Raw genomic sequence first — 41,137 nt, forward strand, 5'->3', positions numbered from 1 at the left:
CAACTTTTTCTTTTTCCAAAACATTGAAGATTGGAACTGCAATAAAAAATCCGCCCCAATTTTTATTGTGAGACAGATTCTTTTTATTTATTAAGTGAAAATTTAATTCACAATATTATTTTCCAAAGAAAACTTCACCAATTGCGAGGTACTATGAACATTAAATTTCAGCATAATATTTTTGCGGTGAGAATCTACTGTATGCGTGCTTATAAACATTTGATCGGCAATTTCTTTGGTTCTAAAACCTTCACAAATGAGCACTAAAACTTCTTTTTCACGGTTGGTCAGTTCATCAGAAAGAGTAGATTTTTTTTTATTTCCTCCAACGTTACATATAAAATTAAAGAGCCTTTCCTTTGCAGCAGCATTAATAAATACTCTACCTTCAGAAACCTCCTTTACAGCATGGGCAACATCTTTTCCTTCAGATCTTTTTCCCAAAAACCCTTTAATATTGTGTTCAAATAGTTTTTTGATAAATTTAGGATCTGTAGATCGGGAAATTACAATAACTTTTAATGCAGAATTCAGAAGCTTCAATTTTTCCAGCACACTGAAAATCTCTATAGACCCAAAACGGTCTGCACTCATAATCAGCATCATATTTTGCTGTACAGTCAACTCTTTCAGTGTTTCTTCATCGTAAGCCTGATGCACCGGAAATTTAGTTTTCAATCCATGAAGGCTTATAAAATTTCGCATAGACTCGACAAATAAACAGTGATCATCATAAATGACGACTTCGGTTTTCATCTTAATTCGTGTATTGTGGTTTTTAGTTGAATAACATTTGTTATCTACACCAAAAATACATAAAATGTACTAGCAAAAGTATTATTAAATGAAAAAGGGGTATTTTCCTATGCTATGAATATTCAAAAAAAGAGACTGAATTTATCAGTCTCTTTTGATTTTTTAAAAAGTAAAATTTTAGTTTAAAAAGATTTGATATTTGCTTTGCTCACCAAAAACTTTAAGAAGATTACCATTCAAATCCACATTTGCTCTCATGGAATGAAGCTCCAAATGGCTTTCGTCCAAAGGATTTCTCACGTAGAAATGCATTTTGTTTTCGCCTTTGTTTTCATCCATAACTTTCCTGAAAAACTCTAAATCAGATTGGCGAAGATCATTAACATCCATAACCACCGTCATGCTTTTCGCAAATTTTTCAAACGCTTCTTTGAGTTCGATTACATCTACGACATTTAAGAAAACTCTTCCTTCATTAATCGTCGTTCCGTCTTTGTCTTTTTTGCCACCAACAACCGAAAATTTAATCTTTAAAATCACAAAACGCTGAACATCCAGTTTGTCGCGAAGCCTCAAATAATCACGGTCTCCCAATCTGAAACTGTAACTTCCGGAATAATCTTCCAAAGTTACAAACGCCACTTTTTCTCCTGAATTTCTGCCGTCGCGAACAATGTATTCCGTCACCAAACCGGCCACCATAAATTCTTTAGCTTTTTCGTTGAAGCGTCTTTTCTCGTTGTAATCTTTGATGTCTTCGAACAGTTTAATCTGTTCCGTTCCAAAGTTTTTATCACGGAATGCATCGATTTCATCCAAATTTAAGAAGTTGAAATTACCGCGTGCTTCTACATTTTTTTGAGACTCTTCCTCTATCATTTCGCCATCCTCTCCAATTTCCAAATCCACCACTTCTTCTTCGGTTTCATCATCTTTTTCAATTGGAACAACTACATTTTCCACCGGAATTTCTTCTTCTTTTTTGCCTTCCAAAATTTCTTTTCTTGAAAGTGCACCCTGGATAAACTGATACTGATATTTGAACTCATCCAAAGGATGTGCGGAAAGGTAGAAACCGATAATTTCCTTTTCTTTGTTGAGTTTATGCATATTTGGCCATTCCGGAGCCGGAACAATTTTCGGCGGTTCAATTTTTACCTCATCCGCAAAATCGGCAAATAGCGAATTTTCCACCTCGTTTTTATTATCCTGAAAACTTTGTCCGTAACGCAAAAGCTTTTCAATATTGGTTCTTCCAGTTGTATCAATGTCAAAATATTGTGCACGATGATATTGGTCGATTTCGTCAAAAGCACCTGCAACAACCAGCGATTCCACTACTCTTTTGTTGATTTGTCCGCTCGGAATTCTTTCAAAAAATTCAAAAATATTGTTGAATCTGCCGTTTTTTCTAGATGCAACGATCGCTTCGGAAGGACCTTCACCGATTCCTTTAATCGCACCCAATCCAAAACGGATTTGCCCTTTATCATTCACCGCAAATTCGTACTGACTTTCATTCACATCGGGTCCCAAAACATCAACACCCATTGCTTTACAGTCCTCCATAAACATGGTGATTTGCTTGGTATTGTTGATGTTGTTACTCATCACACTTGCCATATATTCCGCAGGATAGTTGGCTTTCAAATATGCTGTGTGATAAGCAATTAAGGCATAACAAGTGGAGTGCGATTTGTTGAATGCATATTCCGCAAACGCTTCCCAGTCTTTCCAGATTTTATTGAGTTTGGTTTCGTCGAGATTATTGGACTTGCCGCCTTCAATAAACTTCGGATACATCTTGTCCAGAACGTCTTTCTGCTTTTTACCCATCGCTTTTCTCAAAGTATCGGCTTCACCTCTTGTAAAATTGGCCAGTTTTTGAGAAAGCAACATTACCTGTTCCTGATACACCGTAATTCCGTAAGTTTCAGCAAGATACTCCTCGTTTTCAGGTAAATCATAAACAATTTCCTCAACGCCGTGTTTTCTGTTGATGAAGTTTGGAATGTATTTTATCGGACCCGGTCTGTAAAGTGCGTTCATCGCGATTAAATCTGCGAAAACCGTAGGTTTCAGTTCGCGCATATATTTTTGCATTCCCGGACTTTCATATTGGAAAATCCCCACCGTTCTTCCTTCTTGGAATAATTGATAGGTTTTTTCGTCATTTAATGGAATATCATCGGGATTAATATCAATTCCGTGACGATCTTTTACGAGTTTTATCGCGTGTTTGATGATGGTTAAAGTTCTTAAACCCAAAAAGTCCATCTTCAGCAAACCGGCATTTTCCGCTACGGAGTTATCGAACTGCGATACCAGAATATCGGCATCTTTTGCCGCAATAGTAATAGGAACCAAATTGGAAATATCTTCGGGAGTAATAATCACACCACAAGCATGAATTCCGGTATTTCTAATCGCACCTTCCATTTTTTTGGCTGAATCTAAAACCGCAAACCTAGAGTCGTTCGGATTTTCGAGAATAGATTTCATTTCATCCGCCAAAATCTTGTCTTCCGGAGCGAGTTTATTATATTTTGCAAAGGCTTTCGCAATATTCATTCCCGGAGTTGAAGGAATCAATTTCGCAATATTATTTGTATCTGGAATTGAAACGTCCAACACTCTTCCTGCATCTTTTATCGCCGATTTTCCTCCCAAAACGGAATACGTGATAATTTGCGCCACGTTCATTTTTCCGTATTTTTCTACAACCCATTTAATGATTTTATCACGGCCTTCATCATCGAAATCAATATCAATATCGGGCATGGAAATCCTTTCGGGATTTAGAAATCTCTCAAAAAGTAAGTCGTATTTTATGGGATCTACATTGGTAATTCCAATACAATAAGCAACCGCAGAACCTGCCGCAGAACCACGACCGGGACCAACCCAAACGCCCATATTACGGGCTTCGTTGCAGAAATCCTGAACAATTAAAAAGTAACCAGGATAACCTGTATTTGCGATGACTTCAAGTTCAAAATCCAAACGCTGTGATATTTCAGGCGTAATTTCGCCGTATTTTGCTTTCGCACCCTCGTAAGTTAAATGCTTCAAATAGGCATTTTCACCCCGTTTTCCTCCATCTTCTTTATCCAAATCACTCTGAAATTCTTTGGGAATGTCAAAGGCAGGAAGCAAAACATCACGTTTTAAAGTATAAGGTTCAAATTTTTGTAAAAATTCGGTGTAAGCTTCGAAAGCATCTGGAAAATTGCGGAAAGCGATTTTAATTTCGTCGGCATCTTTTATGTAAAATTCCTGTGTAGGCAAACCTCTTCTCTTCCCAAAACCTTTACCAACAGGGCTTGACAGTTTTTCGCCGTCTTTAATACAGAACAAAATATCCTGAATGTTGGCATCCGATTTTTCGGTGTAATACGTTTCGTTTTGTGCGAGAATTTTCACTTCATATTTATCTGCAAATTCCAGCAAAACTTCGTTCAAATGCTCTTCTTCATCCACATTATGGTTTTGAATTTGCACATAAAAATCTTCCCCAAAAGTATCTTTCCACCATTTAAAAATTTCTTCTCCTTTCTGCTCTCCAAATTCCAAAATAGTATTTGGAATATCGCCGTAAGTTCCGGCAGTTAAAGCAATTAAATCCTCTTTGTATTCCGCAATCATTTTGCGCGAAATCCTTGGAACACCAAAATAATATCCGTTCACATATCCCAAACTAGAAAGTTTTGCCAGATTTTTATATCCGTTGAAATTTTTCGCCAGCAAAACCACCTGTGTTCTTCTGTCGGGGTCGTCTTTTGTGAACTGTTTCTGTTCGGGACGGTCGGAAATATAAAATTCACAACCCAAAATCGGAATGAGTTCCTTTCGCGGCTCGGTTTCAGAAAATTCTTCTCCTTTTTCAGCCGCTTCTTCTTTTTTGGCTAAATATTCTTTGTATGAATTCTTGATTGAACCATTCGCCTTTTCAACTTCCGAAACGAATTTGAAAGCGCCCATCAAATTCCCTAAATCAACTAAACCGACCGCCGGAAAATCGTTTTTCAATGCCTTTTTCACCAAATCACCCAAATCCGTCGAACTTTGAAGGGACGAATAAATGGAATGGTTATGAAAATTGAAATAATCGCCGATTTCAACTTCAACAGTATCGCCAAAATCAACAGTTTTCTTTTTCTTGGAAGCCGCTACCTGTCTTCTGATAACGATTCCGAAAGGCTTAATGGGATTTGGATGCAGCTTTCTGAAATTCTGAACTACATCTTCAGAAATATCTAAATCTCTGGCTTCAATAACGCCAATTCTCAGCATTTCGAAGAAAACCTGCGCAGTTGCATTTACGTCAGCTGCAGCGTTGTGCGCTTCATCAAATTTATGTCCGTACAGTTTCTCGTAAATTTCTTCCAGTTTCGGACTTTTGAATTTTCCTTCTCTTCCACTCGGAATGGCGCAATATTCCGTTCCGAAAATCATCGTGTCGGCTTTCGGAAGTTCCTGCAAATCGTTTTCAACCTGCTTTCTGAAAAATTCAGCGCCAATAATTTTGTAATCGAACTCTACATTTTGTCCAACTCCGAATTTGGCTTTTTTCAAAACTTCGTTGAATTCCTTCAAAACCTCCTCCAAATCACGTCCTTCTTCATTCGCAATTTTTGTAGAAATCCCGTGAATTCTACTCGCATTAAACGGAATATCATAACCTTCCGGCTTAATGATATAATCCTGATTTTCCACCAGATTTCCGTTTTCGTCGTGCAGTTGCCACGCAATTTGAACCATTCTTGGCCAGTTTTCCGAATCGGAAATTGGGGCATCAAAATTTCGTGGTAAACCTGTAGTTTCTGTATCGAATACTAAGTACATATTTTTAGAATCAAGAGCCAAGAGCCATGAATCGAGACTTTGCAAGGGATTGCTTCGTTACACTCGCAATGACGAAAGCCGGCTGTTATTTTTGGTAAAAGTAGAGGAAAAATTCAATAAAAAAAAGTTGGATTTTCAACAAATTCAAAATCTCTTTCTACTGTTGATTTTGTTGTATCTTTGCACCGATTTTAACATATTAAGATGAAAAAATACTTTATTGTTTTACTTACTTTAACTTCTACACAGTTTATTTTTTCACAGAAAAATGAAAAACTGAACGATGTATTTCAAGCACAGCAGCAAAAAAATATTGCAAAATATGACGCGCTGAAAAAAATAAAAGACAGTACATCAAAATCTTCAGAACTTTTCCGCAAAGCAATTTCCAGTATAACCAACACTAATCAGCCAATTTTTACCGGAACAGAAGACGTAAGAGCAAATAACTCCAGCAATATCACAGCAATTCGTAGCGGTGCTGTAACAGGACTGAACGGTTTTATTCCAGATGGCACTAACCTGAACATCATGGTAATGGATGGAGGAAAAATTTGGGAAAAACATAATGAATTTGGTGGACCGTCTGTATCACCTTTAAGAGTAATTGATAAAGAAAATAATGAAAGAGGCTACAGTGCACACAGTACTAATGTGGCCGGAATTTTAGGTGCGCAAGGCAGTGCAGCAAATGCTCTTGGAGTTTTACCTAAAGTCACTTTTAATAACTATTATTTTTACGAAACGTCTTTCGGAAATATGTTTGTAAAGCTCAATAACGCAAATGCTAACATTTCCAATCATTCCTACGGCGTTAATTTAGGATGGGCAAACGTTACAACAACTGGAGGAATCTATGCTAATCCCGGTTATTACTGGTTGGGAGATTATTCCCAGGGATCACAAGATACTTGGTCTGGAGGTTATCATGCAGAAGATCAGAATTATGACATGATTGTCTATTCCAATCCTACAAATATTGTGGTAAAATCAACAGGTAATTATTACGGAATTAAACCTGCAGCCACTGATAAAAAATACAAGTGGGATCCAAACGCAAATGCTTATGTAGAATTTGCTGCAACAGATATTTTACCCGACGCAAATTGCAGTTTGGGCTACAACTGCATAGGATTTGGAGCGCTCGCGAAAAACATTATCACAGTTCAGGCCGCAAATCAACTAACAACTTCAGGAAATCTATATACTACATCTACAGACGTTGTAAAATATACTTACGGAAGTGCAGGACCAAGAAGGGACGGTGGAATTAAGCCGGACATTACTGCTGTTGGTGTTTTGGCATATGTACCAAATTACACTAACTCCACAACCTATAGCGGTTACGCAAATGCTACCGGAACTTCCATTGCAGCACCACAAATTTCCGGAATTGCGGGAGCATTAACTCAAATTCAGCAAAACTTGAGCGGAAATTCTGCTTTCACTTTCAAAGTTGATGAGATGAAAGCATTGTTAACCCACACAGCAAACGAAGCCGGAAGACCCGGACCGGATGTATGGTTTGGTTGGGGTTTGGCAGATGCTAAAAAAGCTGCAGAACTTTTGATTAACAAAAAAGATAATAAAGTTACTTTTGAAAGAAATACTTTAACATCAGGATCTCCTTACACCAAACAAATCGTTTCTGACGGAACACCTTTAAAAGCAACTATTTCTTGGGTTGATCCTGCCGCAGTTCCAGTTGCGGACAATCTTATCGCGACAGATTTATCATCAAGAATCATCAACGATTTGGATTTAAGAATTGTTGACACTTCAGATAATAGTGTTTATTATCCTTGGAAGTTGGACAATACTAATTTCAACGCGAATGCCATTAAAGGAGATAATACGGTCGACAATGTAGAACAGGTTTTGATTGACGCTCCTGTTTCAGGCAGAATTTACAGAGTGGAAGTTACCAACAAAGGTACATTGGTGAATGATAGCGGAAATGCAACTCCTTCTGCATATGCTTTAATTATCACAGGTTACAATCCCGATGCGGTTTTAGCGGCATCCTATACAGATTTAGCAAAAACAATTGCAGTTTATCCGGCGAGAACCAAAGATTTCGTAACCGTAGTTATTCCGGTAAAAGCTTCAGAGATTTCGGTTTATGATATGAGTGGAAAACAAGTTTTAAGAACTGCTGCAAAATCTACTCAGTTGGTTGATCTTTCATCTCTTTCAAAAGGTGTTTATATTTTCAGTATCAAAACAGAAAAAGGGACAGTTTCCAAAAAAATTATTAAAGAGTAAGATCTTTGTAATATATCATAAACGCTGACTTTTTTAGTCGGCATTTTTTTTTTGAGAGCACAAATCAAAAAATATTATATTTGGCTTCTATGGAATTGAATACCAAAGAAAAAGTTTCGCAACATATTTTACTAAAGGCCTACAACCACATGATGCTTGCCAAAGCAATGGCAGACATTTATGAGGAAAACAGAAATATTACCAAATACGTTCACTCAACTTCGAGAGGACATGAAGCCATTCAGTTGGCAACAGCGTATCAGTTAAAAAATTCTGATTGGGTTTCTCCATATTACCGCGACGAAAGTATGCTTTTAGGAATGGGTTTCGAACCTTATCAACTTATGTTGCAGCTGTTAGCAAAATCTAATGACCCTTTTTCAGGAGGTCGTTCCTATTATTCTCATCCATCCAATTTGGATGAAAATTATCCAAAAATTATTCACCAAAGTTCCGCAACAGGAATGCAGGCGATTCCAACGACCGGAGTTGCACAGGGCTTGAAATACATTCAGGAATTCAATATTAAAAACTTTAATGAAAACCCTGTCGTAGTATGTTCCTTGGGTGATAATTCCGTTACAGAAGGTGAAGTTTCGGAAGCATTTCAGTTTGCAGCGTTGCATCAGTTGCCCATCATTTTTCTCGTTCAGGATAATGAATGGGGAATTTCTGTAACCAAAGAAGAAGCAAGAACTTCCGACGCGTATGATTTTGCAGCAGGTTTCGTTGGTTTGAACAGAATGCGCATCGACGGAACCGATTTCATTGAAAGTTTCGAAGCCATGAAAAAAGCTTTCGAATTTGTTCGTAATGAGAGAAAACCGATTTTAGTTTGTGCGAAAACTGTTTTGATAGGGCACCATACTTCCGGTGTTCGCCGTGAATTTTACAGAACCGAAGAAGATTTAGAAAAACACCGCGCCAAAGACCCGGGAAATATTTTACGAAATTATCTGCTTGAAGATGGCGTTGAAGAAGAACTTTTAAAGCAAATTACCAAAAAAGCAAGAATTGAAGCTGAAGAAGCGTTACAAAAGGCCATTTCTGCTGAAGACCCAAATCCTTTGACGGTTTCGGAACATGTTTTCGCCCCGACTCCCATTACAGAAGAAGTTGGAGAAAGAACCCCGAAAAACCAGGAAAAAATTGTGATGGTAGATGCTGCCATTCACGCCATTCAGGAACTCATGTACAAACACCCCGAAGCGGTTCTGTACGGACAGGACGTTGGAGAAAGAATTGGCGGCGTGTTCCGCGAAACAGTGACTTTAGGTAAAAAATTTGGCAATAAACGTGTTTTCAACACCGCAATTCAGGAAGCATACATTATTGGCTCAACGGTTGGAATGAGCGCAGTTGGACTGAAACCGATCGTGGAAGTTCAGTTTGCAGATTATATTTATCCCGGAATCAATCAGCTGATTACAGAAATCTCAAAATCCAATTATTTAAGCAACGGAAAATTTCCGGTTTCAAATATTATCCGTGTTCCAACGGGCGCTTACGGAGGAGGCGGACCTTACCACAGTGGAAGCGTGGAAAGTATTTTGGCGAATATTAAAGGGATTAAAATCGCGTATCCAAGCAATGCTGCAGATTTTAAAGGTTTATTGAAAGCTGCTTACTACGATCCTAATCCTGTGGTAATACTGGAACATAAAGGTCTGTACTGGAGTAAAGTTCCGGGAACTGATGAAGCCAAAACAGTAGAACCTTCTGAAGATTACATTTTGCCTTTGGGAAAAGGAAAAATTATTTTAGAAGCTGATGAAAATGAAATTTCCAGAGGCAGAACAATGCTGATTGTAACTTACGGAATGGGCATTTATTGGGCGAAAGCTGCAGCCAAAAAATTTGAAGGTAGAGTTGAAATCATCGATTTGAGAACCTTAATTCCTTTGGATGAAGAACTGATTTTCGAACGAGCAAAACTTCATGGAAAATGTTTGGTTTTAACCGAAGAACAAATACAGAATTCCTTTGCAGAAGCATTGGCGCATAGAATTATGAAAAACTGTTTCAAATATCTCGATGCTCCAGTTGAGGCCCTGGGTTCACTGAATCTTCCTGCTGTTCCTATCAATTTAATATTAGAAGCTGAAATGCTTCCAAATCCAGAAAAAGTAGCAAAAAAAATTGAAGAGATTTTGAGTTTTTAAATTTCCTTAAAAATTGAGCAGATTTTAGCTGAAAAGATATGGATTTTTGCAATCTGCGGGAGGCATTTTATTTTCAGAAATTATTAACTCATGCATTCATCGTGTTGCGATAAGTCCAACCCGATTTCCTCAGATTTTTCGGTAACTCTTAACGGAATTATGGCGTCTGTAATTTTATACAGAATCAAAGCTCCAAAAAAAGTAAACGCAGAAACCAAAAGCAATGCTGCAATGTGATGAGCAAAAACGCCAATTCCGCCGTGAAGCAGACTTGCATCTTCACCATGTGCAAAAACCGCAGTGAGAATCATTCCCATAATCCCACCAACACCGTGACACGCAAAAACATCAAGAGTATCATCTATTTTCTTCAACTTTTTCCAGTTCACCATTAAGTTGGAAACAATGGCAGCCGCAAAACCAAAGAAAATACTTTCAGAAATACTTACAAAACCTGCAGCCGGTGTAATCGCAACCAAACCCACAACTGCACCAATACAAGCTCCCAAAGCAGAAACTCTTCGCCCATTAATTCGGTCAAAAAATATCCATGTCATCATCGCCGAAGCTGAAGCAATCGTCGTTGTTCCGAAAGCCATCGCAGCAGTTGCATTTGCTGCCAAAGCAGAACCTGCGTTAAATCCAAACCAACCAAACCACAACATTCCCGTTCCCAAAATTACATACGGAATATTCGACGGTTCGTGGTGTGGATTTTTCCGACTTCCCAAAACTAATGCTCCTGCCAATGCAGCAAAACCTGCACTCATATGAACCACCGTTCCACCTGCAAAATCTTTGACGTGAAAATATTTATTCAAAAGTCCGTCGGGATGCCAAACCATGTGACACAGCGGTGTATAAATCAGCAAACTGAACAACACCATAAACAGCAGATACGAAATAAAGCGAACTCTCTCCGCAAAAGAACCCGTAATTAAAGCCGGCGTAATCACGGCAAATTTCATCTGAAAAAGCGCAAACAAAATAAACGGAATCGTAGTAGCCATCGCTTTATGTGGAAAAACACCAACATGATTGAAAAACGGATAAGACAATGGATTTCCGATAATTCCATAATGTTCGCCATTCACAGTAAAACCGCGAGATTCCCCGAACGAAAGTGAAAAACCGACAACCACCCACAAAATGGAAATCACGCCCAAAGCAATAAAACTTTGCAACATCGTAGAAATAATATTTTTCTTCCCCACCATTCCGCCATAAAAAAACGAAAGTCCGGGTGTCATCAAAAGCACCAAACCTGCTGCAGCCAAGATCCAGGCAACATCAGCGCCTACAACATTGTTTTCGCTAAGGAACTCGCCTGAGTTTGGAAGAGGAATTTCAGTTTTCCAGAACAACGCCGCGAGTGAAATCAATGCAATTACCCCAAATGACACAATCCATTTTTTCTCTATTTTCATGTTTTATTATTTATACCCCTGCGAATTTAAAAATTATTTTCAAAAATAAATGCATTTTATTACAATACCCCCTTTAAATTAACATATTAAACAAATTTTTTATAGTTTTTGATAATTTGGTAGATATAGAAGCATGGAAATTTATTTCAGATTTAGAATTTTATGAAATTCACCATCAAAATATATCATACTTCAGAAGCTTAAAATGGTTGACCTCGGTACTGATTAAAAGCTATACCGTGCTGCGCTGTGGAAAGGTATATACAGTAAAAAATAAAAGAAAAACCGGCATTCAGAACGAAAGCCGGTTTATCATTCAGTAAGTGAAAAAATTTAAGGAATAAAGTTGAGATTCTGAACAGAAAATTCTTTACCTGCATAAAAAGTTTTACCGTACATATCGATAGCTCTTACTTCCACCTTATGTCTGCCAATTTTCAGATTCTTTGGGAAACCGGCACTCCATATATGATTGGAAGGTTCCGGGTTAGAAGGCCTTCTGCCCTGGTACAGCTCAGTGGCTGTATCCCATTTAAACACAGAAAGCATATAAGCCGGATCAAGGGTTTTCATGAACTCCATTTTTTTCCAGTCGCCGCCGTCTATTCTGTATTCCACCACGTCATTTTCAGCACCGGTAAAAAAGTTTGCAAATATACGCGCTGAACTTCTGGTCTGTGAGATGACCTCCGGCACGTGAAGCTGAATCATGAAATCTTCAGGTTTACCGGCGACTTTGTAATCAATGCTGTATTTGTTGTCCTTAAAATTCACAAAAGAATAACCCCTATAGGTACCGTCCCGCATGACCGACACCGGAACGCCCAATTCATCCACCGTACCGGAATACCAGTCGCCGGAAGTGGTACCCATATTGAGTTCGTGCAGGTTTTTCACGCCTTCCCAGCCTTCGCCTTTGCCATATAAAATCTGGGTTTGCTTGTGGGTGTGTGCCGACATCATCAGTACATTTTCAAACGGTTTCAAAATATCGAACAGTTTTTGCCTGTCCTCCATTCTGAAATGGTCATCACCTTCACGCTCCGGTTTCATCTGGATGTGGAATGAAAGTACGACAAGCTTGTTTTTATCCACCAGTTTGAGATCATTTTCTATAAATTTAAGCTGGTCTTCGCGGAAACCGCCCCAATAACCTTTGCCATCGCGCGGATCCGGATACAAAATATCATCCAGGATCAGGAAATGCACGTTCCCATAATTGAATGCATAATTGTTGGGTCCAAAATTAGCCTCGAATGTTTCATCCGAATATTTATCTTCCTTCGATTCGTAATTCATGTCGTGGTTGCCCATGACATTGTACCAAGGAATACCGATTTCCTTCACCGCATTTTTATAGGATTGGTGGAGGCTAAGGTCATCACCCACCAAATCACCCAAACTGATTCCGAAAACCGCATTTTTCTTATTGTTTTTTACTTCATTGATAATTCCTCTTTTGAAATAATCAATTTCCTGCTCACTGTAAGGTTGCGGATCGCCAAAAACCAGAATCTGGAAGTCTTTTTGCTCCTGTTTTGCATACAGCGGAAAATTCACCTCTTTCGGCAATGTGCCAGTAGGCGATACACCTTTATACTTGAAATTATCCGGTGAACCCTCAGGTTTAAAATTATAATAAAACTCAGGCAGGTTATGGCTTCCAATTTTGGTTTGATAACCGGTTGGTTTTATCACAAATACGAGATTATCACCATACAGCGGCAGCGAATAACGCCCGTTTTCATCTGTTTTTGTCACCTCAATACCGTTTGATACCGCCACATTGGCGATAGCTTTTTCGTTGCGGTCTTTTATCGAATTTTTGTTGCGGTCGTGGTAAACATATCCCGAAACGGAAGACTGTGCTATTGCAAAAGCTGAAATTAAGACAGCCGGAAAGATTAATTTAATTTTCATCTTATTTATTTTTAAATTGAGTGGGAATGTCTGTCGTAACAAAATCAATTCCCGCATTTTTCAGTTCAAGGTAAACAGATTCATCATTGACGGTCCAGGAATTGGTAATCAATCCAAGATTTTTTGCTTCTGAAATCCAGCCTGGATTTTTCTGAAGAATTTTAAAATTATAATCAAAACCATCAATTCCCAAATCTTTTAGCTGTTGCGGTGTGAGGTCGCCGTTAAGATACTGCACCGTTGCATGGGGCTTAAGCTTTTTAAGTTCTTTGCAAATATTCAAGCTGAAAGAAATGAACTCACACTGCGCCTCAACACCGTATTTTTCGACTTCTTTCAAAACTTTTTGAACCAGTTCATTTTCGAGTTCAACAGATTTTGCAGGCTTTAATTCTACAATCAGTTTCACAGCGGCTACTTTTCTTCCGGCTTTCAAATATTTAGCAAAAGTTGGGATTTTTTCACCGTTTTTCAGTTTTTGAGTTCTGAGTTTTGAAAAGCTGGTTTCAGAAATTTCCCAACCGTTGATATGTTCATCATGATTCACAACCAATTTGCCGTCTTTTGACATCCTCACATCAAATTCTGACCCGTAAAATTGCTTCTGCTGGGCGTTCTTGAGTGAGGAAATAGAATTCTGCGCAGAATTTTCAGTCTTCCAGTATCCGCGGTGCGCAATGATCCTGGTTTGGGCATTACAAAATACTGAGCTGAAAATCAGTGTTACCAAAAGTGCTTTCATATCTTCTATTTATCCCACCAAACTTTAGTATTAATGTCATCACTACCCATACTTTGCACTGCCAGATTATAGTTCTCTGAGTTGAGAAGTCTGCTGTTCGGAGTGTACATAAACCTGGAAGGCATTTGAGCATTATTCAGAAGTCCACCGTTATTCTGCAGTTTTGGGAAACCGGTTCTGCGGTACTCATACCACGCCTGCTGATCCACAAAGAACAAAGCGATATATTTCTGCATCATGATACGCTCTAAAGTCCCGTCATACGCTACTAACGGTTGTGCTAAATATGTCGCCGGCATTGTAGAATCCCATTGCTCTACAGAGGCTTTCACGCCGTTCTCATAAAAAGTTTTGGCATCTCCGGAAACAATTCCTTTCAAAGCAAGCTCCGCAAGGATAAACTGCAGCTCCGAATAACCAAGAATCTTGATCGTTAAAGGAGTTTTAGCTAAATTCTGATTTAAGTTGGAAGGTGTATAATCGAAAACGGTTCCAGCTTTGTAACCGGACGGAATTCCTTTGTAACCTATGTCTTTGTTATTTAAATCTCTTGCTTTGGAGAAGAATTTTGAAAGACGCGGATCCTTGGTATCATTGAGGTATCTCACAAAAAAATCTGCCGCAGCCCGTCCCGTCGTGAAATCCTGCGGCCTTGCGATGGGTGCGTCAAACGGCGCTGTACCGCTTGCCTTCACAAAAGCGCTTTCTGTATTGCTTTCGAAAACCGGGTATTCGGCGGAATTGTTTGCAATTTTTTTTATCCTGTTTTTTACATCAATTTCACCGTCTCTGTACAAAATTCTTAACAAAAGCCTTAATGATAAAGTGTTGCAGAATTTCTTCCATTTCAGGATCCCGGCAGCATCTGTTTCTGCGCTGTAAAGCTGGTCATGGCCTTTCAGCTTTTCTGCAGTATTGAAAAGTTTATTCGCCGCATCCAAATCATTTAATAATTTTAAATAAACATCCTTCTGTTTGTCGAATTTTGGCTTTCTGATTTCCTCATCAAGAGCATTGGCCTCGGTGAAAGGAATATCGCCAAAACTGTCCGTAAGGTTTGCATACCCCCACGACTGCAGCACCAACGCAACGGCTTTATTATTGTTGTCGCCTTCCTTTTCTGCAAGAATTAACATTTCACGAATTTGCTTCAGCCATTTGTAAGAATGATTCCAGTAACCAACTCCGGAATTTTCAGTAAGGTAATATCTGCTGTAAGTATTTCCTTCATTTGGAAAATCAAGCGAATACTGCATCACATCGAAAGTAAAATCATTTGCACGCAAATAGGCCTGACTTGCCATTTCAAATAGCGCAGGATTCAAAAGCTGTCCTGATTGTACCTCCAGAACTTTTGATGTATCAAGATTCAGCTCCTCGAAATCTCTGGTGCATGAGTAAGCGACATTAAGCAGTGCAGCCGCAAGAAGAATTTTAACTATATTTTTTTTCATTTTTTATTAGAATTTTACATTGAAATTTAAGCCTACTGTTCTGGTAGAAGGAAGCGCGCCAATATCCACGTCCGGTGTAATGTCGGAATTATCAAGAGTTGCCGCTTCCGGGTCAAAAATTGGGAACTTGGTCCACATCCAAAGGTTTTTTCCGTAAAGAGAAATGCTCATCTCCCTCAGTTTCATAGACTCGGTGATGGCTTTCGGGAACACATATCCTATTCTTGCGTCCCTAAGTTTGATATAGGAAGCATCGAAGGAATTGGTTTCCACATTGGCTCTCCTGTAGTAATCTGAGTAATATTTACTTACTAGAATTCTGGTAGTATTCGGCGAGTAAGAGCCATCGGCATTCTGTACCACACCTTCGCCGACCATCATTCCGTCTTCACTGTCACGGTATTTCAGGGTGTGCGCGAGTTTCCCCTGTTCGGTCATCTTGTGGTGAGTTTGGGAGTATACGATGCCTTTGTACTGCCCGTCAAAGGAAAACTGGATTCTTACATTTTTGATCTGGAAACTGTTTTCGATACCGGCTTTCCAAAGCGGAAAGGCATTACCGATCTTCGCCATCTGAGTGGATTTTGCGGTAAGTCCGTCAGAACCCCAAACCACATTTCCCTGAGGATCACGCACCAGATTATAACCGTACATATCCCCAAGTGAACCGCCTACTACGGCATTAAAATACACCGCGCCGCCTACACTGCTGTAGTTATAGCCCAGCGGCTCCTCTTTAAATTCATCCGGGATTGATATCACTTTATTTTTGTTGGTAGCCCAGTTTGCCGCTATACGCCATGTGAAATCTTTTGATTTGAAGGGGAGGCCTGTCAATTCCAGCTCTACCCCTCTGTTTCTAACTTTTCCACTGTTGATCAGCTTCCTGGAGTAACCGGACTCTACCAGAACCGGGATCCCAAAAACTTCGTTTTCAGTATAATTATTATAGAACGTGAAATTGAAATTCAACCTGTTTTTCAATACCGCCACATCTAAACCTGCTTCGAGATTCGTGTTGATTTTCGGTTTAAGATCAGCATTGAAAAGTAAGGCATCCATCGTATAGGAATCCTCGTAATCTGACGGACTATAATATTTTGTCAAACGGTAGGGCGAAGTTCCAAATCCTGATCTTGCATAGGACGATCGCAGCTTCAGCAAATCCACCTTATTCAGATCCATCAAATCTGAGAGAATAACACTCGTACTCACAGAAGGATAGAAGAATGACCAGTTTTTTCTCGGCAAGGTACTGGTCCAGTCATTTCTTGCCGTTATATCTACAAATATGGCTTTAAAATATTGCAAATTGATAAGCCCGTACATACTGTTCACTTTATAATTGTACGGCATTGTCGGCTTTACCTGAAGGGCTTTTGCATTTTCGAAAGTATAGATTCCTGGCACTATAAGTCCCACAGCGTTTCTACGGTCAGTTTCAGATCTGGTGTCTCTCATACTTCCTCCCGCAGAAATTTTAAAATTCAGATTTTTAAATTCTCTGTTGTATGAAAGCAATAAATCATTATTAAAAACCCTGTCGTTGATATGCTGCTCAGAATAGTAACCTTCCCGGTAGTTGGCGCTGCTCCACGGCCTTTTCTGTGCGCGGTCTTCTACAGTATATTCTGCCCCGGAACGGAGCATAATCTCGAAATTATTATTGAACTGATAATTCAGGGTAATGCCGCCCAACATATTGTTTTTGTTGATGGCATTGGTCATTTCATAGGCAATCATGTAGGGATTATCGATAAATGAACTGAAAGGGTGTATCTGATCTTCCTGATATTTTCCTTTTTTCCAGATCGGGCGGTACCACGCCAGATCAATATTCGGATTCTGGAAAATCATAAAATAATTGAGCGACTGGTTATTGTAGCCTGTTGCAGGTAAATTATCACTATGGGTATTGGAGAAGATGAATTTGGCAGTAGCCTTAAGTTTATTGAAATTAAAGCCGAAGGAATTATTAGCCGTAAACCTTTCAAAGCCTGTATTTGGAACGATCCAGTCATTATCCGTATAATTCAAGTTAGTTCTGAAATTGAATTTCCGCCAGCCAGCCTCCAATGAAATGGAGTTGCTGAAAATAGTTCCCACGTTGAAGAATCCCTTCACATTATCTTTATATGGCTTCCAGAGCCTTCTTTCTGGGCTTTGTCCTTCCACATCCGGATCGTACTGAAAATAATACTGTCCTTCGAATTTCGGTCCGAACGCACTGCTCGTACTTCCGGTATTTACACCATCTTCAGAGGCACCGTAAGAATAATAATATTTGCCACTTTTGTCGCGTGTCTGTGTTCCCTGTCCGTATTCGTACTGCCAGTCCGGCCATTTTAGAATACTTTCAAAACTTGAATTGGAATTATAACCTACGATCAACTTACCGTTTTTACCTTTTCCCGATTTTGTGGTGATCATGATCGCGCCGTTTGCGCCTCTTTCACCATATAAAGCTGCTGCGGAAGCGCCTTTCAGCACGGTTACAGATTCTATGTCTTCTGGATTTATAGCATTCAGAATATTGCCGTAATCCACCGGTAAATCTCCGCCTGCGCCCGCACCATAAGCTGCAGAACCCGTACCTTTGGTAAGCGTTTGGTCAACAGGAATACCGTCTATCACGATTAGGGCAAAATTATCGCTGGCACTCATGGAGGTTTCCCCTCTGAGTTTTATCCTTGCAGTTTCCAGAGGCCCGGCAGAAGCTGTAAGCACTTTCAAACCGGCAACTTTACCTTCCATGGCTGTCGCCCAGTTGTTATACTGAGCCTTCTCGAAGGCTTCTTCATCTACTTTTTTGGCTGAGAAGCCCAACGCTTTCTGTTCCCTCTTGATCCCCAAAGCTGTTACTACCACTTCATCGATTTTTCTTTCCGTAATGGTATCAAGTCTGCTTTGCGCTGCCGTTTCTACGGCAACAGTGCCGGTCAATACCAAAGCAATAATGGTTTGTAGTTTCCTTTTCACTTTTTTCTTTATAAATTTTGCGCAAAATTACCATGACAGCATTAAGATATCATTAAACGGGGATTAACTTATTTTAACAAATACATGAACTGTAAATAAATTAAATATTAAACACCATCATAAAACGCTCGTACTCAGTTAATATATTATGTTAAATGTTCTTAATAATTAAACTGATCATCAGCCCAAATTTCTTTATATATTAGAGCCAGATTAAGTACTTTTGTGAAAAGACTACTAAGCAATGTCCGACCATATCCAAGAAAAAATAGAGCAGCTCCGCGAAGAACTTCATCAGCACAATTACGATTATTTCGTTAATGACGAACCCACGATTTCCGATTTTGAATTCGATGCGAAACTGAAAGAACTTCAGGCTTTGGAAGCGCAACATCCCGAATTTTTCGATGCCAACTCTCCTACTTTGCGTGTTGGCGGTGGAATTACGAAGAATTTTCCGACCGTTCAGCATCAGTTCAGAATGTATTCTTTGGACAATTCCTATGATTTTAACGATTTAGAAGACTGGGAAAAGCGGATTTTTCGCACTATTGACGAACCTGTAGAATTTGTTGCCGAATTAAAATACGACGGTGCCTCTATTTCTATTTTGTACGAAAACGGAAAACTTTCGCAGGCGGTAACGCGTGGCGATGGTTTTCAGGGCGACGAAATTACAGCCAATGTCAGGACGATTTCGGATGTTCCTTTGACGTTGAAAGGCGATTTTCCTACTAAATTTTATATGCGTGGCGAAATTTATTTAACCCGTAAAAACTTCGACAAAATCAATGCTGCGCGTGAAGAAGAAGGTTTGGATCCGTTTATGAACCCAAGAAATACGGCTTCCGGAAGTTTGAAAATTCAGGATTCTGCGGAAGTGAGAAAACGAGGACTTTCAGCGGTTTTATATCAGTTTGTCGGCGAAGATTTACCCGCAGAAACGCATTGGGAATTGCTGGAAAAAGCGAAAAGTTGGGGTTTCAAAACTTCGGCGCAGGCAAAACTATGCAGAACTTTGGACGAAGTGAAAGATTTCATCAATTATTGGGATGAAAAACGCCACGAACTGCCTTTTGAAATTGACGGTATTGTTTTGAAAGTCAATTCGTTGGAACAGCAAAAACAACTCGGTTATACTGCGAAATCGCCGCGTTGGGCAATGGCTTATAAATTTAAAGCCGAAAAAGTGGAAACCGAACTGCAAAGCGTTTCATATCAGGTCGGAAGAACCGGAGCCATAACACCTGTAGCTAATTTGAAACCGGTTTTGTTGGCTGGAACTGTGGTAAAACGTGCTTCGCTTCACAACGAAGATATCATTAAAAAACTCGATTTGCACGAAAATGATTTTGTTTTTGTAGAAAAAGGCGGTGAAATTATTCCGAAAATTGTGGGCGTCAATACAGATAAAAGAAATCCAGAAAATTCTGAAATTCACTATATTAAAAACTGTCCGGAATGCAGAACTGAACTCGTAAAAATTGAAGACCAAGCCATCCATTTTTGTCCGAACGAAATGCACTGTCCGCCGCAGGTGATCGGAAGAATGATTCATTACGTTTCCCGAAAAGCCTTAAATATTGAAAGTTTGGGACAGGAAACCATCGCCCAACTCTACCGCGAAAAACTGATTGAAAATCCTGCTGATTTTTATGTTTTGACGAAGGAACAACTGCTTCCTTTGGAAAGAATGGCGGAAAAATCCGCGCAGAATATTATCGACGGCATTGAAAAATCCAAAGAAATTCCGTTTGAGAAGGTTTTGTTTGGAATTGGCATTAAACACGTCGGCGAAACGGTGGCGAAGAAGTTGGTGAAGAATTTCGCCACGATCGAAGATTTGAAAAACGCGACTTCCGAAGAACTTTGCCAAGTGGAAGATATAGGACAGAAAATTGCGGACAGCATTGTAGAATTTTTCAAAAATCCGGAAAATAACCTGATGATTGAAAGACTGAAATCTTATGGTGTACAATTAGAAAAAGGTGAATCTGCCAACGAAGTCTTAAGCAATGTTCTTGAAAACAAAACCTTCCTTTTCACCGGAAAACTCTCACTTTTCACACGAGAACAGGCCGAAGAAATGGTGGAAAAACATGGTGGTAAAAACATTTCGGCCGTTTCCAAAAACCTGAATTATCTCGTGGTTGGCGAAAAAGCCGGAAGCAAGCTGAAAAAAGCGCAAGACATCGGCACGATTACGGTTTTGGATGAACAGGGATTTTTGGATTTGATTGGGTAAATGTGTTTTTAGTGCTTGAACACTCCGCCTTCATCGCATCGCTCAGAATCTATCCCCTTAAAAAGAGGGGATTAATACAACAAAACGCACCCAAAAGAGTGCGCTTTGAAAAAAAGGGCGGCATCAATTATTTATAGAAATTAGGAATTTCCATAGAAAGCCGCCCCAATATTTGATTAGTTTGGTACTTTAACGCCAAGTTCGTAAAGGTTACCTCGCATTAGGAACTTAATTCTTTCTCGGGTGGTCACGGTGTTTACTTCTCCGTTTTTCATAACGATGATACGGTCGCCGGTAGCGATATTCTGGTCATCAATCCAGTCTTCCGGTGCCACATCATCTTCACGTTCTTTCATCTCTACCAAAATGTCCTGCGCCATTTCCTGGAATCTTTCGTCTTCCGAGTAAATCACTTCGTATTCTGGATCCAATCCTACGCGGAAAGGTTTATGGGAAGCAATAAGCTGCGCTTTGTCATTCGGCATTGGGTTGTCGGAACCGTCGGTAAAACCGACCTCAATCAGTTCACCACCGCTTTCTCCGGCGTATTTCACCGCATCTTCATAAGTTTCAAAATTGGTTACAACCTTATAATCATCGTATGCATACTCTTGCAGTCTTGAATTTTGTTCTGTGTTTTCCATAGTTTAAAATTTACTTTTTATCGTCTGGTTTTATTTCTTCTTTCACTTCGCGCCATTCGTTGTCTTTCAGGTTGCCTTCGAGTTTTTCTACTTTCAGCATCTGGCGTAGAATTCCGAAAAGCGTCATATACAGATTCGCTATCCAAACCAACGCAAAAAAAGCGACAACATAACCTCTCCAATCGTCGTAAACGAGTTTAAAACCCGTAAAAATCAGCAAAAAGAGCGTTACATAATGGCTGAAACAGTATTCGCAGGTAAACAGATAGAAAAACTTTCTTTCTGCCAAACTTCGGCTGGTTTTCGACTTTTGTAGGCAGTATTCGCGTGGTTCACGAAAAATTTCCTCGTGCGTAACTGTCCACGCCATACACGCAACAGGAAGCGCGAGTAGAAGTAAATTTCCAACCTGATGTGCCAATTCCATTTCAATACAAATTTAGTTTTGAGAAGTGCTATTTGTTTTACAGAATTTGGGTTTCCTCGTATAAAATTTTTAGATGAACTGAAGAATTGCGGGAAACTTGCTAATTTTGATAAAAAAGTAAACAAATGTCGAAAGAATGCTGCTCTGTTGAGGAAAAACCGGTTCAAAAAATCACTAAAAATCATCACGATGAACATGATGGTCACGACCATTCGCATGAACATGACGAACATGGAGATGACCACGACCATTCTCACGACATGGATGGAAAATCAACTTTCCAACTGTTTGTTCCGGCGATTATTTCTTTCGCGCTGTTGATTTTAGGTTTAGCAATGGATTATTGGCTTAAACCTGATTGGTTTTCAGGTTGGATTCGATTGATTTGGTATGTTGCAGGGTATATTCCTGTTGGTTTGCCGGTGGTGAAAGAAGCTTGGGAAAGCATCCGTTACAGCGATTTTTTTTCTGAATTTTTGCTGATGACGATTGCCACGATTGGCGCTTTTGCGATTGGCGAATATCCGGAAGGAGTTGCAGTGATGTTATTTTATTCGGTGGGAGAAGCGTTTCAGGGAATGGCCGTGCAAAGAGCGAAAGGAAATATTAAAGAACTGTTGGATTCACGACCGGATGAAATTACTATTCTTTATAATGATATTCCGAAAACCATTAAAGCAGAAACTGCAGAAATTGGACAAATTGTTCAGTTGAAACCAGGCGAAAAACTGGCTTTGGATGGAGAATTATTGTCGAAATCCGCTTCATTTAACACAGCGGCTTTGACCGGTGAAAGCAAACCCGACACGAAGAAAAAAGGCGATGTTGTTTTGGCGGGAATGATTAATTTGAATTCGGTTTCAACTGTGAAAATCAATACAGAATACCAAGATTCCAAACTGTCGAAAATTCTGGAAATGGTTCAGAATGCGAATTCGCAGAAAGCACCAACAGAATTATTCATCAGAAAATTTGCAAAAATTTATACACCGATTGTTGTTTTTCTCTCGATTGGAATTGTCATTTTGCCCTATTTTTTTGTCGAAAATTATGAATTTAGGGATTGGCTGTATCGTGCTTTAATTTTTCTGGTAATTTCTTGTCCGTGTGCGTTGGTGATTTCGATTCCTCTGGGATATTTTGGAGGAATTGGCGCAGGAAGCCGGCACGGAATTTTGTTTAAAGGCGGAAATTTCCTGGATGCTTTGGCGAAAATTCAGAATGTCGTGATGGACAAAACCGGAACGTTGACGGAAGGGGTTTTTAAAGTTCAGGACGTGAAGTTTGAGCCAGGAACGAACCAAGAAATGATGATGAAATATTTGAATTTGCTGGAAAGTAAATCCACCCATCCCATTGCAACTGCCGTTCATGAATATGCCGGAAAAATCGACCATTCTATTCAAGTCGAAAATGTGGAGGAAATTGCAGGTCATGGTTTGAAAGCCACAGTTCAGGGAAAAGAAATGTTGGCCGGAAATTTCAAGTTGATGGAAAAATTCGGAATTCAGCACAATTTTAATCATCAAAGCGTTTCGGATACTCTGATCGCTGTTGCTTACGGCGGAAAATTTGTCGGTTATATTTCGATTTCAGATAAAATTAAAGGAGATGCAGCTTTAACCATTCAAAAACTCAAAAATTTAGGCGTAAAAACTACAATGTTGAGTGGTGATAAAACTGCAGTTGTTCAGGAAGTCGCTAAAAACTTAGGCATTCAGAATTATTTTGGTGATTTGCTTCCGCAAGATAAGGTGAATAAAGTCAAGGAAATTAAATCCAAAAATGAAACCGTTGCCTTTGTTGGCGATGGTGTGAATGATGCGCCTGTTGTGGCTTTAAGTGACGTTGGAATTGCAATGGGCGGACTTGGAAGCGATGCAACGATTGAAACTGCTGATGTTGTCATTCAGGATGATAAACCTTCGAAAATTCCGATGGCGATAAAGATTGGTAAGGAAACCCGAAAAATTGTGTGGCAAAATATTATTTTGGCTTTTGGTGTGAAAGCGATTGTGCTGATCTTGGGAGCAGGAGGTTTGGCAACGATGTGGGAAGCCGTTTTTGCAGATGTGGGTGTGGCTTTGTTGGCGGTTTTGAATGCGGTAAGGATTCAGAATATGAAGTTTTCTTAGAAAGTAAAGTTGCAGATTCGTAAGTTGTGATGTCGCTAAATGTGACGCCTAACTTGTACTTTTGAAAGAAATCAATTATGAATTCCTTAGACTATTTTAACCAGTTAATTTCAGAAATTCCTGATGCAAAAGAAGGAAAAATGTTTGGCTGTTTATGCGCGAAAATGCCCAATGGAAAATCAGGAATGATGTTGAAAGATGATGACCTCATCATTAAAATTTCTGCTGAAGATGCTGAGAAAAATGCCTTTAAAATTTTTACCCCAATAGAAAACCAACCAATGAATGGCTGGTTTGTGATTCCGTTTGCGCAAAAAGATTCCTGGAAAAAATTTGCAGAAATTTCTTGCAGCGGCGTAGCGAAACTGGAAAAGAAAGGGCCGAAAAAGAAGAAATAATCCTTAGCAATTCTGAAAATCCATTTAACATAAATTCCTTATTTTTAGGCAAAATTTTAAGAATGAAGAAACAAATACTAATTGCGGGCTTCTTCCTGACTTCCGCATTGGCTTTTGCCCAACAATATGGCGGAATGTGGATTCCGACCGAGGTGAATGAAAAAGAAATGAAAGATTTAGGGATGAAAATTTCTGCAAAACAGATTTTCGATCCTGCAAAACCTTCGATTAAAGACGCTGTTGTTCAGTTTGATGGAGGTTGTACAGCCGAAATTATTTCTCCAAAAGGACTTTTGCTGACGAATCATCACTGCGGTTACGATAATATTCAAAGTCATTCTACTGTTGAAAATGATTTGCTGACGAATGGTTTTTGGGCAAAAAATATGGGTGAAGAATTGCCAAATCCGGGAGTTACGGTTGATTTCATTGTTGATATTAAAGACGTTACTTCTCAGGTTTTGAATGCTCAAACGTTGACTGACGACCAAATTAAAGCGAATGTAGATGCGGTTTCAAAGTCATTTAAAATAGAGCCTTATCAAAAGGTTTCTGTAAAGCCGATGTATTACGGAAACAAGTACTACGCTTACATTATCGAGACTTACAAAGATGTTCGTTTAGTTGGAGCACCGCCACAATCTATCGGAAAATTCGGTTCGGATACAGACAACTGGGTTTGGCCAAGACATACCGGAGATTTCTCTATGTTCAGAATTTATGCAGATAAAAACAATAAACCTGCGGAATATTCCAAAGACAACATTCCGTACAAACCGAAGCATTTCCTACCGGTTTCCATTAAAGATAAAAACGAAAATGATTTCACTTTTGTTTTCGGATTTCCGGGAAGAACAACGGAATATCTTCCGGCAGTAGCAGTTGAAAAAGTAATGAACGATACCGATCCTGCAATGATTAGCGTTCGTGAAGTGGCTCTGAAAACTTTGGATGAAAAAATGCGTGCTGATGCTGCAACAAGAATTAAATACGCTTCCAAATATGCTTCTGTAGCCAATTACTGGAAAAAATGGATTGGCGAAGTGGAAGGTCTGAAAAAATCTGACGCGGTTGGAAAGAAGAAGAAATATGAAGCGATGCTGATTTCTAAAAATCCGGCGGTTAAAACCACAGTTGATGAGTTAAACAGGCTTTATAATGAGCAGGCTCCTTACGCTCTGAACCGTGCGTATTACACTGAAACGGTGAGAAATGCCGAGACTTTTTCTTTGGCAAACCAGTATTACAATTTGGTTCAGGCTATTGATGCCGGAAAAGCAACTGCGAAAACTTTGGAAGATTTCAAAAATAACCGCGCTGCATTTTACAAAGATTATGACGGTGTTTTGGATGCAAAAGTTACCGGAAAACTGCTTTCACTTTACGTCAATAAAAACAAACCTCAGTTTATTCCTGCAGGATTTGAAAAATATAAAGACGAAGCTGTTGCCATTCAAACTATTGAAAATTTATCGAAAAATTCAATCATTACAGGTCGCGGAAATCTGAACGGAGCAACTGTTTATTCGGACATCAACAAAGTTTTTGCAGATCAGAATGCATTGGCTCAGAACTTGAAAAAAGATCCGCTTATTCAACTTTTTGCGCAGTTCCGTGAACATTATATGAAAACGACTGACGCAAAATTTGCTGCTTTGCAGTCTCAGATTGATGCGAACCAGAAGAAATTTATGGCGCAGCAAATGACGACTGATAAAGACCGTAAATTCTTCCCGGATGCGAATTCAACACTTCGTGTAACGTACGGAAAAGTGAAAGGTTCCAACCCGAGAGATGCAGTTTATTATGGTTATCAAACTCACTTAGCCGGTATTATGGAAAAATATATTCCGGGAGATTATGAATTTGATGTTCCCAAAAAGCTAATTGAACTGTACAATACTAAAGATTACGGTATTTACAAAGACAAAACTGGTGATGTCCCGGTTGCGTTTACTGCTACGAACCACACAACAGGTGGAAATTCCGGAAGTCCGGCATTGGATGCTTACGGAAATCTTGTTGGACTTAATTTCGACAGACAGTGGGAAGGAACGATGAGCGACATCAATTATGATCCAAGATTTTCAAGAAACATCATGGTTGACACCAAATACATTCTTTTTATCATCGACAAATTTGCCAATTCTAAATGGCTGATTGATGAGATGAAAGTTATCAAATAATGTGAATGATGAATTGTCAATTGTGAATAATCAAAAAAAATCCGCAGATCTTTCTGCGGATTTTTTTATCTGTACTTCTGGTTACCACAGTCATTTTTATTCCGATGCACTCATCATTCGCTTTTTGAGAAAAAACAAAAGTTGAAACGCTTAGAAATCACAGGAAAAGTAAATTTCTCATATTTAATGCATTTCATTTTAAAAATTGAATGATCTTATCGGCTGCTTTCAGTAAATCTTCCGGTAAATCTACAGATTCCCATGGTTCTTTTGCTCCAAAAGTATGGGATGCATTTTCTATTTCATACAGTTCTGAAGTTTTACACCACTCGTGTAAAAGCGTTGCTTCCTGAGGTTTCACCGCTTCGTCTTTTCCGGCACTAATGATGAGCGTTGGTTTTTCCAAATGCTGCGCTGCATACTGAATATTAAAGCGTTCTTCATTATTTTTATAGTCTTCAAAAAACTGAAAATAGTGTGGCATCTGCTGTTTTGTTCTGCCATTTTCAGAAAACATTACTCCAGAGTTTTTCCAATCTTCCATGCGTTCTCCAGACGGAAATCGATATCCAAAATGACTTACTCCTGCCAAAGTTACCAACGATTTCACTCTTTCATCTTCAAATGCTTTAATGACGGATATTCCGCCACCACGCGAATGACCGATAATGTGTACTTTTTCTGAATCTGTTTCTGGCCATTTCATAAAATGAGAAATGACCGCCTCATCATCTGACATTTCTTTGGTGAAATTATTATTTCCAAATGCTTCTAAGTCACCAAATTCTGTAGGGTGTTCTAATGTTGTTCCGTTATGGGAGAAGTTGAATTTCACAAAATAGAATCCTGCTTCTGCAATTTTTTCGGCCATTAAATTCCAAGCTCCCCAATCTTTGTAACCTTTGTAACCATGAGCGAAAATAACCAAAGGAAGTTTTTCATCTGTATGAGGATAGAAAGCATCAGCTAGAAAATCTCGAGTTTCGGGATTTGATATTTTTATGTTTTTTTGAATTTTCATTTTTTTACTTTTTAATTTGAACACCCCGTGTAGAAATCGAAACCGCATCTTATCGATGTTCAGATTGTCAATCTCTCTGGTCATGCTCAAATTTACAAAATTTTAGACGGCTTTCCGCGTGAGCGATGTTAGTGAAAATCCTTTTTTTACGCGCGGCTTCGTCTTCAGACGAGGCCGCGCGTAAAAAAAGATTGTAACGGACGTAGCGACCCAAGCGAGCGAATGGTTTGCGACGACGACGAAGGAGGAGCCGCAAAATAATGAGCGAGCGCGGGACACGCCCTAAAAAAAATCACTCAACTTTTGCTGAGTGATTCGCTATTTTAAAAAATTTCTTTTCGGCGCTCCCTTCGGTCGCGCCTTCAAAAAATTACCAAATCTTAATTCTTTCAGAAGGCGCTTTGTAAAGCTTATCGCCAGGTTTCACATCGAAAGCTTTATACCAAGCGTCGGTATTAACCAAAGGTCCAAAAGCACGGTAATATCCCGGAGAATGTGGATCCGTTTTCACCTGGTTTACCAATTGAGCATTGGTTGCCTTGCTTCTCCAAACTGTTGCCCAGCTCATGAAAAATCTTTGGTCTTGGTTATAACCACTGATTAATCCTGGATTTCCGTGGTCTTTCAGGTACATCTGCAGAGCTTCGTAAGCAACAGCTACTCCACCTAAATCTCCAATATTTTCGCCGGAAGTAAATTTACCGTTCACGAAACTTCCTTTTACAGGTTCATAAGTATCGTATTGTGCTGCTAACTGACCCACTTTTACATCGAAATTTTTTCTGTCTGTATCTGTCCACCAGTTTTTCAAGTTTCCATCGCCATCGAAACGGGAACCTCCATCATCAAATCCGTGCGAAATTTCGTGACCAATTACCGCTCCAATTCCACCGAAATTAACAGCTGGGTCCGCTTTAAAATTAAAGAAAGGCGGCTGTAAAATCGCGGCTGGGAAAACAATTTCATTGTTGGACGAATTGTAATATGCATTTACAGTTTGCGGCGACATTCCCCATTCTGTTTTGTCCACAGGTTTTCCGATTTTATCCAAATTTCTTTGGTAACTCCACGCAGTTACATTCTGCAAGTTTTTGTACAAAGTTCCACCATCTTTTGGCGAAGTCATCTGCAATTTCGAATAGTCTTTCCAATTATCCGGATACGCAATTTTTACAGAAAATTTGGACAATTTATCCTGAGCTTTCAGTTTAGTTTCGGGAGACATCCAGTCTAAACCATCAATTCTTTTTGCAAAAGCTTTTCGGATATATGAAATATAATCCTGCATTTGTGTTTTTGCTGCTGCAGGGAAATATTTCTCTACATACAATTTACCAAAGGCTTCACCCAAAACACCATTCACCATTTGTAAACCGCGTTTGTCCATAGAACGCTGCTCTTTTTGCCCCTGCAAATATTTAGAATAGAATTCAAAATTCAAATCGTCCATCGATTTATCCAAACTTCCAAGATTGCTGCGCAACATGTGGTATTTCATGTAATCCTTCAGTAAAGGAAGATTTTTTGCGTTGATGAAACTGTCCATATTTTGGTAATATTTCAGTTCTCCAACAATAACTCGGTCTGTATTTACACCTACAGAAGTAAGGTAATTCGGAAGGTTTACATTCTTCACCAAAGCCTGCAATTCTGCAATGGTTTTTGGGTTGTAACGAAGATTGGCGTCTCTTCCCTGTTCATTAGTCAACAATAAATTAGCCAGTTTCTTTTCAAAATCTACAACGTTTCCTGCAGCTTGTGCTGGATTTTTATATCCTAAAACTGTAAACAGTTTTGACGCGAAATTTTTGTATTCTGCTAAAGTTTTGGTGTTGGCTTCGTTTTCTTTTTGGTAATAATCTTTACCTAAACCAAGAGCGGGACCTCCCAAATAAACAGCGTTCATTACAGAGTTTTTCATGTCTGCACCAACTCTCCAAGCATAAAACGGATTATCTCCGGTTCTTGTAGCATTAATAATATACTTTTGGAAATCTGAAACTGATTTAATTGCATCAATTTTTGCTAAATCTGCTTTAATAGGTGTAATTCCGTCTGCATTTCTCTTATTCCAATCCACAAAAGTTCCGTAAAGGTCCTGAATTTTCTGACCTTCGCTTCCCTGCTGGAAATTATCCGTGAGAATTTTGTTCATAATCTCCAAAGAAGACTTATCGGTATCCTCTCTGAGTTTATCGAAAGAACCCCATCTTGTTTTATCGGAAGGAATTTCCGTTGTTTTCATCCAGTTTCCATTAACGAAACTGAAGAAATCATCCTGTGGACGAACGGTTTTATCCATTTGATTCAGTTCGAGACCATTTTCCTCTAAAGTAGCAGGTTTAACTTCTTCCGTAACGCGTGGTTGCGACTCTTCAACCGGTTTAGTTGATGTACACGAATTCAGGAATACAATTCCCGAAAATGCCAAAATGCTAATTGTAATTTTCTTCATATGATAATTCGATTTTTCCTGTTCTAAAGATAAAATATTCTTTTTAAAAATTTGAAATCTATTTGAATTTAAATAAAACTTATTTACAAAAAAAGTCCGAAAAAATTTCGGACTTCATATTTTACCAGATTCTGATTCTTTCCTCCGGCTTTTTGTACAATTTGTCCCCTTCTTTCACATCGAATGCTTTGTAGAATGCTTCAGTATTTACCAAAGGTCCGAAAGCTCTATATATACCGGGAGCGTGCTCATTAGTTTTAATTTGATTGATTAATGCCGCATCTTTTTGCACAGTTCTCCAAACGGTTGCCCAACTTAGGAAAAATCTTTGGTCTTGCGTATAACCACTGATTTCACCAGGATTTCCGTGGTCTTTCAGATACATGCCAGTAATCCTGAAAATGCAAGAATACTGATGTTGAGTTTTTTCAGGTCAAATATTGAATTGTAAGTAATAAGTACGAATTCACGACGATTTGTTACTCAATTTTCAAGCATTTTCCGAAACCAAAATCACAATTAAATCTTGCAAAACCTTCATCGAAACAAAGTTCATAAAATCTTTTCTATCCAAATGTGGCAAAAATAATCTGAAAGTCTTTTCAAAATCCTTCACTCGAATCGAATAATACACCAAGCCAATTTGGTTGTTGAATTCATCCGTTTTCGGACCGGCAACTCCGGTTGTAGAAAGTGCAATATCGGTTTTGAACAATTTTTGACAGCCCAAACTCATCTCCTGCGCGACCTGTTCGGAAACTACAGTTTTCTCTGAAATTGTTTTTTGCGAAACTCCTAGAATTTCAACCTTTTTACGATAATCGTACGCAACAATTCCACCTAAAAAATAGTTGGAACTACCGGAAACAGAAGTAATTAAGTGAGACAATTCTCCACCGGTACAACTTTCGGCCGTGGAAATCGTAAGATTTTTTTTGAGAAGCAAATCGTGCAGAATTTCTTCAATTTTATCGCCTTTTTCAGCAATGATAAAGTCGGAAATCAGAGGTCGAAGTTTTAAGATTTCTTCGTCTATTTGTTGGTTTAAAAGCGTTTCATCACTTCCTGTGGCTGTCAGTTTCAATTTCACACGATTGGCAACAGGAAGATATGAGAGGGAAATATTTTCAGGAAGCGACAGTTCCCAATTTTCTAAATCTTCGGAAAGCTGAGATTCAGGATAGTTGACAACAGATATAAAGCGCGAAACCAAATAATTCGCAGCAAACTTTTGCTTTAAGAACGGAATAATCTGGTCTTTTATTAGTGGTTTTACTTCGTAGGGAACACCGGGAAGACAAATCGCAGTTTTGCCATTTTTTTCAAGCATTAAACTGGGAGCAGTTCCGTTGAAGTTCTGAAAAACCTTAGCCGTTGATGGAATTTCAGCCTGCGGTTTGTTGATTTCGAGCAAATATTCGCGTTTTCTTTGAATGAGCAACTTTTCCAAATGACGGAAAGTGGTTTCATCCAAAACCATTGTATCTTCAAAATAATCACAGAAAGCTTTTTTCGTTTTATCGTCTTTGGTTGGACCTAAACCACCGGTTGTAATGACCAAATCTGCCATTTCAAAAGCGGATTGCAATGTTTTCTTGATGGTTTCAATTTCATCCGAAATCGTAAAAATCTGTTGTACAGCAATTCCTATATTTTTCAGTTCGGAAGCAATAAAATTAGAATTGGTATCAACGGTGGTTCCGGAAAGAATTTCGTCGCCTATGGTGATTAAAACTGCGTTCATTAAAATGGAAAGTTGAAAATTGATAGTTGAAAGTTACAACAATCCATTAATAAATCACTGATTATGTTCTACCCAAATCAATTCTTCGGTTGGGAAATCCAAGTCTTTTGCCTTTCTCAGAAAACGTTGCTTTACCTCGTCAGGAATAGATTTGTCACGGGACAGAATCCACAGATATTTTGTAGAATTTCCTGCAACCAACGCGTATTTGTACTCTACCAAATCAATAACATTGTAACCAGCCCAAATAGGTTTGAAAAATGAAACTTTCAGCCTTGCTTCAGTTGGCTCGTTTACAAAACGGGCTTCACCGATGCTTTCTTTCCATTCTTTTTTGACATAATCATAGCCACGGTTGTCAACTTTGATGGACCCGTCTGAATTTTTGGAATAGGTTGCCGTTACATTGTTCATATTTTTTTCAAATCGATAATCGAAACGCGCCATTTCGTACCATTTTCCTAAATATTTTTCATCTTCAAAATTTTGAATAGCAGTTGCGCCTTTCGGAATTCCGACAGAACAGGAATTGAAAATCAAAAATCCTAAAACTGCAGCACCAATTGGAAATATTATTTTTTTGAAATTCATAATCAATAAAATTTAATGCAAACATATCTCTTCCTAAATGAAGATTTGTTATACGATTTACAGAAGTAATTGCACAATAAAAAAGACTTTGAAAATTTTATAAAAGATAAAATGAATAATATAATATATTGCGGCGATTACAAATTTACCTTTGAAGAAACCAAATCACAAAATATTATGTCAACAGAAAACTTACATAACGCAGAAGCGATTAAAAAATTAAAAGAACTCTCGGAAAGCGCAAGAACCTGTATGTTCTGTACCGAACTTTCGCAACTTCCGAACAATTCTCGGCCGATGTCTTTGCAGGAATGCGATGAGGAGGGAAATCTTTGGTTCATCAGCAGTGCAGACAGCAACAAAAATTTCGAAATCAGTGATGACAACCGGGTTCAACTTTATTTTATGAACAACGGAAGTGCAGAATATCTTTCAATTTTTGGTAAGGCCTTCATTTACAAAGACAAAAATACCATTGAAGAAAAATGGTCACCTTTTGCTAATGCGTGGTTTGAAGAAGGCAAAGACGACCCGAAAGTTTCGATAATCCGTGTAACTCCGGATGAAACTTATTATTGGGATACAAAAGCCGGAAAATTTGTTTCGATGGTGCATTTTATTACAGCAGCCATTACAGGAAACAAATCTGAAGGTGGTGATGGTGTGGAAGGAAACCTTACTGTTAAATATTAAAAAATAAAAATATGAAACCCGATTTAGGAATTACTGAGAAAAATTTAAAATCTCTTAATGAGATGCTGAACAAAGTCTTAGCAGACGGAAATGTCCTTTATATTAAATTGAGAAAATTTCATTGGAATCTTTCCGGAGACAACTTTATGGAACTGCACCAATTATTTGAAAACCAGTACGATGCTGTTGCAGAAGCCATTGATGAAGTTGCAGAAAGGATTTCAACTTTAGGTGGAGTTGCCATTGGAACGACCTCCGAATTTGCTAAACATTCGCAGTTGAAAGAAACTCCGGGAAAAGTTCCTGACAATCAGTCGATGTTGCGGGAATTAGTTGGTGATCATGAAGCTATTGTGAAATCATTAAGACAGTTTGTTGACGATTCTGATGAGAAATACGGTGATAAGGGTACTTCCGATTTCCTTACCGGTTTAATGACTGATCACGAAAAAATGGCGTGGAAACTGAGAAAGTATTTTAAAGATACTTCAGCTACAGATTCAAGATCTGCTTCAAAGACTACAAAAAAATAACTATTGTTTTAATAAAAAATACCGCCGCGACTTCGTCGCGGCGGATTTTTTTATTATTTCAGATTTCTTCTCCCAATTTCTTCATGCAATGCTTTCTTGTTTCTTTCGCTACGCATATACATTGGAATAAACAGAAGCGAGAAAATCAAAAAAACTTTTGAACCTCCATTCACAAAATTATAGATTGTAATTCCGAGGAAGACTCCCAAGATTAAAGCAGTCAAAATTTTTTCGGATTTTAATTTTTTATGTTTCTCAAGCAACCGTTCGTCAGTCATTGTTGAGTACTCGTTATTTTCCGTGTTTCAAATTATTTAAAAACTTCCTCCAAAAATTTCTTCATATCGTTCCAGGATTTTTCGTCGGCTTCTTTGTTATAGGCAATTTTCAGATTGAATTTTTTGCCGACTTCTGTAGAAGCAGGATTCGTGAAAGAATGCAGTGAATTCGGATAATCAATAAAAGTATAATTGATTTTTGCTGAATCCATTTCCTTTTTAAAAGCCGCGATTTTTTCTGCAGGAACAAAAGAATCGTTCGCACCATTCGCGACCATAATTTTCACTTTATTGTTTTTTGGTTTTACGCCGGTCATCAAATTTCCATGGAAAGAAACCGCTCCCTTTAAATCGCTTTCCTGACGTGCCAAATTCAAAGCCTGTGCTCCACCGAAACAGTAGCCAATCACTGCAATTTTTTTGAAATCCGCATTTGGAAATTTCAGCAACTGCGCTTTTGCTCCGTCGAAAATCGTTTTAGATTTCACCGGAATCTGGTAAAACGGTGAAGCTAATTTTTCTGCATCTCCCGGATTGTCCACCACTTTTCCATCACCATAATAATCTACAGCCATTGCAAAATAGCCCAATTCTGCCAATTGTCTTGCCCTGGATTTCGCATAATCATTCAATCCCCACCATTCGGGAATTACCATTACGACCGGTCTCTTTTTATCATCTATATAATTATATGCAACATATGATTTATAAGTCTGTCCGTTGATGTTATAAAGAACATCTTCAGTCTTTATCATAGTACTAACAATGGAAGAAAGTTCAGAATTATTTGGTTTCTCCTTGCAAGACCATGCAAAAAGAGAAATTAAAAATGCTACAGCAAGAGTTTTTATATTCTTCATGGGAAAATTTAATTTAAGTTTTAAAGATAATCAATTTTGAGAGATTTTCGTACATTGAAAACATGAAAATCATTTCACTTGTACCCTCGATTACAGAAGCACTTTTCGATTTCGGACTGTACGACAAACAAATCATCGGCAGGACAAAATTCTGTGTTCAACCAAAAGATAAAGTGGAATCGGTTCCGAAAATTGGCGGCACCAAAAACATCAATATTCCTAAAATATTAGAATTGAAACCTGATTTAATCATCGCCAACAAAGAAGAAAATGACGAAGAACAGGTGAAGGAACTCATGAAACATCACGAAGTTTGGGTAACCGATATTAAAACTGTGGACGATAATGTTTCATTTCTGAAAGCGTTGGGAAAAAGGCTGAACAAAGTTGAAATTGCAAAGGAATTTATCCAAAAAATTAAAGAAACTTTGTCCGGCTCGAATTCAGAAAATAAATTAAAAGCAGTTTATCTCATTTGGAAGAATCCGTATATGACGATTGGCGGAGATACGTTTATCAATGATGTCTTGAAAAAAATCGGGATAAAAAATATTTTTGAAAATCAGAAGCGTTATCCTGAAATTTCTGTGGATGAAATGAAAAATACGGATATTATTTTTCTGTCTTCTGAACCTTATCCCTTTAAAGAAAAGCATTTAATGGAAATCGAGGAAGTAACGGGAAAGAAAACAATTCGTGTAGATGGAGAAGCATTTTCTTGGTATGGAACACAGTTGGCGAAAAGGAGGGAATATTTTAAGGAACTACTGAACGAACTTGGGAAAATATAATTACGCATTTTAAACACCCCGTAATTTCGCAAGCGAACTGACGCACCTCTGAAAGAGGGGAACCCTTCAACAAAAAAATCGGGCTTAAAACCCGATTTGTATATTTTATGAGATTGCTTCGTCGCTTCACTTTGTTCCGCTGCTCGCAATGACAAATCAGAACTTGGTTCGTGATTCTTGGCTCTTCTTAATGAATATGTTTCTCCGCATGATAAGAACTTCTTACCAACGGTGAACTTTCTACATGACGGAAACCAAGGCTTCTTGCAAAATCTCCGAATTCTTCGAATTCTTCTGGTGTAATGAATCTTTTTACCGGTAAATGTTTTTTTGTTGGTTGAAGATATTGACCAAGTGTGATGACATCTACATTCGCATTTCTTACATCTTCAATCGTTTGGAAGACTTCGTCTTTTTCTTCACCCAAACCAAGCATTACTCCGGTTTTTGTTCGGTTTTGTCCTGCATCTTTAAGATATTTCAAGACATCCAAACTTCGCTCGTATTTTGCTTGAATTCTTACTTCACGTGTTAAACGTTTTACCGTTTCCATATTGTGGGAAATCACTTCAGGTGCTACTTCAACCAAACGGTCAATATGTTTGTGGATTCCCTGAAAATCCGGAATTAATGTTTCCATAGTTGTTCCTGGTGAAATTCTGCGGACAGCGTTTACGGTTTCAGCCCACAGAATGGAGCCCATATCTTTCAAATCATCGCGGTCAACAGAAGTCAGAACCGCGTGTTTAATTTTCATTAATTTGATAGAACGTGCCACTTTTTCTGGCTCATCCCAGTTTACATCCATCGGTTTTCCCGTTTTCACGCCGCAAAATCCGCAACTTCTGGTGCAGATATTGCCTAAAATCATAAAGGTTGCCGTTCCTTCTCCCCAACATTCGCCCATATTCGGACAACTTCCGCTTTGGCAAATCGTGTTGAGTTTATATTTATCCACCAAAGTTCTGAGTTCGCGATAATTTTTTCCTGTTGGAAGTTTTACGCGAATCCATTTGGGTTTTTGGATGGTGGTATCGGTATTTAGAATTTCTTCGCTCATAAATGGTTTCAAAAATCTTTTTTTGAATGAACAAAATTACGGAAAATTTGTGTTAGCCACCAATGCACGAATCTATGACGCTGATTGATGAATTTTTACTGAATATTGGAAAAATGTGTGAGAGATTTTAACGCAAAGGTGCTTCGTTTAGCAATTCCTAAAAATGCTTCGACTTCGCTCAACATGACACTGAAAAAATCTGCGTAATCTGCGTAATCTGCGAGAAAATGACTGAGATTGCCACGCTGCACTTCGTTTCTCTCGCAATGACAAACGTTGAAATAATCTGTGTAATCTGTGGGAAACACTACTCCATTTCGAAGTCGTTGTCTTTCAACAATTGTCCGAGGACTTTTTTCGCGCGCATAATGCGGACTTTAGTGTTCGCAACTGAAAGATTAAGTTCTTCGGCAATTTCTTTGATGCTTTTTTCCTCAAAAAAACGCAAACGAATAATGTCCTGATAATTTGCATCCATGGATTCGACGATTTTCTGAATTTTTTTCTGCTCTTCTGCGGAAATTAAAAGTTCTTCCGGAGAACGTGCAAACTGATTTCGCACTTCTTCTAGTTCGTCGGAAGCGTCTTCATTTTCACGGTTTTTCTTTCTCCAATAATCGATGACAGAGTTTTGCGCGATGGTGAGTACCCATGTTTTAAACTGAAAATTGGGGTCGTACAAATCCAGTTTATTCAAAACTTTTGAGAAAACGGAAACTGTAATTTCGTCCGCGACATTTTCGTCCTGAACTTTTTTCATCACAAACGAAAAAACATCCACCCAAAAAGTATTGATAAGTTTGGTTTGCGCCTTTTGGTCTTTGTTTCGGGCAGATTCGATTAAAGGTAAAAGTTCTTCTCGGGACATTGAAATTTTGACTTTAGCAAAGATAAAATTTATTTCTTTACCGCCCTTAAACTGTAAATTTTACCATTTTCGGTGAGGGTTACAAAATTACCATTTACTTTGAGTTGAATTCCTTTTTCTTTGTCTTCGTAGTGACTTTCTTCGTTCGTCATTGAAGTTTGATAAATCCATAAATCTTTACCTTTTTCTGAGAGAACGGCAACAGGATTTCCTTCGGCATCGCCTTTAAATTCTATATTGATGTTTCTGCCGTCGCCATCGTATGAGGAACTGTAATCTCCGGTGTTGATTTCTTGCTGAAGTATTAAAGCAGAATCTGAAGGTGCAACATTTTCCTCAACTTTATCGGAAACAATCTGTCCCGTTGTGTCGCCCAATTCTTCTACTACTGCCTGTGTTTGCTTGGTGCAACTGACAGCGAAAAACAAAGAAAAAACGATGATAAAAAGTGCCGAAATTTTCATGTTGATACGAATTTTATAATTCTAAAATTCAATTTCTGTTCCACAGAACGCCCGAAATTTTATAAAATTTTTCTGAAATTTTCTAAGAATCCCTGCAACCATAGCCCTGGTTGAAGCGGCATCCTTTAGTATTGGCGCGGCGACTTCGTCGCCGCGCCAATACTAAAGATACAGTGGAAAACAGGTTCCCGGCTCCTTAATTGCGTGGGTAAGTTGGAGAGTGGTTGAGTTATTGAGTGGTGAATTGTGAATGGGTAAATTGTCAATTTGGAAATGAAGAAACGGAAAATTTGCTTCAAAATCTTATCTTTGCACTTCAAAAAATTTTACAGATGAACTCCTTTATTGAAGAACTGAAATGGCGCGGACTTTTTGCCGATATGATGCCCGGAACCGATGAACAACTGAACAAAGAGATGACGACGGCGTATATTGGCTTCGACCCAACTGCGGATTCTTTGCATATCGGGAGTTTGATTCAGATTAAAATTTTGGCGCATTTTCAGCAGCACGGCCATAAACCGATTGCGTTGGTTGGAGGTGCAACCGGTATGATTGGAGACCCTTCCGGAAAATCTGCTGAGAGAAATCTTTTGGATGAAGAAACGCTGAATCATTACGTAGATTGCCTGGGACAGCAACTTTCGAGGTTTTTGGATTTTGAAGGTGAAGGCGACAACAAAGCGGAACTGGTGAACAATTACGACTGGATGAAAAATTTCAGTTTCCTAGAATTTATCCGTGATGTTGGGAAAAATATCACCGTGAATTATATGATGGCCAAAGATTCCGTAAAGAAAAGAATTACGGGGGAAGGCGGCGCTGAAGGAATGAGTTTCACGGAGTTTACATACCAACTGTTGCAGGGTTACGATTTCCTGCATTTGTACAGAGAGAAAAATGTGAAACTACAGATGGGCGGTTCTGACCAATGGGGAAATATTACCACAGGAACTGAACTCATTCGCAGAAAAGCACAGGGAGAAGCATTTGCTTTGACAGTTCCTTTGATTACGAAATCGGACGGTTCGAAATTCGGGAAGTCGGAAAGCGGCGAAAATTTCTGGTTGGATAAAAAGAGAACTTCACCTTACAGATTCTACCAATTTTGGCTAAATGCGACAGATGAAGACGCTGAAAGATTCATCAAATTCTATACTTTCCTATCAAAAGAGGAGATTGAAAATTTAATTGAAGAACACAAAACTGCTCCACACGAAAGAAAACTGCAGAAAAAACTTGCTGAGGAAGTGACAGTTTGGGTTCACGGAAGAGAAGAATACGAAAAGGCTTTAAAGGCTTCTGAAATTCTTTTCGGGCGTTCTACTGCTGAAGATTTGGTGAAACTGGATGAAGAAATTTTCCTTGAAATTTTTGACGGTGTTCCGCAGAAAGAAGTAGCAAAATCTGATGTTATCGGCGTAAATATTGTTGATTTGCTTTCTGAGAAATCTGGGTTTTTAAAATCGAAAAGTGAAGCGACAAGAGAATTGAAAAGCAATGCGATTTCTGTCAATAAAGAAAAAGTAAGCGATGCTTTTACTGCATCTGAAAATGATTTGATTGACGGCAAGTTTTTGCTTCTTCAAAAAGGTAAGAAGCAGTATTTTATCGTTAAAGTGAATTAAAATCAAAAGATTAATATTTAAAGTGAGGCTTTTGTATCACTTTTTTTCCTAACAATTGTTTTACGCATAACTTTGTAGAAATCTTTCAATCAAATGGCAATCATTATCTTCATTATTGTTCTGTGGTATTCAGGACTGTTCTTTCAGACATTTTTCCTGCACCGTTACGCAGCACACCAAACTTTTACCATGTCGAAATTTGGTGAAAAACTGTGTTTTGTATTAACTTGGATTACGCAAGGTTCAAACTATCTTTCTGCGTATGGTTACGGCGTTATGCACAGAATGCACCACGCTTTTGCAGACACGGAAAAAGACCCACATTCTCCGAAATATGACCCAAATCCGCTTTCTATGATGTGGAGAACGAAAAATATTTATGCGGCGATTAATGAAAAAAGAATTCTGGTAGAGGAAAAATTCACGAAAAACGTTCCGGAATGGACGAAATTCGACCGTTTTGCAGGTTCGTGGAGTTCCAGAATTTCATGGGGCATTTTGTACACCATTTTCTTCATCATTTTCGCTGATGCGTGGTGGCAATGGCTGTTTCTACCTGTCGCATATTTGATGGCACCGATTCACGGGATGATTATCAATTGGTTTGGACATATTTATGGCTACGTCAATTTCAAAGTTTCGGATACTTCAAAAAATCTTTTCCATTTCGACTGGTTGATGATGGGCGAAGGTTATCATAACAATCATCACAAATTTGGCGGAAGAGCCAATTTCGGCGGCGTAAGATGGCACGAAATCGATGTGACTTATTTGATTATGCTTGTGCTACAAAAATTTGGGTGGATTGAACTGAAACCTGTTATTGCAACTCCGAAAAGGGAAATTTAAACTGAAATAAAAAATAAAAGCCGGGCTAGTTGTTCTGGTTTTTGTTATTTCTATCACAATATATGAATTCAATCTTTCAAACCTTCAGAACTTTCCATGACGTGGACTCTTTGGAGTACTTCATCTCATTTCTGAAAGAAAATAATATTGATTTTCGCGTTGAAAACAATTCACAAAACTTTGAAACTTCTTTTTCTTGGACTTTCTATTTTATATGGTAGGTAATTTTTTCTGTTTTTTCAATTACTAAAGAAAAACTGACTGTTTAATTTTTATCTTTGAATATTATTTGCAATTTTTCACAAAAAATAAAAGAAATACAGTTGACATTCATAAATTAAAAAATTAAAACACTTCAATTTATTTTGAAATAATTTTTGTAAATCATTATATTTCAATAGTTAAAATAACATTTATTTGAAGTTTTGCTTTACATCTAATATTTAAATCGAAAATTTATAAAAGTTGGCTCATTTTAGGTGATGATATTCTAGCAAGAAATATTTTATCATTCTGTTTAATTTTATTCGATTTAAATTTTCAATATTAGTTTTTGTAATTTAAAGCTAAATTTAATACAGAAAATTCCACACTTTTACCTTACCCATTTTCCAAATTTAGAGTGGAAATTCCGTGATAAAAAAATTATCTTTGCGGTATGGATTTACAATATCTCGTTCGCGAACCGGAAACAATTACACCAGACTCAACAATCCT

General features: G+C 38.4%; 30 protein-coding genes and 1 pseudogene. 11 read left to right on the forward strand and 20 right to left on the reverse strand.

Going from position 1 to position 41,137, the window contains the following annotated elements:
• Positions 1–102 precede the first annotated feature (102 nt).
• Together Q0252_RS02375 and dnaE are read right to left on the reverse strand one after the other, a co-directional pair.
• Positions 103–678 (reverse strand): response regulator transcription factor, encoded by a 576-nt coding sequence (locus tag Q0252_RS02375; protein WP_297983311.1) that lies wholly within the window; start codon positions 676–678, stop codon positions 103–105.
• 255 nt (positions 679–933) lie between these two features.
• Positions 934–5,601, reverse strand: coding sequence for a DNA polymerase III subunit alpha (dnaE, locus tag Q0252_RS02380; RefSeq protein WP_297983313.1), 4,668 nt, complete (start codon positions 5,599–5,601; stop codon positions 934–936).
• A gap of 204 nt (positions 5,602–5,805) precedes the next feature.
• Here dnaE and Q0252_RS02385 point away from each other — a divergent pair, with 204 nt between their 5' ends.
• Both Q0252_RS02385 and Q0252_RS02390 read left to right on the forward strand, forming a co-directional pair.
• Positions 5,806–7,866 carry a S8 family peptidase gene (locus tag Q0252_RS02385; protein ID WP_297983315.1) on the forward strand — a complete coding sequence of 687 codons (2,061 nt, stop codon included), beginning with the start codon at positions 5,806–5,808 and terminating at the stop codon, positions 7,864–7,866.
• Positions 7,867–7,955: 89 nt separating this feature from the next.
• Positions 7,956–10,028, forward strand: coding sequence for a thiamine pyrophosphate-dependent enzyme (locus Q0252_RS02390; RefSeq protein ID WP_297983317.1), 2,073 nt, complete (start codon positions 7,956–7,958; stop codon positions 10,026–10,028).
• A gap of 83 nt (positions 10,029–10,111) precedes the next feature.
• On the opposite strand, the gene Q0252_RS02395 is transcribed toward Q0252_RS02390, so the two are convergent.
• From Q0252_RS02395 to Q0252_RS02415, 5 genes are all read right to left on the reverse strand, one after another.
• Entirely contained in the window at positions 10,112–11,455 is a 1,344-nt protein-coding gene (locus Q0252_RS02395; RefSeq protein ID WP_297983319.1) for an ammonium transporter, read from the reverse strand.
• 333 nt (positions 11,456–11,788) lie between these two features.
• Positions 11,789–13,375 carry a calcineurin-like phosphoesterase family protein gene (locus Q0252_RS02400; RefSeq protein WP_297983322.1) on the reverse strand — a complete coding sequence of 529 codons (1,587 nt, stop codon included), beginning with the start codon at positions 13,373–13,375 and terminating at the stop codon, positions 11,789–11,791.
• 1 nt (position 13,376) lies between these two features.
• Complete coding sequence (locus tag Q0252_RS02405) at positions 13,377–14,117, reverse strand: glycerophosphodiester phosphodiesterase family protein (RefSeq protein ID WP_297983324.1); 741 nt, start codon at positions 14,115–14,117, stop codon at positions 13,377–13,379.
• Between the two features lie 5 nt (positions 14,118–14,122).
• Complete coding sequence (locus Q0252_RS02410; protein ID WP_297983326.1) at positions 14,123–15,571, reverse strand: SusD/RagB family nutrient-binding outer membrane lipoprotein; 1,449 nt, start codon at positions 15,569–15,571, stop codon at positions 14,123–14,125.
• A gap of 6 nt (positions 15,572–15,577) precedes the next feature.
• On the reverse strand, positions 15,578–18,550 hold the full coding sequence (locus tag Q0252_RS02415; RefSeq protein WP_297983328.1) for a SusC/RagA family TonB-linked outer membrane protein: 2,973 nt from the start codon (positions 18,548–18,550) through the stop codon (positions 15,578–15,580).
• Between the two features lie 244 nt (positions 18,551–18,794).
• Between Q0252_RS02415 and ligA the strand changes: the two genes are divergently transcribed.
• On the forward strand, positions 18,795–20,795 hold the full coding sequence (gene ligA, locus Q0252_RS02420) for an NAD-dependent DNA ligase LigA (RefSeq protein ID WP_297983330.1): 2,001 nt from the start codon (positions 18,795–18,797) through the stop codon (positions 20,793–20,795).
• A 176-nt stretch (positions 20,796–20,971) separates the two neighbouring features.
• Here the strand turns inward: ligA and Q0252_RS02425 are convergent, their stop codons facing one another.
• The gene (locus Q0252_RS02425) at positions 20,972–21,439 is read right to left on the reverse strand and encodes a hypothetical protein (RefSeq protein WP_297983332.1); all 468 of its coding nucleotides are present in this window, start codon (positions 21,437–21,439) and stop codon (positions 20,972–20,974) included.
• A 10-nt stretch (positions 21,440–21,449) separates the two neighbouring features.
• Positions 21,450–21,866 (reverse strand): hypothetical protein, encoded by a 417-nt coding sequence (locus Q0252_RS02430; RefSeq protein ID WP_297983333.1) that lies wholly within the window; start codon positions 21,864–21,866, stop codon positions 21,450–21,452.
• 125 nt (positions 21,867–21,991) lie between these two features.
• On the opposite strand from Q0252_RS02430, the gene Q0252_RS02435 reads away from it, so the two are divergent.
• The 3 genes from Q0252_RS02435 (at position 21,992) to Q0252_RS02445 (ending at position 26,585) form a co-directional block, all read left to right on the forward strand.
• Positions 21,992–24,001, forward strand: coding sequence for a heavy metal translocating P-type ATPase (locus tag Q0252_RS02435; RefSeq protein WP_297983335.1), 2,010 nt, complete (start codon positions 21,992–21,994; stop codon positions 23,999–24,001).
• A gap of 77 nt (positions 24,002–24,078) precedes the next feature.
• On the forward strand, positions 24,079–24,399 hold the full coding sequence (locus Q0252_RS02440; protein ID WP_297983338.1) for a hypothetical protein: 321 nt from the start codon (positions 24,079–24,081) through the stop codon (positions 24,397–24,399).
• A gap of 62 nt (positions 24,400–24,461) precedes the next feature.
• Entirely contained in the window at positions 24,462–26,585 is a 2,124-nt protein-coding gene (locus Q0252_RS02445) for a S46 family peptidase (RefSeq protein WP_297983340.1), read from the forward strand.
• A gap of 193 nt (positions 26,586–26,778) precedes the next feature.
• Here the strand turns inward: Q0252_RS02445 and Q0252_RS02450 are convergent, their stop codons facing one another.
• From Q0252_RS02450 to Q0252_RS02470, 5 genes and pseudogenes are all read right to left on the reverse strand, one after another.
• On the reverse strand, positions 26,779–27,606 hold the full coding sequence (locus Q0252_RS02450) for an alpha/beta fold hydrolase (protein ID WP_297983343.1): 828 nt from the start codon (positions 27,604–27,606) through the stop codon (positions 26,779–26,781).
• A 370-nt stretch (positions 27,607–27,976) separates the two neighbouring features.
• Positions 27,977–30,061 carry a M13 family metallopeptidase gene (locus Q0252_RS02455; RefSeq protein ID WP_297983346.1) on the reverse strand — a complete coding sequence of 695 codons (2,085 nt, stop codon included), beginning with the start codon at positions 30,059–30,061 and terminating at the stop codon, positions 27,977–27,979.
• A 121-nt stretch (positions 30,062–30,182) separates the two neighbouring features.
• A pseudogene (locus tag Q0252_RS02460) lies at positions 30,183–30,446 on the reverse strand (M13-type metalloendopeptidase); the annotation flags it as partial.
• A 105-nt stretch (positions 30,447–30,551) separates the two neighbouring features.
• Complete coding sequence (locus Q0252_RS02465) at positions 30,552–31,805, reverse strand: CinA family nicotinamide mononucleotide deamidase-related protein (protein WP_297983349.1); 1,254 nt, start codon at positions 31,803–31,805, stop codon at positions 30,552–30,554.
• A 54-nt stretch (positions 31,806–31,859) separates the two neighbouring features.
• The gene (locus Q0252_RS02470) at positions 31,860–32,396 is read right to left on the reverse strand and encodes a lipocalin family protein (RefSeq protein ID WP_297983352.1); all 537 of its coding nucleotides are present in this window, start codon (positions 32,394–32,396) and stop codon (positions 31,860–31,862) included.
• A 111-nt stretch (positions 32,397–32,507) separates the two neighbouring features.
• On the opposite strand from Q0252_RS02470, the gene Q0252_RS02475 reads away from it, so the two are divergent.
• Both Q0252_RS02475 and Q0252_RS02480 read left to right on the forward strand, forming a co-directional pair.
• Positions 32,508–33,089: a pyridoxamine 5'-phosphate oxidase family protein gene (locus Q0252_RS02475; RefSeq protein ID WP_297983355.1), complete on the forward strand. Its 582-nt coding sequence runs from the start codon at positions 32,508–32,510 to the stop codon at positions 33,087–33,089.
• A gap of 11 nt (positions 33,090–33,100) precedes the next feature.
• A complete protein-coding gene (locus Q0252_RS02480; RefSeq protein WP_297983358.1) occupies positions 33,101–33,622 on the forward strand; it encodes a DNA starvation/stationary phase protection protein in 522 nt (173 codons plus the stop codon).
• Between the two features lie 53 nt (positions 33,623–33,675).
• Here Q0252_RS02480 and Q0252_RS02485 read toward each other — a convergent pair whose 3' ends face one another.
• Both Q0252_RS02485 and Q0252_RS02490 read right to left on the reverse strand, forming a co-directional pair.
• Complete coding sequence (locus tag Q0252_RS02485) at positions 33,676–33,846, reverse strand: hypothetical protein (protein ID WP_297983359.1); 171 nt, start codon at positions 33,844–33,846, stop codon at positions 33,676–33,678.
• An 86-nt stretch (positions 33,847–33,932) separates the two neighbouring features.
• Positions 33,933–34,760: a dienelactone hydrolase family protein gene (locus Q0252_RS02490; protein WP_297983362.1), complete on the reverse strand. Its 828-nt coding sequence runs from the start codon at positions 34,758–34,760 to the stop codon at positions 33,933–33,935.
• Positions 34,761–34,822: 62 nt separating this feature from the next.
• On the opposite strand from Q0252_RS02490, the gene Q0252_RS02495 reads away from it, so the two are divergent.
• Positions 34,823–35,551 carry an ABC transporter substrate-binding protein gene (locus Q0252_RS02495; RefSeq protein ID WP_297983366.1) on the forward strand — a complete coding sequence of 243 codons (729 nt, stop codon included), beginning with the start codon at positions 34,823–34,825 and terminating at the stop codon, positions 35,549–35,551.
• A 187-nt stretch (positions 35,552–35,738) separates the two neighbouring features.
• Here the strand turns inward: Q0252_RS02495 and lipA are convergent, their stop codons facing one another.
• The 4 genes from lipA to Q0252_RS02515 form a co-directional block, all read right to left on the reverse strand.
• Complete coding sequence (gene lipA / locus Q0252_RS02500) at positions 35,739–36,611, reverse strand: lipoyl synthase (protein WP_297983369.1); 873 nt, start codon at positions 36,609–36,611, stop codon at positions 35,739–35,741.
• A gap of 95 nt (positions 36,612–36,706) precedes the next feature.
• A complete protein-coding gene (locus tag Q0252_RS02505; protein ID WP_297983371.1) occupies positions 36,707–36,919 on the reverse strand; it encodes a hypothetical protein in 213 nt (70 codons plus the stop codon).
• A complete protein-coding gene (locus tag Q0252_RS02510) occupies positions 36,919–37,479 on the reverse strand; it encodes a sigma-70 family RNA polymerase sigma factor (RefSeq protein WP_297983374.1) in 561 nt (186 codons plus the stop codon). Before Q0252_RS02510 ends, Q0252_RS02505 begins: the two co-directional genes overlap by 1 nt.
• A 29-nt stretch (positions 37,480–37,508) precedes the next feature.
• Entirely contained in the window at positions 37,509–37,943 is a 435-nt protein-coding gene (locus Q0252_RS02515) for a hypothetical protein (protein WP_297983377.1), read from the reverse strand.
• Positions 37,944–38,275: 332 nt separating this feature from the next.
• On the opposite strand from Q0252_RS02515, the gene tyrS reads away from it, so the two are divergent.
• Together tyrS and Q0252_RS02525 are read left to right on the forward strand one after the other, a co-directional pair.
• Complete coding sequence (tyrS, locus tag Q0252_RS02520) at positions 38,276–39,571, forward strand: tyrosine--tRNA ligase (RefSeq protein ID WP_297983380.1); 1,296 nt, start codon at positions 38,276–38,278, stop codon at positions 39,569–39,571.
• 93 nt (positions 39,572–39,664) lie between these two features.
• Entirely contained in the window at positions 39,665–40,420 is a 756-nt protein-coding gene (locus Q0252_RS02525; protein ID WP_297983382.1) for an acyl-CoA desaturase, read from the forward strand.
• Positions 40,421–41,137: the final 717 nt, after the last annotated feature.

The sequence above is a fragment of the uncultured Chryseobacterium sp. genome (genome assembly GCF_936933875.1).
Classification (GTDB): Bacteria; Bacteroidota; Bacteroidia; order Flavobacteriales; family Weeksellaceae; genus CAKZIK01.

Excerpts from the sequence above, each read along its gene's own strand:
- Q0252_RS02510 (WP_297983374.1), bottom strand. The coding sequence starts at position 37,479 with ATGTCCCGAGAAGAACTTTTACCTTTAATCGAATCTGCCCGAAACAAA.
- lipA (WP_297983369.1), bottom strand. The coding sequence starts at position 36,611 with ATGAGCGAAGAAATTCTAAATACCGATACCACCATCCAAAAACCCAAA.
- Q0252_RS02430 (WP_297983333.1), bottom strand. The coding sequence starts at position 21,866 with ATGGAATTGGCACATCAGGTTGGAAATTTACTTCTACTCGCGCTTCCT.
- Q0252_RS02465 (WP_297983349.1), bottom strand. The coding sequence starts at position 31,805 with ATGAACGCAGTTTTAATCACCATAGGCGACGAAATTCTTTCCGGAACC.
- Q0252_RS02475 (WP_297983355.1), top strand. The coding sequence starts at position 32,508 with ATGAATAATATAATATATTGCGGCGATTACAAATTTACCTTTGAAGAA.
- Q0252_RS02435 (WP_297983335.1), top strand. The coding sequence starts at position 21,992 with ATGTCGAAAGAATGCTGCTCTGTTGAGGAAAAACCGGTTCAAAAAATC.
- Q0252_RS02515 (WP_297983377.1), bottom strand. The coding sequence starts at position 37,943 with ATGAAAATTTCGGCACTTTTTATCATCGTTTTTTCTTTGTTTTTCGCT.
- Q0252_RS02395 (WP_297983319.1), bottom strand. The coding sequence starts at position 11,455 with ATGAAAATAGAGAAAAAATGGATTGTGTCATTTGGGGTAATTGCATTG.
- Q0252_RS02525 (WP_297983382.1), top strand. The coding sequence starts at position 39,665 with ATGGCAATCATTATCTTCATTATTGTTCTGTGGTATTCAGGACTGTTC.
- Q0252_RS02400 (WP_297983322.1), bottom strand. The coding sequence starts at position 13,375 with ATGAAAATTAAATTAATCTTTCCGGCTGTCTTAATTTCAGCTTTTGCA.
- dnaE (WP_297983313.1), bottom strand. The coding sequence starts at position 5,601 with ATGTACTTAGTATTCGATACAGAAACTACAGGTTTACCACGAAATTTT.
- Q0252_RS02405 (WP_297983324.1), bottom strand. The coding sequence starts at position 14,117 with ATGAAAGCACTTTTGGTAACACTGATTTTCAGCTCAGTATTTTGTAAT.
- Q0252_RS02440 (WP_297983338.1), top strand. The coding sequence starts at position 24,079 with ATGAATTCCTTAGACTATTTTAACCAGTTAATTTCAGAAATTCCTGAT.
- Q0252_RS02470 (WP_297983352.1), bottom strand. The coding sequence starts at position 32,396 with ATGAATTTCAAAAAAATAATATTTCCAATTGGTGCTGCAGTTTTAGGA.
- Q0252_RS02455 (WP_297983346.1), bottom strand. The coding sequence starts at position 30,061 with ATGAAGAAAATTACAATTAGCATTTTGGCATTTTCGGGAATTGTATTC.
- Q0252_RS02490 (WP_297983362.1), bottom strand. The coding sequence starts at position 34,760 with ATGAAGAATATAAAAACTCTTGCTGTAGCATTTTTAATTTCTCTTTTT.
- Q0252_RS02385 (WP_297983315.1), top strand. The coding sequence starts at position 5,806 with ATGAAAAAATACTTTATTGTTTTACTTACTTTAACTTCTACACAGTTT.
- Q0252_RS02445 (WP_297983340.1), top strand. The coding sequence starts at position 24,462 with ATGAAGAAACAAATACTAATTGCGGGCTTCTTCCTGACTTCCGCATTG.
- Q0252_RS02425 (WP_297983332.1), bottom strand. The coding sequence starts at position 21,439 with ATGGAAAACACAGAACAAAATTCAAGACTGCAAGAGTATGCATACGAT.
- Q0252_RS02495 (WP_297983366.1), top strand. The coding sequence starts at position 34,823 with ATGAAAATCATTTCACTTGTACCCTCGATTACAGAAGCACTTTTCGAT.
- tyrS (WP_297983380.1), top strand. The coding sequence starts at position 38,276 with ATGAACTCCTTTATTGAAGAACTGAAATGGCGCGGACTTTTTGCCGAT.
- Q0252_RS02390 (WP_297983317.1), top strand. The coding sequence starts at position 7,956 with ATGGAATTGAATACCAAAGAAAAAGTTTCGCAACATATTTTACTAAAG.
- Q0252_RS02450 (WP_297983343.1), bottom strand. The coding sequence starts at position 27,606 with ATGAAAATTCAAAAAAACATAAAAATATCAAATCCCGAAACTCGAGAT.
- Q0252_RS02480 (WP_297983358.1), top strand. The coding sequence starts at position 33,101 with ATGAAACCCGATTTAGGAATTACTGAGAAAAATTTAAAATCTCTTAAT.
- Q0252_RS02410 (WP_297983326.1), bottom strand. The coding sequence starts at position 15,571 with ATGAAAAAAAATATAGTTAAAATTCTTCTTGCGGCTGCACTGCTTAAT.
- ligA (WP_297983330.1), top strand. The coding sequence starts at position 18,795 with ATGTCCGACCATATCCAAGAAAAAATAGAGCAGCTCCGCGAAGAACTT.